The following is a 57,671-nucleotide window of genomic DNA, read 5'->3' as shown; positions in this document are numbered from 1 at the left end:
CTCCACGCTGGCTCGCTTTCTGGGCCTGGGCTCCGCTGCCGAAGCTGCAGGGGAAGGCAATTGGGTATACCTCAAGACAGATCTTGGGCAGATGTGCCTGGGCTTCCTGCGCCAGGCGCGCGCCTGATACCTTAAAGGCCCCAGCCTTACTGAGGCAGCAGCGCAACAGCCCTTACGAAACCGGCGGAGGCTGCGCGGATTTTGTAAGGAAAGCAACTGACCCAGAACCCTTTGTCAGGCAAGCTTTCTAGGTTAGAGAGCTTCTCCATTTGCCCGTACCCGATATCTCGTCCGGCCTTGTGACCTTCCCAGATTATCGAGGCATCTCCACTTTGCGCAAAACGTGCCCGAGTATGACTGAACGGCGCGTCCCAGCTCCAGGCATCGGTGCCCACCACCCTGACGCCCTGCTCGAGTAAGCAGAGCGTGGCCTCACGGCCGATGCCCACGCCGGCGTCCAGATAACCGGGCTGACCGAACAGCTGCCCTGCCCGGGTGTTCACAAGCACGATATCTAATGGCTGCAAGCGATGCCCGATGCGCTCCAACTCGGCCACGACCTCTTCTGCAGTGACCACGTGGCCGTCGGGCAGGTGGCGAAAGTTCAGCTTGATACCCGGACGCAAGCACCATTCAAGCGGCAGCTCGTCGATACCGAAAGCCGGGCGCGCTCCGGTTTTCAGAGCGTGGTCAGTGGTGGACGCATAATGCCAGGGCGCATCCATATGCGTGCCGCTGTGGGTCGTGATCTGCAAGCGCTCGGCCGCCCATGACTCATCCCCCGGGAGGTCACCCTTGTTCAACCCAGGAAACATGCTGGCCATTTCCGGCCAACCCTGTTGATGATCCATATAGTCGATGCGAGGAAGCAGCGGCGGTGGGTCGGTATGCGGGTTGTTGTCCAGCGTGACGGAGATATCGATCATCCGGCACTTGCTCAAATCCATCATGGTGGTGCTCCATAATTCAAGGCAGGCGGCCGCTTTGCAGGGCCGCATGCAATAGCTTTGCGAGCGCAATCAGGCGAGATGCCCGGGCGCGACTACCTGCTGGTCGATGGTGCCGAATGGCGCTTGTCCGGATGGGTCGATTGCCTTCATGTGAATGCGATCGCCCCATTGCATGAAGCGGGTCAGCGCTTTTCCCGCGATTTGATCCATGGCACGGCGCTCGGAAATGCAGGTACATCCGCTCTGTTCCCCCGGATTGGAGACGGTGCCGGAGCCGATGAGCGTGCCGGCCCCTAAGCGCCGTGTCAGCGCCGCATGGGCAATCAGCTGCGGAAAGCTGAAATGCATCTGGCTGGCGCACGGATGGCCGAACCACTCACCGTTCCAGTGCACGAGAAGGCGCAGATTTACGCGGCCGTCGTGCCAGCGGTCACCCAGCTCGTCAGGCGTGATGGCGACTGGTGCAAAGCTGGTCGAGGGTTTGGCCTGCAGAAAGCCGAACCCGGTCTTCATCTCCCTGGGAGCAAGCGCCCTCAAGCTGACGTCGTTGAGTTGCACGAGCAGCTTGATATGTCCGGCGGCTTCATCGGCGGTACAGGCCATGGGGACATCATCGAGCAACACCGCGAATTCGCCCTCGAAGTCGAGACCATGATTCGGCTCCTTGAGCTCGATGGGGTCGCGCGGCCCGAGAAAGTCATCGGAACCGCCCTGATACATCAGTGGAATCTGCTCGACATCGGCAATCGGCGGCAGGTTGAACGCCTGCTGCATCAACTCGCCGTGGTTGAGAAATGCCGAGCCGTCACACCACTGGTAGGCCCGCGGCAAGGGTGCCATGGCGTGCTCTGGATCGAAGGCGAACGTTTCTTCCAGCTCACCGCGTTCGAGGGCCTCGTAGCGCCGTTGCAGAGCTGGCGCCCGCTCATCCCAGTGCTCGATGAGTTGCTGCAGCGTCTCGGCAACCGGCAGTGCCGAGATGGCACGGGTAAGATCCCGCGATACCACCACTAGGTGTCCGTCCCGGCTGCCGTCCTTGAGCGTTGCCAGCTTCATCAGTGCAACTCCGTTGTTCCGCCCGGATTGCCAGCGCCCGGAGGTGGGCCGCCCGGCGCCCATTTGGTCGCATGGGAGAACAGGAATATCTGCGAGCTATCGGCGCCTGGCGGATACTCACGGGCGAGCCACTGGTCATCGTGCAGGTCCATGTCGGCGTCGTACTCCACGTGGCAGCCCAGCGGGCTGTTGAAATACCAGAACCAGTTGGAGCCCATCTGATGGCGGCCCGGCCCCCAGAATGAGCTATAACCTTTTTCGACGAGGCGCGTTCCTGCCACCATAACTTCCGTCGGCCCCCCCATATGGAAGGTGAAGTGCTCGATACCCTTGAGAAACGGCGGTGTCTGAATCAGGAACAGGGTGTGGTGATCCTGCGTACCGGCTGGCCGCAGGAACGGGCCGACGTGTGAGAAACGATCGGTGCAGACGAAGCCCAGGCGTGTGTAGAAGGCCTCGGCACGCGCATGATCGGGAACGAAATAAACCACGTGAGACAGGCTGCGCGGCAGCGCCGGCATGTCCTTGTACACGCCAAGATCATTGACTGCCCTGTGAGGTTTATCACCCGGCGCATTGATCGCTTCGGCCGCCAGGCTGATCTGGCGTCGGCAGCTGATCTGGAAGCCCAGGGCAAAGCCCATGTCGTCCACGCAGCGCAGCACACCATCGCTGCCCCACTGCACGGTTCGGTCTTTCTCCAGCTCGGCGGCAATGTCTTTCAAGTCCTGCTCATGAGCTACGCCATACACGGTTTCACGCAGCTGAGTAGTGGTTTCCATGGGCGCGGGCAACTTGGCGTCATCGCGCTTGCGCAGCACCACGCCAGTGCCATCCAGCGCTTCGAAGCGGCCACCGGTAGCATCAACGTCCACAGGCTTCAGGCCGTAGTCGGTGAGGTATTGAATGCAGGCCTCAAGGTCGTCGACCCCAAAGACCAGATAATCGGGTCCGATGATATTCATGTGGTTCTCGCTCTTGTTATCGAATAATCAGGCAGTGCGCCCGCCGAGTACCTCGGCAACCCAGTCGGCGATGAAGTGCCCGGCGTTAATGGAGTTGTCGAAGCTCGAGTGCTGAACCCCGCCCTCACGCTCGGTGAAGATCTTCAGCTCACGCCGGGGGCTATTGACCAGCTGCTCATAGGTGCGCTCAGCCCACTTGAGGGGAATCTGCGAATCCTTTTCGCCGTGGGTGACGAGAAACGGCACGCGAATGCGGTCGAGGATGCCGTCCAGATGCACCTGTTCAGCGATCTTCATAAAGCTGTCGATGTCCTCGCCGCCCCATACCCAGCGCACGTGATCCCAGTAATGAGGAACCGGGAAATTGCCCTCGCGCTCCAGCCGGCGGCGCTGCACGTCACGCCAATCGTGGTTGGCGCCCCACACCACGCCACAGGCGAAGCGCGGCTCGAATGCCACCGCACGCGGGCAGTAGTAGCCGCCCAGGGAAACGCCCTCCATGCCGATACACTGATTATCGACATCGTCGCGGGTTTCCAGGTAATCGACGATCACGCGCGCCCAATGCTCGGCGTCGTAACGTGCCTTGAGGCCGTGCAGGCGTATGGCCTCTCCGGTGCCAGGCTGATCGACCACCAGTGACGAAACGCCTCGACGTGCCAGCCACTGCGGCAGGCCGACGCGGTATTTGAGTTCCTTGCTCGAATCCAGGCCGTTGACCTGCACGAGAATGGGCGCAGGCCCGCTGACGCCTTCAGCCCGCACGTACAGCGCGCTGAGCACCACGCCCTCATAAGGAATTTCTACCCGCTCGCAATTCTCCCCGGTCAGGGCAATACCACGGGCGAACACCTCCTGAAACCGCTGATAGAGCGCCAGGCGCCCCGGTGCACCATGGCCCTGCAGGCGTTCGCAGGTCATGTAGTAGATGGCCGCGCGGTTGTATTTTTCACCGGCTGACAGCAAGCGCCCGGCTGCCTCATCTTCAACGGCGAGCTCGCAGAGCTTGTCCGCCATGTCCGACCAGCTCTGGCGGAACGCTTGCCCGCTAGCCGCGTCGGGCTTGCTGGAGGCTTCCAGCAACGGCGCGCACATCTGCTGGATCTCACCGATCCGCGCGCCCATTTCGATGGCCAGATCGACCGCGAGATTCCACGGGTAGTTGTCAGGGAAGAAACGAAACATAGATTGAGGTCCTTTTACAGCAGCCCAAAATGTGAAGAATCGGCAAAGCAATTTTTATGGAACTAGTATTCTAGTTCTTTTCTATAGGCGCAAGCGCCTCGTGACGATCAGACACAACGCGCTGCCCGGCGTACCAGGCGCATAACCCACTTGCCAGCGCGCCGATGGCCACCGCACAGGCCAGAACCAGACCGTCACCAGCCAGCAGTGGTGCCAGCCAGGAAGTGACGGCGGCGAATACGAGTGTCTGCTCGAATGACAGCAACGAATTGGAAAGCCCACGATGCTGTTGATAGCGCTCGGTCGCCATCAATATCAGGCACGGGTTCAGCAGCGCTAATCCGACGGTGGCCAAGCCCAAGGGCACAACCACCCAAGGAAAAAGGGGCTCGAAGGCCAGCCAATAGCCGACATTGAGAAAGCTGGCGGTCAGAAGAATCGCGTAGCCCAAGTACAATTGCCGGCCGCGGGATAGCCGCCGAGCTAACCATCCACCGAAAGCCGAACCGAACACCATGCCAGCTACCAAAGGCACGAACAGCCAGCCGAACGCGGTTACTGGCAAGCCGAGTATGTCGATCACGAAGCTGGCGGAGGCGCCGATGTAGAGCGAAAAAACCAGAAAGGCCAATGAACCAGCGATCACCGGTAACTGGAACCCCATGTCACTGCTCATACGTCGATAGGAGAGTAGCAGCGGTCGCACTCTCAGCGCCTGGCGCAAATCCCTCGCCAGGGTTTCTATCAGACAGCGATAACAGCAACCGAACAACAGCGCTGCAAAAGCGGTCTGGAAAAAAAAGATAGCCCGCCAGCCAAATGACTCCAGTATCCAGCCTCCCAGAATGGGAGCAAGCGCCGGAGCCAAGGCGAAGACCATGATCAGTTGCGACATGGCTTGTCGAGAATCGACGCCCTGGTTCATATCCAGCACCATGGCGCGGGCAACGACGCCTCCGGCACCGGCACTCAGTCCCTGTAAGGCACGCCACACCAGCAGGCTTTCATGACTTGCCGCTAGCGCTACGCCCAGCGCCGCCAGGGCATAGATGGCAGTCGCCCATAGCAGCACCACACGACGGCCAAAAACATCTGAAAGCGTGCCGTAGAAGAGCATCATGATGGCCAGGCATGTCAGGTAAAGCCCCAACGTTTGCTGGATCACAAGAGGCGATACCTGAAGATCGGCGCTCATTGCCACGAAGGCGGGAAGGTACATGTCGATACCCAATGGCCCGAGTATGGATAACCCGCCCAGCAGGACGATGAATAGGACCTTCATGCATCTCTTCCTCGTTGGTAAGCAAGATCAGAATGAGAAATTCAGACCGCTCTGGTAGATCAGAGCGTCATCCAGTGCTGGCGAGAACGACGGCCCCTCCTGATATGTCAAACCGTTAACCCAATAGATACCTCGGGTCAGTCGCGCGGCGTACGACAAGGACAGTGCCGTAGACGTACGCTCGGCATCGCCACCACTGCGCTCAATGTTGTTGTGCACATAGGTGCTGAAATAGCTGCGGGTGAAGCCCAGGGACACCATGTCGCGCTGGCGGCTATCGAAGGGACCGATATAGAACGCCGTCAGTTGGAAATCCTTGTTGTACAGGTTGCGATCTTCCGGGGCGTAGTTAACCTTCGCATCCAGATACAAACCGCGAGGGCCCGAGCCATTGGGCTGGGTAACCTGCTTGGTGACGGCCACATAGGCACCATAGTTGTTGTTGGTCATGCCGCCATTGCGGTAGTCGGTGTACTTGCTGGTGTTATGGATAGCTCCAACGCGAGTCCAGAACGCTTTCAGATCTTGGCCCGCGTTGACCTTGTAGCCAAACTCATCCACCAGCACAGCGCGTGATCCTTTGACCTTGACCTCGAAGCCTGAAGGGTTTTCGTCGAGGTCATACTGGAAGCGATTCGGGCTGGCGCTACGCGCCACGGTGGCGCGGTTGTACCAGCGTTTGCTCTGATCCTTGACAGTAACGGTCACCGCAGGGCTTGGTGTGAACAGCGACATACCCACCTGAACAGGGATGACACTGGCTGGGCCCAGCGCAGCCGCTGACGAGTTGCCCCCTAGTACCATGCCGTAGTATTCGCGGATCAGGTTGTAATAGCCGTACTGGAGCTCCAGCTGGCCGTCGTAGAAACGCTGGTTAACGGCGAAGCTGGACATGGTCAGAAAGTTCGGGTTACCCGTTCGGTAGCTACCCGATTCCCAGTTAGCCCCTAAAACAAACTGGGCATCGCCCCCCCACCCCAGACGGGTTAGGTCGTAGGTCAGCTTCAGCGCAGTGGACTGGCGATACGTCGGGTTCTGCCCGTTGTAACTCTGCGTAGAGGAGTTGTTGCCAAGCAGATCGTAGCGGTAATTGGGACTGAAAGTAGCAGAGAAGCCGAAACCGTTATCCGCCAGCGCCGCGCGCAGACCGAATAACTCCGGTGAGATGGTTTCGCAAGGCGCAGTCTGCGAAAGCACTGCTTCGGTTCTAACCACATAACGCTGGTAACGCTCACAATGGCTGGCGGTAGCTGGCATGGCACTTTGTGGCGCGCCTGCGGCTACGCCGGCATTCGTATCCGCGGCTGTTGGGGGGACAGCAAAAGCCAGGGGGGCAGCACTCAAGGCAACCAGGGCCCAGACTGTTTTCATCGATTGCATTTTTATTGTTCCATCACGCTGTTTATCGGTGAACAGGTTTCATCGAGACGCACCCACCTACCACGCCTCTTGCGAGGCGTAGAAGATTTGGTATCCACTATTCAGTTGAAAAGGGGGGGACGAGCAGTTGCGCGCCGTATAGCTAGCAAGCCAGTGACGACCAGCGCGACCAGCGCGACATAGCCCATGATCAACACCGCAGGCGCCAGGCCGCAGGCCGGCGTGCCAACCAAGGTGACCAGGAAGGGGCTTACAAACTGGCCAATGAAGAAGGCCGCCGTCCAAAGGCCAACACCACGGCCGCGGTGCTCAAAGCTGAGGCCGCTCAGGCACCAGTTGATCAGAGCAGGAATAAGTAACCCGCAGCCAACCTGGGCGATAAAAGCGGAAAAGACGGCAAAGTTCACTTCGACAGCCAGCCCCAGCCCTATTAGCCCGGCACTGAATAGCAGAAATACGGTGGCCAGCTGCAGGCGAATGTCACGCTTGGAAAGCCAGGCGAAGACCAGCGCGCCGAGCGGCACCCCCATGTTCGCCAAGCCGCTGGCCAGGCCAAGCTTGGAAGAGTCGTGCAGCCCGATGCCATGCAGTATCTGGCTGATCTGCAGCACCTCGACGTAATACAGCGTCGCTGCGAGCAGCGTCACCCCGACCACCAGGGCCATCCTGCCCAACGGGAAAGGCTCACCGCTCGGCTCGCTCGCTTCTTGCTGCTTACGACCAGGCTCCCAGGTCCAGAACAGCAAGCCAAGGAAAATCGGGAAAGCTAGCAGGTACAGCAGGAAGGGCCCTTGCCAACCCATTTCGCCGAGCAGGCCACCGCTGAACATAAGCACGGCACCGGAAACTGAGCCCACCCCACTCTGAACTGCCAGCCATTTGCGACGTGGTCCTGGCTCATAGAAATCACCAAAGAGGGTGTTGGCAACTGTCATGATCACCGCCTCGGTAACGCCCAGCACAAAGCGGCAGGCTACGACACTGACTAGGTCATCCATGAAGTACGGCGCGAAGCCGAATACGCCGTAAAAGAACACGGCAATCAGCAGCAACCGTCGGCGCCCGAAACGGTCGGCCAGAATGCCGGCCAATGGCGAAAGCAGAGCGATACAGGCACTCGGCGCGGTAATCAGCAAGGGCACCAGAAAGTGCGCACTAGGATGGGTGGAAAACTGCTGCGCCAGCAACGGAATGATGGGAATCAGAGATAGCAATCCCATGATCGGTAGTTGAGTGGTGAACACCAGAATAAGTGCTTGTGCAGCTCCTGCCTTGCGCGGCGCAGGCAGGGCCCCTACCGAGGACGTGGCATTGGACATGATCTACTCCAGCCCCTTTCTAGGGGCACCTATTGTTTTTGTTGTCTAGCTCACACGCATAGCGGGTACTTCAAATGACGCGAATCGCTCCCTCCTCACTCACATTTAGTGCGACTGAAATAATGGCGTCGTCGAGCGCATGGCCAATCATTAGGTGGTACGTTCCGGGCACTATCAGGCTGGCGCCTTTATCGCTGTTCCAGCGAGAAAATGCATCGCGCCCCAGCGCAAGACACACGGACCGCTGCTCATCAGGTTGCAGGTGAACGGCGGCAAATGCCTTTAGCGAGGTACGCACAGGTTCCGTAGGCTGCTGGGGTTCAACTACATAGAGCTGCATCACTTCTTTGCCCTTGCGCGAGGCCATATTGCGTACGGCGAGCTCCACCTGCAGGGCGTCGACGGTGCTACCGGTGACACCCGTCAGCGAGCAGGCAAAGCGTGCATAGCCCATGCCGTACCCAAAGCTGAAGGCAGGCGAGACATCTCGGGCGACGAAGCTGCGGTAACCGACCCACCACCCTTCGTGATAGGTCAGGTCGCTGTTTTCCGAGGGTGCCAACGACCAGACGGGGTAGTCACTTTCATGCCTGGCAAAGGTCACTGGCAGACGTCCACCTGGCTCGCGGTCCCCCTTTAGCACGCTGGCCAGCGCCCGGCCAAACTCCTGCCCGGGATACCAAGCCACCAGAATCGCGGCGGCATCCTGCATGCAGGTCATGTCGACCGGGTGGGCGACATTGAGCACCACCACCACGCGGTGATTGACCTCACACACACGTCGTATGAGTTCAATTTGCCTGGCAGGCAGCAAAGTGGTGTCACGATCAACGCTTTCCAGCCCCGCATCAGGCGTCTCGCCGACGACAAGTACGACCTCGTCCGCACGACGTGCGAGGGCGACCGCTTCCTCCAACAAGTTGTCCTGAGCGGGCAGACGGCAGCCAAACCACAAGCCATGGGCCAGGCTGCGGCCTACCTGCATTCTTACCCGTAGCTGAATGCTCTGGCCCTGCTCCAACCGGCAGGCAAATTCATCATGGGGCGCCTGCATGAGCTTGCCCATGATGTCGCCTTCGACGGCACGACCGTCGAAGGCGCCCAGCAGGCGTCCATCCAGATACAGCTCGGCAGAACCTGTGCCACCGAGAACAAAGGTGTATTCACCGCTACGCGGTGCAACGAAAGACGTCGAGACCTCAACCCGCCCTTCACCTTCGAGGGCGAGCAAATCGCCCACGCCGGGCATTTGCTTGAACCAGATGAGCGAACTCGAATAACGCACTTCCCGAGATGCAACAACGCCCAGTGCGCTGTAGTAATCCACGGCCATGCCCGGTTCGCCCGCCGGAGTAACCAGTGGTAGTGCGCTCATTGGGGAAATGCGGTGCTCGGCGGGCACACCTTCGGCATGCGCCACCGTATAACCAGAACTGGAAAACTGCTCCTGCAAGGCTTGTAAAGGGGTGGGGGTTTCCGGAGCCAGCGCGACCTTGGCGAACGTGCCGCCCTGATAGCACGGCGCATTGGCATTAGGCCCGATTACAGCCATCAAACCCGGCTTTGCCGAGACATAGGGGAGAACCTGCGCCTCATTACGCAGCAGCACCATGCCAGCTGCTGCCGCCTCTTCCAGCACCGCGAGACGCTCTGCCTGCTTATCCGCCTGCCACGTTCGCGCCGGATGAGCGCGTCCAGCCAGTCGCAGCAAACGCTCCACAGCATCATCGAGACGCGCGACATTAACAGCGCTAGCCTGCTCATTACCCAACAGTGCATTACCCATGACCCGGCCTGGCCCAGGCATCTCCAGATCGAGCCCATTGTTGAGACTCGCCACACCATCATGGGTGCCGAACCAGTCCGACATCACCAGGCCGTCCCAGTGCTGCTCCCGTTTGAGCCAGTCAAGAAGTATCTGACCATGTTCGGCACAGCGCACGCCATTAACCTTGTTGTAACCAGTCAGCATGGCCCAAGCACCAGACTTCGCAGCATGCTCGAAGGGCTTGAAATACACGTCACGTAGGGTGTCCTGCGCAACGACAGCATTCATGTTGCGCCGGTCAGTTTCCGAGTCGTTACAAACCAGATGCTTGATCACAGCGGCGACGCCTCGGCTCTGCACGCCCTGGGCCCACGCCCAACCAAGTTCAGCGATCAGCTGCGGATCCTCACCGAACAGCTCGAACGCACGGCCGGCCAGGGGGCTGCGCATCAGGTTGAGGTTGGGCGCCAGTACGGCCTGCACACCAATACGCTGCGCTTCATCACCGACCACCTGACCGACGCGGGTCACCAGCTCGGCATCCCAGCTGGCGGCAAGGGCAAGGCCGCACGGCGTGAGCAATGCGACATCCCGCTCATCGACCCGTCCGCCTGTCAAACCCATGGGCCCATCAGCCATGCGCACGGAGGCAAGCTCAAGCTCCTCTCGTGTGCAGGTCGACCACATGTCCTGACCAGCAGTAAGTGGCGCCTTCTGCTCAAAGGGCAAAGTGCGGACTCTGTTACGCATGGTCATATTCTGACCCGCCGGCTACGAAAGGCGTGGGCGCCGTCATGGTTTGGCTGGCGAGGATATCCAACGAGCCCTGCACCTGAGCATCCAGACAGCGGCCTTGTTCATCGAACAGCGAAACCCCAGCAGTATTGAGAGTTACGCCGAACGGCGTCGGCCAGCCACGCATGGCATGCACAATTGAACGCAACGCCCCCAGCGTGGTATTGCAACCCTGCCAGCCGGCGGCGGTAACGATGCAGCCCACCGCACGGCCATCAAAATAGACGCGTGTATCGCTGCTCAGATCCTCGAGCAGATCCAAAGCGTTCTTGACCAAGCCCGATACGCCACCGTGGTAGCCGGGTGTGGCGATGATGATACCGTCTGCCTGACGTACCGCCTCCACCAGTGCGTGTTGCTCGGCGGTACGCTCGCTAACCTCTGGGTTAAAGGCCGGAAGAGCTGCTAGTTCGCGGCCACCGAATAATTGGGTACGAGCCCCGCGTGAGCGCGCGCAATGCAACGCCGCAGCTAGGGCTTTTTCGGTACTCGATCCATGTCGCGTGGTTCCGCCAATACCGACTACCAGAGGGGTTTTGCCAGGGTTATCCGGATTCAGGATAGGGGGCTGCTGCATGACTGAGCTCTCCACAACGATCACTGGAAACGAGGCATGACTTCGCGAGCGAACAGGCTCATCGATTGCTCGCTCAGACGGGCACGCTCAGGCGTCATCGGCCCATTGGTAAAGCCCATCAGCACGTTACCGATACCAAGCTCACGATGTTTTTCCAGCTCGGCGGCGACGCTGTCGGGGCTGCCATGCAGGCACCAGGTCTTGATCCATTCGCGGCTGAAGCAATCCGGGTGTGGGTTCAACTGCACGCCGCTCAGCTTCTCAGCGCGCTTGTTGAAGGCGTGCTCACGCTGAATCGCTCGGTTATAGGCAACTAGGATCTGCTGCAGCTCTTCCTCGGCCTGCTCATCGGTTGGCGCCACGTGAACGCACTGATAGGTATGGGTCGTCCAGGACAGGCAGTGATCAACCACTTGCTGCGAGTGTCCCGCGCCCAAAAGTGCTTGTTTGTAGCGATTGAAGTACATAGACAGGTGCTCGAAAGGCTCGGCACTGGCAGGCACAGGTGGCGTGAAGGCAGGAATGAAGGCCGGGCAGCCCATATCGGCGGCACGCCGCATGCTCGTTTCGCGAAGGGCAACCGGCATCAACCGGTTGAACGGACGCTGATAGGCTGTAGGCACAATGCGCTGCACCACAGCGCCTTTGTAATGGTTGGTTTCGAAGCTGATCGGCTCATCTTCGATCTCCTTGTTCCACAGGCGCAGAACCAGATCGAGGTTCTCCTGCAGCATCGCGGACGCTTCTTTGTAGTTGACTCCAAAACCGATCATTTCTTCCGGCGTGGTGCCACTGCCGATGCCGACCAGTAGCCGTCCTTCGGTCAACTGGTCGAGCAGGTTGACGCGCTCGGCAAAACGAACCGGATGGTGCAAGGGTACTGTAGTGACCGACATGCCGAAATGAATGCGCTTGAGTTGGCCGGCCAGATAGGCGGCGAACATGAAGGGGTCGCTGGACATCGGCGCATAGCCAGTGAAGTGATGATCAGGCATGAATACAGCATCGAAACCCAGGGCCTCGGCTTGCTTGGCGTGCGCGACGAGCGCATCCATGACCGGCTTGTCTTCATTGGGGCCGGTAGAACGGCCGACGAGAAATACTGAAAAACGCATATGCCTGTCCCTTCATTAGAATAGAAATTCTTGTTCTATTTACTGGTCAATGCCATCCCTTCATGCTTGTGGAGATACAGCATGACCATTCTTGCTTGACCAAATGCGGTGTTCTTCGCCATCAGGTCGACGACAAGGGCTGATAAAAATAGAATCAGCGCTCTATTTCAAAAGCTATCACCGCCTTCCTTCTCAGTCAACAGCAAAAAATCGCCTCATCGACCCGGGCGCGGGCAGTCGTGAATCGACCACTTAGCTCCGTGGGGCAGTTAAAGCGGCTACCTGAGAGCCATCCAAGACGCCGATCTGAGCGAAAATTAGATTTTACATTCTGGAATTAAGGTTCTATTTTCTATCAGCCCATCTCAACCGCCTTGGGCGTGTGACCACAAAAATAAGACAGGAGCATATCTATGCCATCAAGAAGAGACCTGCTCGGCATGGCTGCCACCAGTGCGATAATGACAACGATCACTTCTTTCAGCCCTGCGAGTAGCTCAAGCGAACGTCTTGCTGCGCCCACATCTACGCCGTCGTCAACTCGTTATCGTTGGGTCCCCGGCATCGAGGGTCAGAGAAGAGCGGATCTGGGAAACGGGACTTACCTCAACCCTATCCTGCCAGGTGATTACCCCGACCCAACGGTGCTCAAGGATGGTGACGATTACTACATGACCCATTCATCCTTCGATGCCTCCCCGGGCCTACTGATCTGGCATTCACGGGATCTAATTAACTGGACACCGCTCACTACTGCGCTAGCCCAACCGTTGGGAACGGTTTTCGCCTCCGACCTGATCAAGCACGAAAACCGCTATTACATCTACATTCCGTTGCTCAAAGCCAAGTGGTCAACCAAGCTCGAAAAGCCGGTGAGCATCTGGGTGATCCATGCCGACAACATGGCTGGGCCTTGGAGCGAACCTGTTGACCTGAACATCAGCGGCCTCATTGATCCGGGTCATATCGTTGGCGAGGATGGCGAACGGTATCTTTTCCTGTCCGGCATAAACCGTGTCAAGTTGACCCCAGACGGCCTGTCTACGGTTGGCAACGTCGAGAAGGTCTATGACGGATGGCGATACCCGGAAGACTGGGTGACTGAGGCTTACGCGCTGGAAGGCCCCAAGCTGATCAAGCGGGGCGACTGGTTTTATATGCTCAGCGCAGTGGGCGGAACAAGCGGTCCGGCAACAGGCCATATGGTGATCTGTGCACGCTCCAAAACGGTCAACGGCCCTTGGGAAAACTGCCCTAGTAACCCAATCGTACGCACACATTCAGATTCAGAGCGATGGTGGTCGCGTGGCCATGCCACTGCAATCGAAGGACCTGACGGCTCTTGGCATCTGATTTATCACGGCTATGAAAACGGCTTGAGAACTCTTGGCCGGCAAACCCTGATGGAGCCAATCACCTGGACATCCGACGGTTGGCCTCAAGCCTTGGGCGGCGATCTCAGCAAACCACTGCCCATGGTCAAGCATCTGTACCCGCCAACGCATGGCATGGCCCGCTCCGACAATTTTTCCTTGCCAGCCTTCGGAACACGCTGGGCCTTCTTCGGTGGCCCCAATGAGCTTGAACGTGCTGAGCTCAAAGCCAACGCCCTACGACTGGCCGGCCAAGGCACGAGCCCGCAAGATTCTGCGCCTCTGACGCAAATGGTGGGCGACCCCAACTATGAAATCAGTGTGCATATTGACGTGATCGGCGACGCCACGGCGGGGTTATTACTGTTCTTCAATGATCGGCTATTCCTTGGGATGGGTATCGACGGCGAACGCATGACCACCTATCGCGGAGGGGCGAGGAGCCATTGGCCCGAACCCGCTCCCGCCACCCGTTCCCTGTGGCTGAAGATCGTCAACATGCACAACATCGTGACCTTCTACTACTGCGAGGACGGCAAGTCATGGGCCAAACATGGCGTGCGCAGCGAAGTGTCCGGCTACAACTCCAACACCGTTGAATACCTGGCTAGCCTGCGACCCGCACTGTTTTGCGCGGGTAAAGGGTCTGCCGAATTCCGGGAGTTCCGCTACAAAGCGATTTCATAGCTATCAGTAACCCGGCAAAGCACAGGGGTTTCTCACATACAGAGTCAGGCTTGCAAGTCAAAACACTGCTGGCTTGGCTCAGCATGTCGACATTCAACCCTAGCCGGACGATAGGCAGACAGAAGCATCGTCACTCGCTCGCGCCACTCAACTGCCGAACCAAAAAAATAAAACAAGGAATGACATGGCTGATTTACCGGTTTATGCCCCCGACAAAGGCGTTGAATGAGGTCTGCATATCCCTTGAGCAAACAACGGCTTAAGAGACGCATAGCGTCTAGGACTTCAGTCTCGCTCAAGCTCACAGCATCAATTGCCAAAATGTCAATGTAATTCTTATTGCCACAAAGCTAACGGCATGCAATTATAGGCTTAGTAAAACAATAACAAGAGACCAATCATGGCCTATGATATCAGCATTTCATTCATGGAACTCCAAGCCCTTGCCAAAGTGACAATTTTTGGAGTAAGCGAATTCCATAAATCTGTTCAAATCAGTCAATTTCAGTGCGTCGGGTGGCTATTAGAAATTGATAGAGCCGTCAAAAGAAAAATTGAGAAGGAATGGATTTTAAACCCTGATTATGCCACTGAGGCTCTTGTTAGAGTCGCACGATTAAGCGAACAAGCCGCTTCAGAATTAATGGGATTAGCGTCACTTCAAGAGCAGTTCGAATATGTTTGGTCATATATCGGAGAAGATGAGCGAAAAACTGCAATACATATGAATTTCGAGCACTATGATAATTTTTGGCCGGGATTTGATGTTTACAGCCGTGCGTGGTCAAGATCTCTATGCCTCATGGACAATGAAAGTCAGTCAGCTGTCACTGCACACGACTCGACTCTTCCCTAGCGCTTAAATTGCGGAGTTTAGGCTCACGTTGGCGACACTTCACCAAATGGCGCAGGTGTCGCAGGAGAGGAAAAGTCGAACTTTTCATGCTGGCCAATCCTTCAGGTAAGCAGCGTCTTAGTCCCTGCTACCAAAAGAATGGCTAAAGAACGGTGAAGCGTCATAGCAGCGGTACGATTGTTTCACAGAACCAGGACTGACGGCAGCGGCTCTATCGATGGCTGAAGGTGCCTATCCTATAACGAGCTGTCAGGACGTCATCTTGTTGCAGCGTACGGAGCACATCTGTACTCCTTGCGTCACGAGTCAGCATTCCCCCGTCAAAGCTCAGTGATCCGCCTCCCCCGCCTCGATCATTTTAAGAATGAATTCCGGATCGTCGGACGTTTTAGAGACATGCGATGCGCAGTAGATGAGCAGCAAGTGAGCCTTGAATTCAGGAGCAAACGCGCTGCGTCTTTTGCTGACCAGCACTGAGTCGCCTGCTGAGCAATCAATCGACCCCATATTCTAAGCGATCCAAAGCCATTGAAGGGCTAGAACCTCTCGTAAAGCCATGGTTCCAAAACTATACGTGTTTTCTCAAATTCCCGAATGGCACCCGCCCTTAGTAACGTCATCCCCACTTCGTCCAAACCATTCAGTAAGCAGTGTTTTCGGAACGGGTCGACATCAAACGGAATGCGGCTGCCTTGGTCGTCTAGGATCTCTTGTTTTTCAAGGTCAATGCTGAGTTGATAACCTGGTAGGTGCTCCACTGCGACGAATAAATTTTCGACGATAGCATCGTCCAGCGCGATTGGTAGAATTCCGTTTTTTAAGCAGTTCCCATAAAAAATCTCAGCAAAACTCGGTGCTATGATCGCCTTAACCCCCCAGTCATGCAAAGCCCAAGGCGCATGTTCTCGGCTCGAACCACAACCAAACTTACCACGAGCCAATAAGATTCCAGCACCTTCAAAGCGAGGCTGGTTCAGTGGAAAGCTCAAGTTGAGTGGCCTCTTTGAACAGTCCTGATAGGGTTGACCATGGTCAAGATAACACCACTCATCAAAAAGATGCTGGCCAAAACCACTGCGTTCAATAATCATCAGGAATTGCTTTGGCAGAATAGCGTCAGTGTCCACAGGCACGTAGAACATAAATCCAGGGCCGTATCGCCCATTCTCCGTGTCCGGTTTAGTTCACTGTTCAATGGAGGTTTCAAAAAGGCAACCAGTTCACTGAGGCAGCGAATGGAAAATATCGATGAATGTTCAGGCAGGGTGCCATTGGAGGAGGTGGGAACTTCACATCCTCCAATGCCGGAATGTTCAAGGAACGTTCAGAAATGGTTGATCAGCCTTTATACCGCGGCGCTTCGCTCGCGGAGATTCACGTTCAAGATCCAGTCGTTTTCACTGTAATCAACGGGACAGTCGATAACGTGAACGCCTGGGTTGGAAACGCAATGATCCAGAAGTGGTAGCAAGGCATCGGCGGTCTCCACGCGATATCCGTTCGCACCATAGGATTCAGCGTACTTGACGAAATCGGGGTTGCCGTAATCCAAGCCAAAATCGGTGAAGCCCATGTTCGCCTGCTTCCAGCGGATCATGCCATAGCCGTCGTCACGCAGGATCACCACGGTGATGTGCATGCCCAGGCGCACAGCCGTTTCCAGCTCCTGGCTATTCATCATGAAGCCACCGTCGCCGCACACGGAAATGACCGGGCGATCAGGGTGCACCAGGTGTGCAGCCATAGCCGAAGGCAGGCCGGCGCCCATGGTTGCGAGCGCGTTGTCCAGCAACACGGTATTAGGCTTGTGTGCCTTGTAGTTGCGGGCAAACCAGATCTTGTAGATGCCATTGTCCAGGGCCACTATGCCTTCGGATGGCAACACTCTACGGATATCTGCTACCAGACGCTGCGGGTACACTGGGAAGCGCTCGTCGTCGGCACCTTCGATGATCTGCGCTTCGTTGGCCTCACGAATAGACAACAGCCGCGTGAAGTCCCAATGGCTGGTGTCATTCAGCGCTTCACCGATCTGCCACACGGCATTGGCGATGTCGCCGATCACTTCGACCTGAGGGAAGTAGACGGCATCGACTTCGGCGGAGCGGAAGTTGATGTGGATGACTTCGGTACCACCACGCACCATGAAGAATGGTGGCTTCTCGATCACATCGTGGCCGATGTTGATGATGAGGTCAGCCGCTTCGATGGCACGGTGGACGAAGTCACCAGACGACAGCGCGGCGTTGCCGAGGAAGCGCGGGTGGCGCTCGTCGACCACACCTTTACCCATCTGGGTGGTGATGAACGGGATGCCGGTCTTGTCGATCAGCTGCTTCAGCACCTTGGCAGTCATCTTGCGGTTGGCACCAGCGCCGATCACCAAGATCGGGCTGCGAGCATTCTGCAATTTCTCAACTGCCGCTTCGACGGCCTTGTGTTCTGCCAGCGGACGTCGATGCAGACTGCGCGGAATCGGCAGAGCGTCGGTCTGCTCGGCAGCGATGTCTTCAGGCAGCTCCAGGTGCACGGCACCCGGCTTCTCTTCTTCGGCTAGACGGAACGCTTCACGCATACGCGAAGGGATGTTGTCAGCCGAGGCGAATTGGTGGGTGTACTTGGTGATGGGATCCATCATTCCGCAGACGTCGATGATTTGGAAACGACCCTGCTTGGACTTTTTGATCGGCTTTTGGCCGGTGATCATCATCATCGGCATGCCGCCCAGGTAGGCGTAAGCACTGGCGGTGACCAGGTTGGTCGCACCAGGGCCGAGGGTCGACAGGCTCACGCCGGTCTTGCCAGTCAAGCGACCATAGGTGGCGGCCATGAAGCCCGCCGACTGCTCGTGACGGGTCAGTACCAGCTTGATCTTCGACTTACGAAGGGACTCCAGCAGGTCGAGGTTTTCCTCACCAGGAATGCCGAACACATACTCGACACCTTCGTTTTCCAGACATTGCACAACGACATCGGCGGCCTTGGCCATTTCATTACCCCAAGCACGGTGGGCTTTTACGCCCTTCACTTCCAAAACGAGAGGCTGTTACCAGCCTCCCTTCTAAACATTACGATCTACGGTGCAACGGTCACATCCGACTGACCACTCTCGGCCAGCGCTTGATGAACAAAGCCTTCAGCTTTTTTTCGCTCAATGAATGCCCTCACATATGCGGCGCCAGCGTCCCGACCTTTCGGCACGGCCATCGCCTGGCGGATCGAGGTAAAAGCGTCGTCCAGAACGCGATAGCTCGGGTCGCGATCAGCCACCTTTTGCAGGGGCTGACGGACTCCCGCAGCAGCGTCGAGCTTCTGGTCTAGGAACAAATCAACTGCCCCTGCGGAGGTCTCCGCTCGCTCAAGCTGGGCATGCTTCAAGGTACGAGTCAGGAACAGGTCATAGGCAGCGCCTTTACCCACTGCCAGCTTCAGGCCCGCTTGGTCTAGATCGGCGACCGAGCGGAAAGGAGAGTCGCGATCAACAAGGTATGTCCCCTCAATGATCACGTAAGGCTCGCTGAATGAGATCTGGGCCTCACGCACCGGCTCAATAGCCAAGAATGCCAGGTTCCAGACGTCCTCCTCCAACGCGGCGAAGACCTTTCCAGCAGCGTCAAAAGTACGCATTTCGAGTTTTACAGACAGCTCTTCTGCGAGTGCTTTGGCCAGCGCAACAGACACGCCTTGAGGCTCGCCACTCGAGCCGCGCTGGGCGAGCACGGGGTTACCGAAATTGATGGCTGCGTGCAGAACGCCACCAGGAGCCAGGTCATCAAGTACCGCTTGGGTAATGGTTGTCATAGGGTTCTCCTGAAGGTGGATTACCAGATTGGCAAGGTGTAGGAAACTATCAAGCGATTCTCGTCAGCACCACGTGCGAGGTTCGAGCGGTACGACGCATTGCGCCAACGGACACCGACATTTTTCAAAGCACCGGACTGGAACACGTATGCGATGTCAGTGTTGCGCTCCCACTCACGACCTTCTCCCACGTGAGTAGCGGCATCGGCGTTATCGCCTTTGACGTAACGCGTCATGAAGGTCAGCCCCGGGATGCCATTGGCAGCAAAGTTGTAGTCGTAACGGAGCTGCCACGAACGCTCGCCCGGTTCTGCGAAGTCGTTGATCTGGATGTAGTTCGTGAGGTACGGGTCAGTGCCGTTGAGAAACGGCATCGACGTATCACCATTCATTTTCTGCAGCCCAAGGCCGAAGGCATGGCCGCCCAAGCTGTAGGTGAACAGACCACTCAGTGCCCCACTGTCGATCGCCCCACCCTTCGCACTGCCGGCGTCGTCGCTCAGCATGTATCGCAGATCGCTTTTGAGCTTACCTGGGCCAATGCTCCAACTGTGGTTTATGCCAAAGAAGCTCTGCCGGTAGACATCTTGCAGTTCGGCGTACTGGTAGCTAATCGTTAACCCTTTGTTGACGGCGTAATCAAAACCGCCCACCCAGTAATCGTCACCCTCCTCAGCCCCGGCAAACCGACGGTTCTTGTTGTTCAGGGTGATTTTCTGCGCGTCGGTAGAGTCACGATCAGTGGCACGATTGAAGCGCGCCCCCGTCAGGGTGAGGCCTTCAAATTCATTGCTGGTGAGCAGGCCACCTTCAAAGGTCTGCGGCAGAATCCGTCCGGTGTTGGCCTGTACGGTTGGCAGCTTAGGAATCAGCGTTCCGTACTTGAGCTCGCTTTCGGAAACTTTCACTTTGGCTGTCAAACCGAGACGGCTGAACTCATCTGCCGCACGGCCATCATCATGTACCGGCAGCAAACCGGAACCCGAACGATCCGGGCTTGAGTCGAGCTTGATACCCAGCATGCCCAGGGCGTCGAGACCAAAACCTACGGTGCCGGGGGTGTAGCCAGAGCGGAAGTCAAAGAGAAAGCCTTGAGCCCACTCTTCCCGCTTGGATTGAGCGGAACCATCGCGAAAGTCGCGATTGAAGTAGTAGTTCTGCAGCTGCAGGCTTGCCTTGCTGTCCTCCATAAAACCCTCTGCATCGGCGGTGCCGATGATCAGGCAAGGGGACAAGGTGATCAGGGTACGCATGATGTTTTTGTTGTTGTGCATCTGGCGATTCCAGGTTGTTGGCATGAGACTGCCCGACCCGTGGTTGGGCAACGATGAGTTTGATCGCTACGATGGATTGCTTCTTGGCTTGAGACCGCTCCTACAGCGGCTGAACAAAACCTGTAGGAGCAGCACTCAGCCGCAAGCAGGCCGCTGCGCGGCCTGGGATATCAGTGGGCTGAAGCGGCCACTGGTTGATCAGGCTCGTTGTTGGTCACACGCATCAGGGCAGTCATCAGGAAGGCGATAACCAAAAGAGCACTGAGGAACAGCAGGCCGGTAGCTGCGCTTTGGCTGTTGCCTTTGACCACCCCAATCAACGAAGGGCCAACGAAACCACCCAGGTTACCGATGGAGTTGATCACCGCGATGGAGACCGCTGCGGTAGCACGATCGAGGAACAAGGTTGGCAATGCCCAGAATGGCGATTTGAAGCTATAAAGGCCCGACAGTGCCACACAGATCATCGCCATCGACGCCACTGCGTTGGGCAGCATGCCGGCACCGATCAGGCCAAGTGCTGCAACTGCCAACGGAATAGCTGAGTGCATCTTGCGTTCGTTACGGCGATCAGAGCTGCGCGACCAGATGATCATCGCTGCAGTGGCAACGATGTAGGGCAGCATGGCGATGAGGCCAATCTGGGTATGGGTCAGGTCGCTGGAGAAGCCTTTGATGATCTGCGGCATCCAGTAACCGACGCCCAGGCTGCCACATTGGTAGACGAAGTAGATGAAGGCCAGGTACAGCACCTTCTTGTTCACCATGGTTTTGAGTACACCCAGGCGCTTCACGTTCTTGCGACTCTGGCGGTCGCGCTCAAGCTCGGCCAGCAGCCAGTCTTTCTCCTGCTGAGTCAGCCATTTGGCCTGCTCAGGCTTGTCTGTCAGGAAGAAGAAGCAGGCAATGCCGAGGAACACTGCCGGGACGCCTTCAAGGAAGAGCATCCAACGCCAGCCGCTCCAGTCGAACCACTTGATGTTATCCATGATCCAGGTCGAAAGCGGCGCGCCAATGATGTAGCTGACCGGAATTGCTGCGGTGAACAGAGCGACCGTAGTGGCCAATTCCTTCGACCGGAACCAGTAAGTCAGATAAACGATCACGCCAGGGAAGAAGCCTGCTTCGGCGACACCCAGGAAGAAGCGCAGCACATAGAGCTGGTTGGCGGTCTGGGCGAATGCCGTAGCAGCAGCGATGGCACCCCAGGTCACCAGAATTCGGGCGATCCAGACACGGGCGCCGAACTTGTTGAGCATGACGTTGCTTGGCACTTCAAACAGGAAGTAGCCAATGAAGAAGATTCCAGAAATGAAGCCGAAAGCCTCGCTGGTCAAGGCCAGCTCCTTGTTCATCTCCAACGCGGCATATCCGATGTTGGCGCGATCCAGATAGGAGACGATGTACAGCAAGAACATGAACGGAATGATCCGTAAGGTGACCTTACGGACGATCGCCTGCTCATCGACAGTTTTATTGTTGTTCATAGAGACCTCATCTAGGGCGAACCGTAGCTCGCCCTTTAATTGTTATCGTAACAGCAGGTATCAGGCGGAAAAGATCATGCAGACCGGACTACCGGTAGAAATCGAGAAGCCTGTCTTTTTCAAACCACCGGTATGCGGATCGACGGCAAACGACACGATGCTGTCGCTATCCTCATTGAGGGCGAACAGAAAACGCTGGTTTGGCGTCAGGCTGAAGAAGCGCGGAGTTTTTCCTTCACTCGGAACAAAGTCGACCGGGCTGAGCAGGCCACTACCTTGGTCAATTGAGAAAACAGCGATGCTGTCGTAACCGCGATTGGACGCGTAGAGGAAGCGTCCACTGCGATCTACCTCAATTTCAGATGCCCGGCTGTTGCCGGTGTAGCTATCAGGCAGAGATGGCAATACCTGGAAAGGCTGCAATGCACCATTGTTCGAATCGAATCGATAGCTGGTAACGGTCGAGTCGAGCTCGTTGATCACATATGCAAAGCCAGCTTTTGGATGCATCGCAATATGGCGCGGGCCAGAGCCCTCGCGAGCAACCGCGAATGGCTGATCGGCGGGGTACAGCTTGCCGTTGTCGAAACGGAAGCTGAAGACTCGATCCAGCCCCTTGTCCGGCACCAAAACGTAATTGCCAGAAGCATCAAATGGGTTGAAGTGAGGCTTAGCAAAAGGCTGCTCAACTCGATGTGGGCCGACTGGGCCGTCAAGCTTGAGCAACTGGTTAATGCCACCCAGGGCCCCATTCTCTTCAACATTGAGGACGGCCAAGGTACCGGTGATATGGTTGGATACGACCATGAAGCGCTCAGTGGGATCCAGGGCCAGGTGTACCGGATTCTTGCCTTCGCAGCTTTGGCGGTTCAGGAAGCTCAGCTTTCCACTGGCCTTATCGACGCTGAATGCACTGACTTCGCTCCGGTCACCGTGAACGGTGTAGAGACGATCCCCAGCACGATTGAGGGCAAGGAATGACGGATTCACCAAGTCATCTAACAACTGCACCTGTTCCAGAGTGCCGGCTTGTTGATGCAGTCGATAAACCGTGATGCCATCACCACGGGCATTGCGCTCCCGGGTTGTGCGCGATCCGACATACGCGAACATAGGGGTATTACTCCCGCTTACAGAATTATTTGAAGACATGGCACTGGCGGCACTGACCAACCCTGTTGGCAGCATCGAACCCAGGAGGCCTAGTCCTGTCGCTGTACATAGATGTTTGAGCAGCGTGCGGCGACATAACCCTGCTTGCGTGACACTCACAGGGCCGTGCGCAACATTAAAATGTTCGCGATCCATAGACTTGTCCTTTATTGTTTTGGACAGGTTTGGGCCTCGTATGAGGCCCTTGGTAATCAACCCCGTGTGCGTGCAACAACCTTGCGGATTACGAAAGGAAGAACACCGCCATTCACGAGGTAGCGCACCTCTTGCTGCGAATCCACACGAGCAATGACCTCGGCTTCATCACGACGACCATCGGCGCGACGAATGATCAATTTGATTACGTTCTCACCTACGGCCAGCTCATCAAGGCCAAGGAAGTCAAACTGCTCGCGACCATCCAGGCGGAGGTCGTCAACGCTTTGGCCGGGCTTGAAGACCAGAGGCAATACGCCCATGCCGATCAGGTTGCTGCGGTGAATACGTTCAATGCTCTGCGCGACAACAGCCTTTACACCCAACAATGCCTGAGCCTTCGCTGCCCAGTCACGGCTAGAGCCAGCTCCGTAGTTGATGCCCGCGAAAACAACCATCGGTGTCTGCTCTAGGGCATAGCTTTTGGCAGCCTCGTACAGTGGCAAGCATTCACTGTGATCCGCATTCCACGCCCAGGCACCGAGGCCTGGTTGCTTGTCGCCCAGAAGACGGTTCTTGACCGACTTGTTGGTGAACGCGCCACGCAGCATCACTTCATGATTGCTTCGACGAGTCGAATACTGGTTGAGGTCTTGTGGGTTTTCGCCACGCTCCAGCAGCCACTGACCAGCCAGGCTATTGGCAGGAATCGCACCGGCTGGCGAGATGTGGTCGGTAGTGACGTTGTCACCAAGTACCATCAGCGCCTTGGCGCCATTGATTGCCAGAGAGGCTTTGGGCTTTGCCTGGATGCCTGCGAGGTATTGAGGGCGACGCAGGTACGTCGACTCTGGGCTCCAAGGGAACTGCACACTGCCTTCGGCAGAAAGCGCCTGCCAATGGTGCGTACCATCCCAGACAGTCGCCAGGCGATGCTGGAAGAACTCCGGCTTCACGACTTTAGCGACCTCATCGGCAATGTCAGCATCGCTTGGCATGAGATCCTGCAGGAACACCGGCTGGCCATCAACACCCGTCGCAAGCGGCTGCGATGTCAGGTCAATATCGATGGTGCCGGCGATGGCGTAGGCAACGCACAACGCCGGGGACGCCAGATAGCCTGCTGGTACTTTAGGATTCACCCGGCCTTCGAAATTTCGGTTGCCGGACAACACGACCACACCTTTGAGACCCTCATCGGCGAAATGCTCAACGTGTTCTTCGAGCTTTCCGGAGTTGCCGATACAGGTCATGCAACCGAAGCCGGCCAGATCGAAGCCCAGGGCAGAAAAGTCGTCCAGCAGGTTGGCTTCAGCCAAGTAGTCTGCGACCACCTGCGAACCAGGCGAGAGCGATGTTTTTACCCACGGCTTACGCTGAAGACCCAGGCTCCGGGCCTTGCGAGCCAGCAGACCAGCTTGAATCATCTGTGCCGGGTTGGCGGTGTTGGTGCAGCTGGTAATGGCGGACATCACCACAGCACCGTGAGTGATCGACTGACCGAACGAAGGCTCGAAGAAGCTCTGCTCTTGCGGAGCCGTGATCAGCTTGCCACCGCCCAGAACTTCCTCTTTGAACGATGCAGCAGCCTTGGATAGGGGCTGACGCTGGTGCGGTTGATGTGGCCCGGCAACACTCGGCTCGATGCTGGCCAGATCCAATTCGATCAGCTCATCAAATTCCGGCTCAGCCAGCTCGTCATGACGCCAAAGCGGTTGGGCGCTCATGTAGGCGACGACTTGCTCTCGCAACTTGGCCGAACGGCCACTGAGTTCAAGGTAAGCCAAGGTCTCGTTGTCGAACGGGAAGAACACAACGGTCGCGCCATACTCAGGCGCCATGTTGGACACGGTGCCACGGGCCGCCCAGCTGAGCGTTGTAAGGCCTGGGCCAGTGAACTCGACAAACTTACCGACCACCGAACGCTTACGCAGGATTTCAGCGACATGGAGGGACAGATCTGTGGCTGTCACACCTGGCCGCAGAGCGTTAGTCACGCGAATACCGATGACTTTCGGAAAGCTGATCGGTACTGGCTCACCCACCATAGCGGCCTGCCCTTCCAGCCCGCCGACACCCCAGCCCAGCACACCAATGGCATTGATCATCGGCGTATGGCTGTCGGTGGCGACCATGTCGTCAGGGTGGAGCAAGCGCTCGCCGTTAGCTCCGCGACTTTCCCAGACGACCTGGGCCAACGCCTCCATGTTCATCTGGTGAATGATCCCGGTACCCGGTGGGATCACTCCGAAGTTGTCCAGGCTTTTCTGTGCCCATTTGATGAAACGGTAGCGCTCGCTGTTGCGGCGGAAATCGATGTCCAGGTTCTGCTCGACCGCGTCTGCTTCCGCATAGCGCTCTACGATCACCGAGTGATCGATGGTGAGCACTGCCGGGATCAGAGGATTCATCGCCTGAGGATCACCACCCAGTTCGGCAACAACATCTCGCATGCCGGCAAAGTCAGCCAAGGCTGGCAGGCAGGTGGTGTCATGGAACATCAGGCGGTTGGGCTGGAACGGTACTTCGCAGTCCGGGCCCTGCCCGATAGCTCGAGCCAAAACTGAAGGCAAGGCTTCTGGAGAGCAGCGTGCAACGTTCTCCAACAGGATACGAATGGAATACGGCAGCTTTGCAAGCTGGCTGTGATCAAGCATCTTGCTCAGATCGACAATCGTGAACGAGTCATCGCTGATTGTCAGGGGAGTGAAGAGGTCGCAGGCAGTCTCGGTCATGCTCATTTCGCTCGGCTTCTTATAGTGCTCGCAGGCATGCGCGGAGCCATGCCTTATGCGTTTGAGCCGATACTAAGAGCAGTCTGCGGGTATGAAAATTGGTCAATCACCACAACACCGTTCTCCAAACGAGAACGCTGCTCCGCCGCTCTACTCTGGCAGTTTCAGGTGATCTATGAAGGTCTTAAGCGTAGGCGATGCTGCCTCGTACTTTCTGAACACCAGCAAAAGCGTGCGGTGCGCCCACGGCTCATCCAATGTCACAGCCTTGAGCTTATGGCTACGCAGGTACTGGTTGATGACACTGCGAGGCAGCACAGCGATACCCAATCCGGCAGACACCATCCTGCACATGCAGTCAAAGCTGCTGATCCTGATGCGCAGTTTGAGGCTCATGCCAAGCTTTACGGCCTCCCCTGTCAGCAGGGTATGCATTGAGCTTTCAAGGTGAGGGCCCACGAACTCATGCTCGAGCACTTCCTTGAACTTGATTACCTTACGCGTGGCCAGTTCATGTCCGCTTGGAACCACTAGGGTTAGCTCGTCACGCCTATAGGTCAGAGTTTCGAGCCCCTCGGAAGCTGTCTGGGCGGCAATGATCCCAAGGTCAGCTCGGCCATCAGCTACAGCTCGAATCACTGCTGAGCCTACCCGCTCCTCAATATCAAATTTGATCTGTGGGTAGAGTTGGGCAAAACCATCAACGTCTTGAGGCAAAAATTGGGACAACGCGGAAGTGATCGCGTGGATGCGGATATGCCCCTTGACCCCGCTGGCATACCCACTCAATTCGGTATCGAGCTGGGCCATGGTTTGCATGACCTGCCTGGCATAGAACAACAAGGATTGCCCTGCTGGAGTCAGCTCAACGCCGCGGGCATTACGCAGCAACAGAGGGGAGCCAATTTGCATCTCAAGCTCAGTGATCCTTTTGCTGATGGCCGATACTGCGACGTGCTTGATTCGACCCGCACGAGTGAGATTCCGCTCTTGGGCAACAGTGATGAAAAGGTCAAGGCTTGTGAGGTCGTAGCGCACTGTTCGATTCCTAATAGATAGCGGTTCAAGCTACGCTGGCGCGATCAGAGATCGTTATTCTTGTCTCCGCGCTGACAGCATGGGAATGGTACTCGCTCTTAAGGGCTGCGCTGAAGCATCGCAAGGTGCGCCTCGTGGAGCAGTCCAGCTTGACACTCAATGATGCGCAATTCATCAAGCATGAAGTGGCGGACAGCGAGGAACGCTAACTCTGTCTAATGCCTGCCAGGCCTTAGACGGTACAGAGAAGCGCGCTTTGAAGTGAAACAAACGGATACCAGAAACCAGTATCACTGCACACTGTCATGCGAGCATGGCCACACCTGTAGCCGCTCTATCTCAAAGGATTACGCATGCGTAAGAGAAGTAGTCCGCCGCTCCAAAAAACCTACTTGGGCATGATCATCTCGATGCCATTCATCCTCGCGCTAGCGCTCCGGATGCAAGGTGACCTGACGTCCCAGACAGCCACCCTCACCTTCACCGTGAGCGGGCTCATTTATCTGAACCTGCGCTGGATCCAAGACTGCTTCGGTTTGTTTCTTCAAATACAAACTGATGCAGGCTGCCCCTTAGGGCTGGAGTCAATCGCTTAATTAGCCGAAGGCCGCTGCTTTTCACTTTACGTTCAATGCCAAGGCGCGCAGCGCTCAGTGGATTGATCCGTTCAAAATGTGCTCAATTTTCTGGTCGGTGGCAGACAATACGTTCTGAGTCTGGCTGCGATTCGCTTAGGCCGTCTGTAACCAGGCAGTGTCATCCGCGCCTGCCGATAAGCCACCGCCAATGTCTTTAAGTGAGGCAGAGACTATCTGGATGTCGATCAAGGCAATGAACATGCCCACGCACATGCACGCAAAGGCGGCGACCTTTTGTGGCGTGCTTAACTCGGGCAGCCCGCTGCTCACAGGGAGCCTGCTGGTTCGTGTCCCGAATCAGTCACCGTAGGTGTGGAGCTGGCGGCGTGAGTGTCGACTTCGGTGATCACCGACAAACCGGGACGGAGGACACCGAACTCTGCATCGCTATCCTGAAGAAGAATTCTGACTGGTACACGTTGAACGATTTTGGTGAAGTTGCCAGTCGCGTTTTCCGGTGGAAGGATACTGAACTGCGCCCCTGTGGCGGGGGCGATGCTCTCAACACGTCCGTGAAATACTCGCCCAGGCAGAATATCAGCCTCGATGCGTGCCGGCTGTCCAACCCGTAAGTGCGATAGCTGGTCTTCCTTGAAATTTGCATCAACCCACAAACCTCGGGCAGGTACCACCGACACCACCTGGCTGCCGGCTGCGACATAGGCACCCACTTTTGCCCGGCGATTGCCGATGTAGCCATCTACAGGTGAGCGCAGTTCGGTGTAGCCAACATCCAACTGGGCCTGCTCGCGGGTCGCCTCAGCCTGTGCCAGAGCTGCTCTGGCTTGCTCGCGCTGGGTCTCGATGACTACGAGTTGCTGCTGCGCAGCCAATACGCCGGCTGCGGCATGGTTCTGCTCGGCTAGGGCTGTCTTCCAGATGGCATCGGCATGCTGAGCATTCTCCAGTGAAACCGCATGGCTGTTCAGTAGGACTTGAGCCCGGGCTTTATCCTGCTGTGCTCGCTCAGTTTCGGCCTGACGCGCCTGAAGCTGTGCCTTGGCCTGGCTGATCAATGAGTGCTGGAGTTGTTCCATAGCGTTCAAGTTAGCCAGGCTGGCACGCTGTGCTGCAACGGCACCGTCGGCTTTTGCCAGAGCCGCTCTGTAATCGCTGCCCTCGATACGCACCAGTAGGTCCCCGGCTTTCACGAACTGATTGTCCGCTACAGCGACGGCCTTGATGTAGCCCGGTACCTTTGCACTGATCACTGTCACATCCGCGCCGACATAGGCATCGTCCGTACTTTGAAGGAAGCGGCCCGTCGTCCACCAATGGAAAAAGAACGCTGCTGCTACAGCAAAGGCAAACACCAAGGCGGCCAGCTTGAGCAGTTTTTTGCTGAATTTGGGTTTCACTCGAGTTGGTGGCGTGGTCTGCGCACTCTCGATTGGGGAGTCGACTGAAGCGTTCATTGCTGTCCGCTCCTGTTCGAGCTTGGTTGCGGGAAGGGGCTGACCCAAAGCTTTTCGTGTCGATAACCTTCACCGGTCTCCACGCGCCAGTGAGTAAGAGGGTCTGCATCGGGCGAAATATGTAGGCGGTGTTCTTCCACCGTAATCGACTTGCCAGTGTTGCTGTCCATCAATGCCAGTGCGACAGGCTCACCAGTTTCTACATCGGCCAGATAGACCTTTTTCGAGCCCTCGGCATGTTTGGCCCCCCACATCATCAAGGTCAGGATCACCGGGCGAAGATCGCGCCCCGCCTCTGTCAGAACGTACTCGAAGCGGGGAGGATTGTTCTGATAAGGCCGGCGATCCATCAAGCCGGCGGCGACTAGGTCGTTTAGTCGTCGGGTGAGCGTGTTACTGGCAATCCCCAGGCTTTGCTGAAACTCGTCGAAGCGACGCAAACCATAAAACGCGTCTCTGAGGACCAACAGGCTCCAACCGTCGCCGATGAGTTCGAGTGCGCGTGCCACTGGGCATGGCATCGACTGGAAGCTGGCTTTTTTCATGATTGCCCCGAGCATGATCAGATGTTGAAATCACTATTCCACTGTGACTTTCATTATGCAAGTCACTTTGGTTGAAATGTGAGTTGGCTGTCGTACACCCGTGCTGGGGGACCTGGGATTTCAGCGGCACAGAGCCGCTTTCACCCTGGTGATTACTCGCCTTCACTGCTCCAAAGCAGCCATGGCGATTCTGATGTCATGATCAGGTGTGTCGCCGCTAACGCCTATAGCGCCTACGACGACTCCATTAGATTTAACTGGAAGTCCTCCCTTCATCATGACGAAACCTGAGGTGATCGCTGCCGCCCGGCCGCTATTCACGCTGGTTTCCAGGTCACCTGAAGAGCGCTTGAAGATTGCCGCTGTTTTTGCCTTACCTTGGGCCAGCTCAATCCCGGCAACTACAGGTGCACCATCCATTCTTGCGGTGAGGATCGGCCATCCACCGTCGTCCACGATCGCGATTGAACACGGCCATCCATGCTGGGCGGCATAGGCCTGCGCTGAGGCAGATAGCTGCTTGGCTTCCGCTAAGCTGAGCGTAGGTTTTGTCGTAGGGGTTGTTGTCGGTTCTGCCAGCACGCAGGAAGCTGCAAGAGCTGCAGCAACCACGGTCAGTCTCCGGATCATTTTGTGATACTCCTTTTGCTCGTTCTCGATCAATCAGCTGTCGGCGGGGACGATTGCAATCAGTGGTTTGGTTTCATGTTCAGAGGTGCCATGCCGTTAGGGGTTGGCAGCGGTCGGCGTAGGTAGATGCCGACAATCAACGCAGCTAGCATTCCCAGAGTTCCGGCCACGAACAGCATCTGTGAAAATCCTTGCATGAAGGCGTGTTCAGCCGCGACTTGGACAACTGCCTTGGATGCTTCCGGAATGGTTTCTAAAGCACTGTGCAGATCACCTGCCGCGGTGCTCAAGGCGAGCCTCTCTGCTTCAAAGGACAGTTGAGGAGCTAGTGACCCGAGTGAGTCATTGAGTGCATCCCTCGTGAACGTTGCGAGCAGTGCTCCATAGACCCCAATGGCGAGGCTGATGGCCGAGAACCGCATTGTTGTGCTCATGCCAGACCCCATGCCCAGGCGATCTGGGGGGATACAAGCCATGATGTTTTTCTGAGTGTCGCCGTTCAACAAGCCCGCGCCGGCACCAAGCACCGTGCTTGCCATTGCGAAGAGCAGATAGCTACCGGAGGTGGCTACGATGGCGCAGAGAACGTTACCCAAGCCGACCAGTAGCAGGCCTATGCTCATGATCGTGGCGGGGTGAATGCTCTTCGGCAAATAGGCACCAACCCGCGGCATCAGGAACATGGCCAGAGCAAATGGCAGCATCCCGAGCCCCGAGTTTATGGCCGAAAAGCCTAGGCCAGCCTGCAGGTAAAATGGCAGGAGGGTCATCATGACCTGCGCGCACGCGGCATACGAGAACATACCCAGGAGTGCAGCGTTAAACCGGGCATGCTTCATAAGGTCGAAATCGACCATGGGGCGTGGATGATGCTTTTCGAACACGATGAAGAGCACCATCAACAGTAATCCCGCAGCCAAGCGCAGGGTAGTTGCTGGTGATTGCCATCCCGCGCGGTTGCCTTCAATCAGACCCCACATGATGCAAGCCAAGGAGGCGCTGAACAGCAACGCTCCAAGTGGATCGAGTCGTGACGCGTTTTTGTCGCCAGACTCCGGAATCAGGCGATGCACAGCCCACATGAGCAACAAGCTCACCGGTACGTTCAGCCAGAATATCCATCGCCATCCAATCGTGGTGGTGATGAGTCCGCCCAGGAGCGGAGCGCTAGTAATGACGATCCCCATTGTGGTTCCCCAAAATGCCCAGGCTTTGGCACGAGCTGGTTCGTTGGGGAAGCAATGGCCGATGCTTGCTAGTGCAGACGTTAAAAGCAGCGCTGCACCTACACCCTTGAAAGCGCGGGCTACATCCAGGAGCAACAAAGTCGGAGCAGCTGCACAGGCAGCCGATGCCGCGGCGAAAATTGTCAGACCAATCTGAAGCGTTCGTTTTCTACCGAACCTGTCAGCCAGGCTTCCTGCAGGCAACAAAAGAGCTGCGAAGCTCAGTAGGTACGCGCTTACAACCCATTCAATGTCGGTAAGGGTGGCATTCAGCTCGCGAGCAATGGTCGGTAAGCTCACCGCGACAATGTTCGTGTCGAGGATGATAAGCGCACATACCGCGGATGCCGTTGCGAGGATCAATCCTGGATTTTTGTAGGTCGGTTCGCTAGCCAATTTTTGCATTCCTGAATGGTCAGTCCTCGATTTTATCTGGCAGCAATCGATCAAGATCTCTCATCGATGAACGATTTCGTTAGCTAAAAACTAACGCAGGTATGGCGGCTGTGCGCTGGCCCGCGCTAGAAGGGTTTACGGGACTTTCGTCAATTTGTTGAAACTGTTTCACTACCCTTTGGGTTTCACGTGCTAGTGGAAGTGATCAAGCTAAGGCATCAACACACTGAGTGCTTGCCATGACTAGTACGATTACCGTTGTAGCGCATATCACCGCAGATCCTTCGTCAGTAGCAGAGGTTCACAACGCCCTGCTAAAAGCGGTTGACGCGACGCAGTCAGAGTATGGATGTCTTCATTATCGTCTGTTCGAAAACATGGATACTCAAGGCCACTGGACCATGCTTGAGCTGTGGCAAGATGATGATGCGCTGACTCAACATACACTCGGCGATGCGTTCAAAAACTTGAGCACAGCTATCGCAGGCAAGGCAAGTGTTGAGGTTTTTCGTCTGACTCCAGCTGCTTCTGCTGTGCAGGTGAAATCTGTTGTAGATCCAAACTTCTGGCTTGGAAATGGTTTGCCATAAGCTTTAAGCTAACGTGAGGCAAAGTTCAGTTTCGAATTTTCGGCTCTCTAGGCGAGATATATAGTTTTGGAAATCAGGCATTTTAAATATTTTTTGGCAGTAGCTGAAGCTAGTCACTTTACCAGGGCCGCATTTCGCCTAAATATTGCCGTTCCAACATTGAGTCGACAGATCAAGGAAATGGAGGAAGAGCTAGGAGTCCAACTTTTCGTTCGGGCACAACGCCAAGCAACATTAACCGAAGCGGGTAAGGCATTGCTTACAGAGGCCCGTGATGTCGTATATCGATTTGATATCGCTCAAGAGCAAGCCCAGCGCGCCGGGCGTGGTGAAAACGGGCATATCGAAATAGGTTATGTAGCTTCGGCAGTGTTCAACGGAGCATTGCAGAAGCATACGATGACGTTCAAGAAAGCATTCCCCGGCGTGCAGTTGTCTTTGCGCGAATATCCTATGGTGGAGCTTCCTCGGCTGGTGGCAGAAGGACGGATTGATCTCGCCTACGTGCGGGCGCCTATGGTAATTCCCGCTGAGTTAAAGGTTGCGCATTTAGATGAAGAAGGATATGTGCTTGCGTTACCTTGCTCGCATCCGCTCAACGCTCGTAATTGCATCGATCCTAGTGATCTGGGTGATGAGTTGTTCATACTGCCAGAGCAGGTATCCGGGACGATCACAGCCGGCAGTTTGGGCGAATTCGTCCCAAAGCTTGGACCCCAGCCAGGCAGCTTGGTCGCGGTATTGGCATTGGTGGCACTGGGCCAAGGCGTCTCTATCGTACCGAAATCGGCTGCCATCGCCGTGAGCCTGCCTGGAGTAACCTTCCGCCCCGTTAATGGTTTGGAAGAAGTGTCATGGCTAGGCTTGGTGAGCAGGCGCCACGAGCAAGCTCAGCCAATCAGAAATTATCTCTCACTCCTCGGTTGAGGAGCGAAAGATAAAAGATCACTGTCAGTTGTTTACCCCAGACGCTCGCCCTCTCAAATGATTCGTGGGGAGAGCAGTTGTATATTTAACTTGGCTGAGTGCGAAGCTTGACTTGATGCTTGCCACAACGGGTATAGTGGTTAAACAGTCAAGCAGTAGCGCCTGATACTTTGTCAGGTCTTCGCTTACCACCCTGAGCATAAAGTCCGCCTCGCCGCTCATCAAATAGCACTCCATCACCTCTGGGCGCTCCCTGATTGCGTTCGTGAACACTTCTAGAGAATGCTTGTCCTGGAGTTTGAGCGAAACGTGTACGAATACGTTTATTGCAAGACCGAGCGCTGCAGGATCAACTAGCGTTACCGCGCCTCGTAAGACCCCACTTTCCTTCATCTCTGAGACTCGTCGCCAGCATGGCGAAGTTGAAAGCCCTACAATTTCAGCGAGTTCGGCATTGCTCAACTCTGCATTTTCTTGGAGTGCATCAAGGATACGCAGGCTAGCGTCATCGAGCTTCGAGCGGCTCATGGTAAATTTTTCCTCTTCATGAGAGCTTTCCAATGAAATGTACCGGTATTTCTACTTCTGAGGAAGAGATAGGTACGTTTTTTCGCTTGCCCAAAAATATCATGGTGCTACGTAACTAGATTGCAACGAGGTGGCACCATGCGCGCTTCAACTCAGCAAGTGTTTAAGACCCGCTCCAAAAATTTCGGGATATCTTCGACTTACGTTTGGCTTGGTGTCATGGTGCTCCTGTGGGGAAGTAGCTGGCCGGTTACCAAGCTTGCATTGCATGACGTGCCTGCGCTCTGGCTGGCTACCATTCGTTTCGCCAGTGCCGCGGTCTGTCTTTTTGTCTATCTGGTTGCGAGAGGACAGCTCAAGCTTCCCGTTAGAGAGGATGTGCCAATCATCGCAAGCGTGGGTTTGTTGCAGATGATGGCTTTCACAGGTCTGGGTATGGTGGCGATGGTTCATGTCGACACTAGCCGCGCTGTTCTCTTGGCATACACAACGCCGCTGTGGTGTGTAGTGGTCGCCTGGGTCATGTTTCGTGATACGCCCTCTCGGTTGCAGATCGGGGGGCTTGTCGTAGGGATGTCAGGGGTCGCGGCTGTGTGCTCCCCAGGAGAGCTCGAATGGACGAATCAGGAAACGATGTTGGGGGCACTATTCCTGCTTCTTGCAGCTGTCAGCTGGGCGATTGTCATCCTTCATGTGAAGCGTCATCGTTGGGTGACCCCGCCTCTGGCACTTGCCCCGTGGCAGATGCTTTTGGCCTCCATACCATTGGCGATTGCAGCCTATGTCAGTGAAGGCTCACCGGCATCGATTGTCTTGGATAGGAAACTTGCTGAGGAGTTGTTCTTCATCGGTCCGATTGCGACATCGGCCTGCTTTGTGATCTCTGCGGAGTATGGAAGGCGAATTTCGACGTTTGGAATGTCGAATTTCACCCTTGGGGTACCCCTGGTTGGAACCGTGTTCTCTTGCCTGGCTTTTGGTGCGACCGTTTCCACCATGTTCCTTGCCGGGCTCAGCCTGGTGGTTTTGGGTGTCGTCGTCTCTGCGTTGGCTTCGCGCTCTCGTCGGACCTAATCCAGGAAGGTTGGCGGAGACTCGTCGTGCACGGTAAACCCGTTTCAGAGTTCAAAATGCACAAAGCATTAGCTCTGAAACGGGTGGGGTGAGGTTACTTAGGGTCTAAGCGATAGACGCTCAGTGGTCGCTCGACCTTCGATGCGCCATTGTTGAACAAGCTTACTCGATCGACTTGTGCTGCCGGCAAGTACAATCTGCCCTCGTTGTCGAACGCGGGTGCATCTACCCAGTGCAGGCGGCTGTCCTTTGCAATGGTCTGAATTGTGCCGTCATGGGAAATTCGCTTGACGCTATCTTCCGCTAGGTCGCTGAAATAGAAATTGCCCTTGCTGTCCATGACGGTACCACCCACCGGCGGCAGATCTCGCCAAAACTCAATGTGCTTGATGAGCTCATCTTCAGGCAGGTTGGCATCATTCAGCCAGCGCGTTTCAATCTTGTGCCAAGGACCTTCCAATGGCGCGAAGTAGAGCCATTTTCCGTCTGGCGATACCTCCAAGGGATCGGAATGTACCCTTAACGCTGTCCCATCTGGTGCTCTGACTACCTTGCCGCTCAGAATAATGTCGCGGTTCTTGGGCGCGCGTACCGCAGGACTGGTTGTTAAGACGCGTCGGGCCTTGTTGGTTTCGAAGTCCAAGACAACGATGCCTGGAACGCCTGCGTCCGTCAGGTAGGCATGCTTGCCATTGAGGCGGATATCATCGATGTAACTATGTTCTTGAGCGATGCTGCTGTCGAATGGAATCACCTTGATCACTTCGGCGCTTTTTAGGTCAACGACAACGACCTTTGCCCCACCTGGAATGACCTTGCCGCCAAAGTCAGTTACGCCCGCATCGACAATCCACAAACGACTACTTTCATCGACACGCATGGCATTTACGTTGACGAACCGCTGATCGGCTGGGATGGTCGAGTCAGTGCTATTCCACCGCTCATTTGGAAAGGGATGCGGCTGGCCGGATTGGTCTAGCTTCGATACGGATGGTCCAGCTGAGCCAGTCCATTTCGGCCCCGATACGTATAGGCTCCCGAGGCTGTCAACGGCGACCGCATTCCATACAGCATTTTCCGACTGGGCAACCACGTGGAGGGTTGGCGGCACCTCGGCGTGAGCTACGCCGATAAAGCCGGCCATCAGAGCTGTTAGTACAAATCGTTTTGGGAGGTTCATTGCGAGTTCCTGTTTGAAGGGCTGGGCAATGATCATTTTTCCCATTACGCTGAAAAACCTCGCCATCACGTAAAGAATTTCGTCAAAGTGAAGAAAATCATACGAATCGATGATCTGCAGGTCTTCGTATCGACGGCTGCTGCGGGTAGTTTCTCCGCTGCTGCGCGCTTGCTCGACATCTCGCCTGCCTTGGCGAGCGGTGCCATTCAGCGTCTGGAAAGCAACCTGGGCGCAAGACTGTTTGTTCGTTCAACGCGGCGGTTGAGATTATCCGATGATGGCGAGCGGTACCTGCCGCACGCGCGGCAAGCCTTGGAGGCACTGGATAATGGTGAGATAGCACTGACCCAGGGCCGTGATGAGATAGCTGGCACGATTCGCTTGTCGATGCCATCTGATATCGGCAGGAATGTGTTGCTCCCATGGCTTGATGAATTTCAGCAAATGCATCCCATGGTACGCCTGCAATTACGCGTTAGTGATCAGGTGGCCGATCTAGTGGGTGAACATTTGGACGCTAGTATCAGGTATGGACAGTTGAGTGATTCTGGCCTGGTGTCATTAGCACTCGCACCGCTGAACCGTAGAACGGTTTGTGCTTCGCCTGCGTACATCGCACGTCATGGTATGCCGGAGTCTCCCGAGGCCTTGAGTGGCCATAATTGCCTGAGATATGTGATGGGCGAGCAAACCTACGAGCGTTGGAGCTTCAATTTCCCACAGGGAGTGCGTACGGTTCAGGTGACAGGTGATCGGATTAGCGATGATGCCGATATTGTTCGACGCTGGGCTGTCGCTGGTTTGGGCATCGTCTACAAATCCAGGCTCGATGTTGCGGAAGATCTTCGCAGCGGCCGTCTGGTCGAGCTATTCCCGGAAAGCTATGGGCAGCCGGCACCGCTCCAGCTGGTGTGCGCCCATCGCACATCGCTCACGCCGGCTATCCAATCGCTTAGAGCTTTTCTAGCAAAACGTTTCGAAAGCTAGCCAGTGATGAGAGCGGGGCACGGGTCCCCGCTACTGCTTCAAGCTTCCGCCAAAGTCGACTGACGTGCGAGCCAAATGTCTGCAGCCTCCAAGGCCGAAAGTTTTTTGTGACGGACAAGGAAATCAAGCTCACTGATCGCGGCATTGCCAGGTTGTAGCGAGGCTAGATCCTCGATCAATTCTTTCGGCATTTCTTGCACGACATCGCTTACGGCAATGAGCGTCGCCTGATCCTCTCCACCCAACAACCCGAGCGGTTCGTCCAGAGCTCGAATTTTGTAGGCATGGTGCAAATATTGAGGATGCCAAAGCGGCACCACAAACCATTCCTGCTCCGCATAGGATTGTTCAAAGCGATTGAAGCAATCAGCCTCGGTGCCTTGCGCAAAAAAGTAGCCTTCTGCATCCAACCCGTACTGCGTCACCATGGCTTTCGAGAAGCGACTGATGCCAGCGCCGGGGTTTATGCCTTGGATGCGACGGCTCATCCGCTGGGCCACATCAGGCTTCAACAGGTCTGCAATCGTAGCGACCTGGTCCTCCGGTACATAATCAGGCACACCCCAAATGCAGTATGGGTTGTAAAGAACTCCCAGGGAGGTGCTCGGTTTCTTGCAAGCGGACAGATAGGCGCCATGGCTGGCAGGCAGCCAGGCAGACACCAGCATCTCTACCTGTCCTTCGCTATACAAACGGAACATTTCCTCGTGAGGAGCTGTGCTGACTTCCACCAGGTAACCATGTCGCTCTAGCGTGCGCTGCACAAGTGCTGCGCTGGCGGCATGGAAGCTGAGGTCGATGTAGCCCAAGCGAATGTGCTTTTGCATGTCATTTCCTTATTAATGCGTTGGCGCAGGCTTGGCGTCGATCTTGACGCGCATCAGGCTGTAAGGCTTCACCCGCTTGTCTTGGCCATCATTGAAGCCAGGCGAGCGGTGCAGCTGGTTGGCAGTGAAATACAGATATCCGTCTGGCCCGATTGACAAGGTATCCGGCCAGAGGACTCGTGAATCCTCAACCACGGTTTGCCAGCTGCCATCAGCGAGACGTTTACGGATGGAGTTGTGCTCATAATCACCCGCATAGACTGCACCGTTAGCATCAGCCTCAAGACCGTCGGAGGCGCCTTTTTCACCGAGGTCTACAACCGCTTGTTCGAGTTCGGCTTCGCTTACATTGGGGTCTCGCAACAGAGCGGTAGGGACCGAATACAGGTGCCGACTCGAAAGCGGACAGAAGTACAGCGTCTTGCCATCGCTCGACAGGGCGATGCCGTCCGAGGCTACGGTCAGCAGACCTGATTTACCCTGCGCGTCGCGGGTGATGAGTGCTGGTTTCCCTTCGATGACAGGTCGGAACTCAGGGTCTACGGAAGTTGATTTGGCCCCGCTAAGGCGGCGGGTTGCCGTACCGCTGGCCAGGTCCAGGACGATGATTCCGCCTGGCCCTTTTACCGACGAATCGGTGACGTAAGCGGTACCTTCTTTACCTACGCGAAAATCAAAACGTACGTCATTCACATAGGTAGTTGGCAGAATCACTTCACGCGGGAACACAACAGTTTTCACGATCTTGTTGGTGTTCAAGTCGATTGCGATCAGCTTGGCTCCTCCTTCTGAGTTGTCCAATGCGGTTCTGTTCAGGCGACAGGAATAGGGTTTTCGGCCAGTGCCTGGTTGAACTGGTTGATCAGTTCATGCTCGTTTGCACCCTGGTTGGCTCGGACTGGGACGACGCGGTCAACCAGGACTTCGGTTGTCGCTGTCTCCAGTTTTTTCAAGGTCTCTTGAATGAATTCGTCCAGAGGCATGGCACGCTCATCACCACTCTTGTGAATCAGATCGGTGTCGACCCATGGCGGCGCGATTTCCAGAACCTTGACGCTGGTGTCGCGCAGGGCAAAACGTTGCGACAGCGAGTAGGAGTGGATCGCGGCTTTGGTCGCCGAGTAGAGCGCTGTCGCTGCCAGTGGCAGATAGGCCAGTACCGAGCTGTTGTTGATGATGTAGGCATCAGGTTGACGCTTGAGATGTTCTACAAACGCAGCGCTAACACGGACCGGGCCCAGCAGGTTGGTTTGCAGCAGCCCTACAGCCTGCTCATCGTCATAATCGCCAGAGCCTGGGTTGTCGAAAGGCATGATGCCGGCATTGTTGATGATGACGTTCAGCGAGGGGTGGCGACGGATAACCTCTTGTGCGACATCCTTGATTTGCTGTGCATCATTGATATCAATCTGAACAGTGTCGATGCCGGGGTTGGAGCTGGCAATTTCATCCAGCAGCGATTGGCGTCGACCGGCGATGATGACCTTGTTCCCACGTTGGTGGAATGCTTCGGCCAGTGCACGGCCGATACCGGAGGTGCCGCCAGTGATGAAGATGGTGTTTGCGCTAGTTTTCATGATTTGTATCCTTTCAATTTGATTGATTAAACGTCGTAACGCGGTGCGAGTTTGTTGCTGGAGAGATGTCCGAACAGCGCCTTGCGGCTGCTTTCGTAGAGCTCGAAATGCTGTAGGTCCTGCATAGAAGGGATGGAGATCAAGACACTGTTGTCGAAGTCTTGAAGGGCGCCATCCACCAGGTCGCTAGCTGACATCACGATGTTGGGATCCAGGTTTTCGACAGGCAGCCCGCCGATCTCCCAGAAGTCGGTGGCTGTAGCTCCTGGCAGCACCGCTTGAATCCTAATGCCTTGCTCTGCCAGCTCTTTGTGCAGCGATTGAGTGAAAGCCGTTACGTAGGCTTTGCTTCCGCCATACACGCCATTCAGTATTTCGGGTGCCAGGCTGACGATTGATGAGATATTGATGATTGCGCCCTGTTGGCGAGCGATGAAGCCTGGAACAGCGGCGTAGGTGAGTCTTGTCAGTGCGGTGACGTTGAGATTGATCATCTCGGCCATCCGCTCGATATCGCTTTCCATCAAGCTGGTGTGGGTACCGATGCCGGCGTTGTTAACCAAGAGGTTGATGCTGGCGTCTTCACGCAATTTGCGCTCGACTCGAGCCAGGTCCGCTGAGTTGGCCAAGTCAGCCTGGAAGACTTCCACGCTCTGCTGGGTCTCGTTGGTGATTCGGCTGGCGAGGGCATTGAGTCGATCACGATTGCGGGCGACCAGAACCAGGTCATAGCCACGTTGAGCCAGGCGCTCGGCGTAGATCGCGCCGATGCCGGTAGATGCGCCTGTGATCAGGGCGGTGCCTTTGTATTCCTGAGTCATGGTCCAGCTCCGTTGTTTGGGTGTGGAGCCATGATGCAAAAAAACCGATTTGTCTTAAATGACGCATACGGTTATGATTTAGGACATCAGAAAATGGAGCGTGGTAATGCATCGAGTCGGCTATCTGATCACAGACGGGTTTCAAGTGATGTCACTGGCCACCCAGGCTGTTTTTGAGTTCGCCAATATGGTGGCGGGTGAGCCTGTGTATAGAATTCAGAATTTTTCAGTGTCAGGTGGCACGGTTCGATCGTCGCTGGGCATGCATATCGATACGCTGGCGTTGGATGCTCCCGGGCTGGCCGATAGCTGGATGATCACAGGAACACTCACTCCACTTACGCCTCCTGCGGTTGAGGTGTTGTCCAGCGTGCAGGGCTTTGCACAGAGCGCTCGACGTATCGCAGGCATTTGCACAGGTGCATTCGTGCTGGCTCAAGCGGGAGTCTTGGATAACCGACGTGCGACCACTCACTGGGCCTACGCGAAAACTCTGCAGAGCATGCATCCGACTATTGAGGTGGAAGAAGATCGGATCTTCATAGTGGACGGCCCTATCTGGACCTCGGCAGGAATGACCGCCGGCCTCGACATGGCTTTGGGGATGGTGGAAAAGGATTTAGGTACGGAGCTCGCACGTTCAGTAGCGCATAAGCTCGTCATGCATCAACGTCGTTCGGGAGGGCAGTCGCAGCACTCTGAGTTGCTCACCATGGCGCCTAAATCAGATCGAATTCAGAGCGCTCTAGACTACGCGCGCAAGCATTTGAACAGAGCATTGAGCGTGGAAGAGCTAGCAGAGGTTGTGCATCTGAGCCCGAGGCAGTTCACCCGTGTCTTTACTGCTGAAACAGGCCAGTCACCGGCGAAAGCGGTGGAGAGCCTTCGCCTGGAAGCAGCTCGACTTATGATCGAGCAGAGTCGCCATAGTCTGGACACGGTAGCAAGGGAAACAGGGTTCAGGGATCGTCGACACATGCGCGAGGTATTCATCCGAGGTTTTGGTGTTCCCCCGCAAGCAGTTCGCCGGGACGCGAGACGAGTCGGTTAGAAAACGCTTTCCTATTAAACCGAACGGTTCGATACTGGGGACATGTCGATGATTTAGGTACCGAAAATGGGACGCCCTCGAAAATTCAATCGTGAGACGGTGCTGGAGAAAGCACTCCCCGTGTTCTGGCAATACGGCTACTCCGGCACCTCTCTGCATCATCTTGAGACCGCTACAGGTGTCAACAAATCTGGCCTGTATTCTGAATTCAAGGACAAAGATGATCTTTTTCTGAGCGCCCTGGCGTATTACTACGCTAATCGCGGTGCGCCAGAAATCCTTACTGCTCAGCCGCACGGATGGGCAAACATCGAGCGGTTTCTTCGGCTTGGCGACCCCCAAGATAACGGATGTATGGGGTGTTTCTCCGTCAATGCTTTACGGGAATTCCCGGTGCTTTCCGAGCAGGTCCGTCAGCTGCTTGTGGATTGTCACCGTCGCCTGCTCCCGGAAATCGCTGACAATGTACGGGCTGAGAAGACCCGACTGGCACCAGAGGTAGTCGCGGACATCATCATGGTGTTTTTCTCTGGAGTGTGCGTAGAAAGCTGCTTGCCTGCTGATGGTACAGGCGATCGCGTCAGCCATTTCATGGAAGCGCTGCGGGCTCTCTGAACAAAATTCATCCTTTTTGAACCGAATGGTTTTTTCTCTTGCACCAGCCTTGGGGTCGTCCTATATTGAACCGATCGGTTCTTAACGAGGCAAAGCGAGTCGGTATTTACCTGCTCAGAAGCTCTGTCTTAACCCAAGCGTCATCCCGCAAGGAGAATCACCATGGCACTGAAGATCCATCCCATTAACCTCGGAAACATGCAGATGGATTCGAGTGGTCTCGTCATGTTCCGAAACCCCGGCGAGCAGGTCACCATCCCGGTTCTGGGCTTTCTGATTACTGGAGGGGAGGAGCCGATCCTGGTCGATACAGGGTCACGCAATGCCCAGCAGTATGAAGAATATGGACTGACGTACGAAGTGACGCCGCAAATGACGCTTGAGTACCATCTGGCCCAGCATGGGCTGCGGATGAAAGACATCCGGCATATCGTCCACACACATGCCCATATCGATCACGTCGGAATGACCGACCTGTTCCCGATGGCGACCACTGTCGGCATTTCGCGTCGAGAGCTGGAGTTTGCAGCCTCCGGTATCATGGGGCCGCTGATGTACAGACGGGCACGCTCAGGCGTCATCGGCCCATTGGTAAAGCCCATCAGGACGTTACCGATACCAAGCTCACGATGCTTTTCCAGCTCGGCGGCGACGCTGTCGGGGCTGCCATGCAGGCACCAGGTCTTGATCCATTCGCGGCTGAAGCAATCCGGGTGTGGATTCAACTGCACGCCGCTCAGCTTCTCAGCGCGCTTGTTGAAGTCGTGCTCACGCTGAATCGCTCGGTTATAGGCAACTAGGATCTGCTGCAGCTCTTCCTCGGCCTGCTCATCGGTTGGCGCCACGTGAACGCACTGATAGGTATGGGTCGTCCAGGACAGGCAGTGATCAACCACTTGCTGCGAGTGACCCGCGCCCAAAAGTGCTTGTTTGTAGCGATTGAAGTACATAGCCAGGTGCTCAAAAGGCTCGGCACTGGCAGGCACAGGTGGCGTGAAGGCAGGAATGAAGGCCGGGCAGCCCATATCGGCGGCACGCCGCATGCTCGTTTCGCGAAGGGCAACCGGCATCAACCGGTTGAACGGACGCTGATAGGCTGTAGGCACAATGCGCTGCACCACAGCGCCTTTGTAATGGTTGGTTTCGAAGCTGATCGGCTCATCTTCGATCTCCTTGTTCCACAGGCGCAGAACCAGATCGAGGTTCTCCTGCAGCATCGCGGACGCTTCTTTGTAGTTGACTCCAAAACCGATCATTTCTTCCGGCGTGGTGCCACTGCCGATGCCGACCAGTAGCCGTCCTTCGGTCAACTGGTCGAGCAGGTTGACGCGCTCGGCAAAACGAACCGGATGGTGCAAGGGTACTGTAGTGACCGACATGCCGAAATGAATGCGCTTGAGTTGGCCGGCCAGATAGGCGGCGAACATGAAGGGGTCGCTGGACATCGGCGCATAGCCAGTGAAGTGATGATCAGGCATGAATACAGCATCGAAACCCAGGGCCTCGGCCTGTTTGGCGTGCGAGACGAGCGCATCCATGACCGGCTTGTCTTCATCAGGGCCGGTAGAACGGCCGACGAGAAATACTGAAAAACGCATATGCCTGTCCCTTTATTAGAATAGAAATTCTTGTTCTATTTATCGGCCAGTGCCACCCCTTCGCAAGCTTGTGAAGATACAGCACGACCATTCTTGCATTTACCAAATGCGGTGCTCTTCGCTATCAGGCCGACGACAAGGACTGAAAATAGAATCATCGCTCTATTTCAAATAGCTATCACCGCCTTCCTTCTCCGTCAACAGCAAAAAAATCGCCTCATCGGCCTGGGCGGGCGCAGTCATGAATCGACCACTTAGCTCCGTGGCGCAGTTACAGCGGCTACCTGAGAGCCCATCCAAGACGCCGATCTGAGCGGCAAAAATTAGATTTTACATTCTGGAATGAAGGTTCTATTTTCTATCAACCCATCGCAACCGCCTTGAGCGCGTGACCACAAAAATAAGACAGGAGCATATCTATGCCATCAAGACGAGACCTGCTCGGCATGGCTGCCACTAGTGCGATAATCACACCGATCACCTCTTTCAGGCTTGCGAGTAGCTCAAGCGAACGTCTTGCTGCACCCACATCCATACCGTCCTGGTATCTGAGTTATCACGGCTTTGAAAACGGCTTGAGAACTCTTGGCCGGAAAACCCTGATGGAGCCAATCACCTGGACATCCGACGGTTGGCCTCAAGCGTTGGGTGGCGATCTCAGCAAACCACTGCCCATAGTCAAGCATCTGTCCCCGCCAACGCATGGCATGGCTCGCTTCGACAATTTTTCCCTGCCAGCCTTCGGGACACGCTGGGCCTTCTTCGGTGGCCCCAATGAGCTTGAACGTGCCGAGCTCAAAGCCAACGCCCTACGACTGGCAGGCAAAGGTACGAGCCCGCAAGATTCTGCGCCTCTGACGCAAATGGTGGGCGCCCCCAACTATGAAATCAGTGTGCATATCGACGTGATCGGCGACGCCACGGCGGGGTTACTACTGTTCTTCAATGATCGGCTATTCCTTGGGATGGGTATCGACGGCGAACACATGACCACCTATCGCGGAGGGGCCAGGAGCCATTGGCCCGAACCCGCTCCCGCGACCCGTTCCCTGTGGCTGAAGATCGTCAACATGCACAACATCGTGACCTTCTACTACTGCGAGGACGGCAAGACATGGGCCAAACATGGCGAGCGCAGCGAAGTATCCGGCTACAACTCCAATACCGTTGAATACCTGGCTAGCCTGCGACCCGCACTGTTTTGCGCGGGTAAAGGGTCTGCCGAATTCCGGGAGTTCCACTACAACGCGATTTCATAGCTATCAATACCCCGGCAAAGCACAGGGGTTCTCACATACGGAGTCAGGCTTGCAAGTCAAAACACTGCTGGCTTGGCTCAGCATGTCGACATTCCAACCCCAGCTGAAAGATCGGCAGACAGGAGCATCGTCACACGCTCGCGCACTCAACTGCCAAACCAAACTATAAAAACAAGGAAATGACATGGCTGAATTACCGCTTTATGACTCTCGACAAGCCGTGCCGGAATGTGCGGTACCTCCCCTATCCAACGCTGCAACATCAGCGGCCAATAAACCATCCAGGCTTTACAGCTTCGCACTGTTCATCGGCATCGTCGGCAATGCTTTATCGCTTTTCACACCTATTTCCGTCGGTTTGTCACTCAAGATCAACGAGTTAGTAACCGCTTCGGAGCGGGTCGCGGCCTTGGGGATGGTCAGTGGCCTGGGTGCATTCGTAGCCTTAATCGCCAACCCGTTCTTCGGACGCATGTCCGACCGCACCCTGTCGCGCTTCGGCCGAAGAAGGCCGTGGATCGTCGGCGGTGCCTTGCTGGGTTTCACAGGCCTCATCACCATAGCGATGGCCTCTTCGGTATACACCGTCGGTGCGGGCTGGAGCCTCGCTCAAATGGGCTTCAACGCCGTGATGGCCGCGATGACGGCGACCGTTGCCGACCAAGTGGAGAAATTCAATCGGGGCAAAATGTCTGGGATTATCGGCATGGGCGTTCCTGTAGGTATGGCGCTTGGCGCAGGCTTATCGAGCCTGTTCGTCGATATCCGCTGGATGATCACCGTTCCGGCGGTCACCGGAATAACCTGCATCTTCTTCTTCGCCCTGACCCTCAAGGACAAGCCGCTCACCGAGCGCCCTGCCCCTTTCACGCTCAAGCAACTGGTTGGAACCTTTTTCTTCAGTCCGCGCGAGCATCCGGATTTCGCCTGGGTCTGCATGACCAAATTCCTGTTCATGTGCGCTTACGCCGCCGGCACTGGTTACATCGCCTACTTCCTTCTGAGCGAGCTGCACATTGAGGCGCACAAGGTGGCTGGGATCATCTTCATGACACTGAGCGCGGCCATGGGCGGAGCACTGCTGACCAGTCCGCTGGGAGGATGGCTATCTGATCGCTATCAGGTGCGCAAGCCATTCGTAGTGGTATCCGCCATCATTGCCATGGCAGGTCTGATCATTACCGGCAACTCGGATACGGTTCCGATACTGGTGTTCGGTCAGTTGGTCCTGGGTCTTGGCGTGGGTTGCTTCAACGCCGTCGATCTCGCCATGGCCACCGACACTCTGCCGGACGATGACAACAAGGCAAAGAACCTCGGCATTTTCAATATTTTCGCCACGCTGCCCCAAGCTCTGATACCGGTAATGGCCGCGCCGATAATCGCCCTCTTCGGTTTTGGCGCGCTCTACACCTCGGCAGCCTGCGTGGGGCTAGCTGGAGCGCTGTTGGTATTTAAAGTGAAAACTACAAACTGAGTAACGATCATGACCGCATCTCCTGAAAGCACTCTCAATCCCTCTCGTCTTATAGAAAGCTTGCTCGGGCGCATGACGTTCGCGCAGAAGCTGGCGCAACTGCAGATCGCCTTCAAACCTAAGTTCGAAGATGCTGCCGAGCTTGCACGCAGCGGCGTGGGCGCCCTGTTCTGGCCCCGAGATGCCGAACGCACTAACGAACTGCAGCGTATCGCTCGCGAGCAGAGCCCTCACGGCATTCCGCTGTTGATCGGGCTGGATGTGATCCATGGCCAATACACCATCTTTCCCACGCCGCTGGCCCAGGCCAGCAGCTTTGATCCAGAGGTCGCCCAGCTCGATGCCAGAGTGTCGGCAAAGGAAGCGCGCTCAGGCGGAGTGAACTGGACCTTTTCTCCCATGGTGGATGTCTCGCGCGATCCGCGCTGGGGACGAGTGGTAGAGGGTTTTGGTGAGGATCCTTACCTCAACGCCGTCATGGGCGCGGCAAAGGTACGTGGCTATCAGGGTGATCAGCTTGCATCGCACACCAATCTGCTCGCCTGCGCCAAGCACTATGTAGGTTACGGCCAGCCCGAGGGCGGTCGCGACTACAACACGGCGGATATGTCCGAACAACGCCTACACAATGTCTATCTCGAGCCTTTCAAAGCCCTTGCTGAGGCGGGTGTGGGCAGCGTCATGGCCGCCTTCAATACGGTTGCGGGCCGTCCCTGCCATGCCAATTACAACCTCCTCACGCAGATCCTCAAGCAGCAATGGGGTTATCGCGGTTTAGTAGTCGGCGACGCGGACGGCGTTCCCAACCTCATCGCCCACGGCATTGTCGAAGACCTTTCCCAAGGCCTCGCCGAAGCCTTCGCCGCGGGCCTCGACATGGACATGGGGGGCTATGTCATCGACCCATACGGCGGGACCGGACTAACCGAGGCTGACATCGCACCCGAGCGGTTAAACGATGCGGTACGGCGTGTCTTAGAAGCGAAGTTTGCTTTGGGGCTTTTCGAAAATCCATTCGTCGATACGCCAGCGGCCATCAAGAGTTCTACCGACGAAACACGCGCCGCGGCTCGCCAAGCGGCTCGCCGCTCGATCGTATTGTTGAAGAACGACCACACCCTGCCTGTTCGCCCGGCAGTAAGGCGACTATTGCTAGTGGGTCCTTACGCCCAGAGCACCGACCACCTCGGCGCATGGGTGCAGTCCTTCGCCTCCCCAGCCGGAAACCTGGCGGATGCCCTGCAGGCGCAGCTCGATAACGTCGACCTGACGGTGCTGCCCGGTGCGGTATTTGAAGGTAGCGATCCGCAACTACAGCGACAAGCCTGCGAGGCTGCTCTGAAAAATGATATGATCATCATCGCTGTTGGCGAGCCGTCACATATGAGCGGCGAAGCGAGTTGCCGAAGTCAGCTAAACTTACCCGGCGATCAGGAAGCACTAATCAGCGCCATCGCGAGCACGGGTGTGCCTTTTGCCGTTGTACTGTCCACCGGACGCCCGCTGGTGCTGAGCGCATGGGCACACCTGGCTCCCGCGATCGTGCAAACTTGGCACTTGGGAACCGAAGCCCCAGCCGCCATCGCCGACGTACTACTCGGCCACTACAACCCCGGTGGCAAACTGCCCATTTCGTTTCCCCGCAGCGTGGGCCAAGTCCCCATTTATTACGCCCATGAGAATACCGGCCGCCCCGCCACTGCATCGGCAGAGGCAGCGGCCTTCAGCAAGCCCCAAGACATCGGCCTTCAGGGGCCGAATAACACCGATGACTACTTCACCTCGAAGTATCTCGACCTGCCCCTTGGCCCGCTGTTCAGCTTTGGCCATGGTTTGAGCTACACCACATTTGCGCTCACCGACCTGAGCGTCACACCCTCGCACCTCAGCATGGAACAGCTGAAGCAAGGCGAGAGCTTTCAGGTGCAGGTGAAAATCACGAACACTGGGGGCGTGGAAGGTGATGACGTCGTGCAGGTATACATCCGCGACTGTGTCGCATCGGTCGCTCAGCCGATTCGCCGGCTCAGAGCCTTTCAGCGAGTGACGATAAAGCCAGGCCAGTCGAAAGCGCTGACATTCACATTCGGCTGCGAAGACCTGGGTTTCTGGAGCGACTTACCCACTGCTGGTTACCGCATCGAGCCCGGTGAGTTCGAAGCGCATATAGGTTCGAGCTTGGACAGTACCCGGAAACTGAGTATGAAAGTAAGCCGCTAGGGCAACTCCGAACAACTTGCTCATCAGCCGGACATTGGCAGTTTGGGATGCCGAAAGCCTAAGGTTCAGCGCTGATTACCTAATAACCAAGACAAAGCCTTGGTTATCTGCCCTCGCGGGCACACTGCGCTAATAGGGGTACCCATACGCGGACGGCTGTATCGACCCATTGCTGCCCTTCAGGAAAGGGAGCTAACGGCCACCAGCAGACGTCCGCGAATGACGTGCCTACCTCACCGTTTCGAACCAAGCAGGGCTATCCCAGTACAATCAGAGATGCCACCACTAAGGGTAAAGCTGGGTAGGTCATTTACAAGTCGCTACCGGTAAGCCCAAACAGCACCGCAGCGACGTGTGCGGCGAGCAAAGCACTGCAATGACCGGTGGATACTCCGGTGCTGGAAACTAAAGTAGTAATCATAGCAGTCAAGTCTTCAATAAAGCGCGCGAACGCGTTCCGCGCGGCGCGGCGTAGAAACGTAGTAAGTTCTATTTTTTTAGGAGTGCTACCGGATTGCCGGTGCAAGGGCGCCGCAGCATTGGAGTTGTAAGACGAGGCTGCTTACTCGAAAACTCAACGGCTGGCCTGTGGCGCGAGGCGAGCCGTTATCTGAATTGTTGGAGGTAGAAAGCTTGATCGACCGTTTGGGGAGGACAAGATCTTGTCCAAACCGGACGTGGAGCATGTCCTAAGTCGACATTGCGCAAGCGGCGCATGGTCCTGCCTGGAGCATTCATGAACACCTAGGTTCACGCTGCCTCAGAGTTTTCTGTCTGCTCCAGGGCGCCGATATTGTCCGCCTCAGGACGTTTTCACTCAATCATCGAAGGCAAAGAGATCATGTCGTGAACCGCATACTGATGCGGTCGCTCCCAGTTGTAGCGCTGCATCAGAAACCTGCCGATGTCCTGCTGTGCCTGCGCAGCACTCATGTAGCCCATACTCGGCACCCACTCCGTTTTCAGGCTGCGGAACAAACGTTTCTCATCACCGGCCCGGACAAACTTCTCCACTGTTGCCACTGGCAACACGTCCAAGCAGTCTCAACGTTCAAGGCAACAGGTGGTCATCAGTGGGTGCCATCTAAAGTGTTGCCAGTGGCAACATTTGTACCGCCATTCACCAGATAGCCTTCATCGGCGCCGACGGATTCCCCGTGTTGCCACTGGCAACACTTCACGGTGGTGCGGGCCACATCACCAAGGCACCGCTAAACCAATGACAAATCCAGCACCCCGGGTTCTTCATCTATTACTGCGTCACAAATAGCCCGACAGCAGCATGGACATCGTTCACCCACCTTGTATAAGGAAACCATGTCCATGGCTGACAACTATCAGCTCAACATCGGCTCCCTCAGGAGCCAGGTCCAGCTGACTCTCCACACTCACCATGCCGCCCGAATCTGGCTGGGTCGCCAGAAGACCGATGACAAACACAGCATTCTTGGGCTGGCTGGCTTCTGCCTCAAGATCAACCAGATCGACCGTGGTGCGGCCCAGGACGACCCATACTCCGACTGGTGGATGATCAGGATCGAGGAGAAAATCCAAGAGGTAGATGATGCGCTCAAGGCAATCGACGGCCGCCTGGATGGGGTGATGGCCCAATTGCCGAAGTCACTCGAAATTGGAGAAAACCTCTCCATCCAGCCGCTGAAGCTACCGCTCTTCATCTCCAACCCGCTGGGCTTCAAGGGCGTCCATCTGCTGACTCAGTATGACGAAGTCGTCCGTCGCATCCTGCTGGCTCAGCACGTCGCTATGATCGGTCGCCGAGATGGCGAGATCTGGATCGATGAAGGCGCTCACCTGCTGCGCAGTCTTTTCGGGCTGGCCCAGCTCCATCGCTTCTCCGGCGCGTCGCGTGACGACTTCGCCGCTAACAATGCCCGTGCTGAAAACGCACGCGAAATGTACAAGCGCTACGGGGATATCTGATCGCTGAAATCATAGTCATCCCACTATCAGGGTGGTTGTCCCAGGTGATGAGCACACGGTGGCTGTTCGCAGCTTCGGCCGCCGGCTTCACGATCACCAGCCTTCTGTGCGCGTTGGCTTGGGACATCCAGAGCATGATCGCCTTTAGAGCCCTGCAAGGCTTTTTGGGGGGCTCGATGATCCCTCTGGTGTTCACCACAGCATTCATTTATTTCACAGGTAAGCAGCGCGTGATAGCTGCCTCGGTGATTGGAGCAGTGGCATCATTGGCTCCCACCCTGGGCCCCGCAGTGGGAGGCTGGATTACCGATGTCCTCTCGTGGCATTGGCTCTTTTACATCAATCTGCTTCCAGGCATTTTTGTAACCATCGCAGTACCCCTGCTGGTCAATGTAGATCGCCCTAATCCAGGCCTATTAAAGAGCGCTGACTACCTGGGAATCGTGCTGATGGCAGTGTTCCTCGGATGCCTCGAGTACTCTCTGGAAGAAGGTGCACGATGGAACTGGTTCAGCGACAGCACGATTTTATTCACTTCCTGGGTTGCGGGCATCAGCGGAATATTGTTCGTGTGGCGTTGCCTGGCTATCCAGACTCCTATCGTTGACCTGCGAGCGCTACGAGATCGCAACTTCGCCTTGGGCTGCCTCTTCTCCTTCATCACCGGCGTAGGAATTTTCGCCACCATCTATTTGACCCCGCTGTTCCTTGGTCGAGTCCGCGGTTACGGCGCGCTGGACATCGGGCTAGCGATATTCTCCACGGGTGTGTTTCAGCTGCTGGCTATCCCTGTATATGCGTTCCTGGCCAATCGAATCGATCTGCGATGGATCATGATGCTGGGGCTCACGCTTTTCGCCATATCAATGTGGGATTTCTCCCCCATCACCCACGATTGGGGGGCCAAGGAGCTCCTGCTGCCACAAGCCATTCGCGGGTTCGCTCAGCAAATGACTGTGCCGCCCACAGTAACTTTGACTCTAGGAGCGTTGCCGCCCGCACGCCTTAAGCTCGCCGCAGGGCTATTCAACCTGATGAGAAATCTAGGAGGCGCGATCGGCATCGCGGCCTGCGCTACCATTCTCAACGACCGGACGAACCTTCATTTCCTCCGTCTTGCGGAGCACCTGAACGTACGCAATGAAAACTTGAACATCTGGCTGGAGCAGCTTCAGGAGAATGCCCAAGCTTATGGCCAGAACAGCCTAGATTCGAATCCGTATGTGCTGCATCAGCTCTGGGCATTGACCTGGCGTGAAGCCCAAACGCTGTCATACGCCGACGCGTTTTTGGCAATCATGCTCTGCTTCATTGTCGCGGTCGCGCTAGTACCACTCATGCGCAAAATCGTCGCACCGGCTCGACCGTCAGGAAATCACTGAAATACAGGTCGGGAAAGGGCTGCATAGCAGCCCTCAGTGACTTAGCGCTTGGTTGGCAGCCAGTTAAGGAGAAAATCAGTGACTACTTGTGGGTTTTCCAGATTGGATATGTGACCGGCACCAGGTATTTGCGCTGCCAAGCAGCTGATGGTCCGTGCCATGAGGTTTGCTTCCTCTGGCGGACGAGGTATGTCCTGATCACCACAAAGGACGATCGTTCGATCACTCGCCAAATGGGCAGTTTTTGATAGAAGGTCAGGTCTTCCGAAAATTATCCGACCCATTGGATCAAGGCTATTGCGAATGCGCTCAGCGCTACTGGCCTTGAGGGCTGCCCGGAAATCCTCGCGAATATCCGGCACTGTCTCTCCGCCTGCGTGGAAGAAGATCGGTACAACCACATCTAGCAACGGATCAGGAAAGACCCCTGCCGCACTGGCAGCATCCAACAAGCCGAAATATTTCAACCGGGTTCCCTCGGGCTCTGCACCAAGAAACGTATCCATCAACACTAGGCGATCGACGCGCTCCGGATGCTCAAGAGCCAACTGAGCTCCCCACATCCCTCCGACTGACAAGCCAACCAAGTGACATTGTTCAATGTCCAGGGCATCAAGCAACGCGACGTGCTGACGAACCAGAGCGCTCATATCTGCTGTTTGAGCAGGAGGAGCGTCCGAGTGGCCGTGTCCCCAGAGCTCGGGAACGATCACACGGAAATGTTGGGAAAGAGCCTCAATTTGGGGCTGCCACATGTCCGCGGACCAGAGATAGCTATGGCCAAGTACAACCGGAAAGCCTTGGCCCACGTCGACGTAGCTCATCTTGGCCCCGTCTACTTCAATGAATCGTCTATGCATGGCTAGATAGTCTCAATCTTCGCTGCGTCAAAAAATGATCCGACATCGTGCCGCTCATCCACTGATCCAAAAATGACAAAAATGGTCATGTTTTCAGACATGCCGGCATGCTGTGAATGGGGATAAATCCGTATACGGTGCTACCTGAGATGATTGGACAAGAACCTGAGCCGAGAGCGAAAGAGCTCGTGCAGCTTCGCCAATAGCATGGTCATCAAGGGAATCGAATAGATCCCGCCACCGAATGAGCGATACGCCGCTCAATGCATATTGGAGCTGATCATGAAAAAACTCATCGTTGCCATCGCCTTAGTGACCCCCGCCGCTTTCGCAGTGGCACAAGACAACAATCCGGACTTAGACGCTCACCAGTACCGCTACGGTGACGTGATTGACGTGGATAAAGTGATCTCGCAAGACATCGTGGTTCAGTCCGAAACTTCACAGGCGCTGGAAACGGTGAAGCTGGTGTACCGTGATCACGCGGGGGTAGAGCATGACCTTTACTACAAACGCGTCGCTGAAACGCATCAAGACAGCTGATTTACGATTTGGTGACTGGCCCGGCGCTGTGCGCCGGGCCCACCGCGAAATCAACCCGCATCCTTAGCCAGCCTAGCCTCCACTTCATCCAGCTTTCGCTCACGCCGGTATTGTCCAGGGGTCTGCCCCAGAACATCCTTAAATACTTTGCTGAATGACGCCTGCGTTTGGTACCCCACCTCCAAAGCGATATCGCTCAAACCAGAGTCCGTCTTCGCCAACAGCAAGCAGGCAATTTCCATCCTGATTCGAACCAGTAAGGTACCCGGCGGACAACCTGCTATGCGTGTAAAGGCCCTCATAAAGCTGGCTCGCGACATGTTTGCCATCTCTGCCATGCGCTCAACGGTCCAGGCATCTGAGGGATCCTCTAACAGCGCATGCCATACCTTGGAAAGACGGCGGTCGGCCAGAAGACCAATGCTGCTCTCAACAGGAGGGCTGCTATCCAGCCAAGACCGCAGAACCATTGTGAACAATGCGGTAGTCAACGCATCGACTATGGACCGAGCTCCGTGATTATTGGCTTCGGCTTCGCTACGAATCAGCCCAATCATTGCCGAGAGCGCAGAAGAGGACTGTGTCGCACTCAAGCTGACATGGATGTAATCAGGAAGCGCTTCGAAAAGTGATGAACCTGGCTGGTAGAGAAATCTGCCGCAGAGCAGATCCAGGGGCTCGCCTTCGCCGTCCAACCGGTGCACGGGTAAAAGCCCATCCCGAACTACTTGAGGGCGATTTTTCTGATCGACACTAGGATCGCTTTGCAGCAAGTGGTCGGTGCCGTGTGGGAGCAACAGGATGTCGCCAACGTTGAGCTCAATGAGGCTGGTGTCAGGCAAACGTAAGTGGCATCGGCCTGCAAGGACGATATGGTAGCGCGCAGTCCCAAGCTCATCCGGCTGATGGTCGATCGCCCAACGTCCCGCGAAATGGCAACGCAGATCCATGCTGCCGCGCACGTCGGCAAGCGTGATGAGTTTGTCTAACGTCGTCATGGTCATCTCTTCAGAAGGCTATCCGGGCGCCAATTTAAATCAACCCAAGGGAAAGCGCAGTCGCAAGAGGCGATGATTTGAGACGATTGGCAAAAAGGCGGAGCGTATCCGGCAAAAGCACGAAACGGCATTTTCTTAGGATGGACTCATCTTGAAACCACAAGGAATCACACCATGAGTCCCTATCAACTGCTGGTCACTGCAAGCCGCCTGGATAAGCTTGGAATCCATCTCGTACGCTTCGGCGTGGCCATTGTTTTCCTGTGGATTGGTGCATTGAAATTCGTGCCCTACGAAGCGGACAGCATCACTCCATTTGTAGCAAACAGCCCGTTCTTTTCGTTCCTATACGCACACCCAGAGGCTTATCGAGAACACTTCACCCACGAAGGCCAGCTCGATCTGGCACAGCGTGCTTGGCAAGTGGCAAACCACACCTATGCCTTCTCCAATGGACTGGGCATTGTTGAGATCAGCATAGGGCTGTTGGTACTGGCTTACCTCATCTCACCGAAGTTGGGTCTCGTGGGAGCTGTGCTCGCTTTCCTTACGCCAGTCGTGACACTTTCATTCCTCATTACAACACCTGAAGCCTGGGTGGCGAATCTCGGAGACGCTGAGTTTGGCTTCCCGTACCTTTCTGGAGCTGGACGCCTGGTCTTGAAGGACGTGTTGATGCTCGCAGGAAGCGTGTTAATGATTGCTGACTCTGCTAAGCGGATAGTTGAAGGCGCCAGCCTAGTCAAACGGGAAAGTAAGAGAGTGAGCGGTTAGGTAGCCCTCGCACCCGCGAGCTAGCGCTACGCGCGGTCGCGGGCAAGGAGTATCTATGCGTCGATCGCGGTCTGTCGAATCCGGCTGCTTTCGACCCATAGCGGTCACTTCGTATTGCGTAGCGATGCCTCCAACACCCCTAGAAAAAGGCGCACACGATGCGGCACCTGCTGCCTGGTAGGAAGCACAGCAGTGATGCAAAGCTGCTCGGGGGTAGCATCCACCAACTCCACCAAACGCAAGTTGCCGTCTTCGAGATCGCCGCGCACATCCCAGAACGTGAGCATTGCTATGCCCAACCCTTGTTTGCTCGCAGTGCGCACTGCTTCGACGCTGTTCGCAGAGAATAAGCTTTCACCTTTGAAGCCAACTGTTTCCCCTAGCTGGACGAAAGGCCAATGCGGCATACCGTGAAGAGCGATGCAACGATGGCGGCTTAGGCTAGCGAGTGTGGTGGGCGATCCATGCTGTTCTAAATAAGCAGGGCTTGCGCAAAGCACGCGGGGATTTGAAGCAAGCGAACGAGCAACCAAGCCAGAATCACGAAGGGTCGCTATCCTGATTGCCACGTCGATTCCCAGGCTGACAATGTCTACGATACTGTCCGAGAGGTGGAGATCTATCTGGAGAGCAGGATTATCGGCCAACAACTGAGGGATGAGCGGCATGATGACGGCCTGACCGAATACTGTCGGAGCTGTCACCTTGAGTACGCCGCTGGCCGTTCCTGCGTTTGCCCTCAACGTGACTTTCGCCGCCTCGCTCGCGCCAAGCATCGTCTTAGAAAAGGGCAAGAAAACTTCCCCTTCGGGCGTAAGCGCAACGGAACGCGTGGTGCGGTGTACCAGCCGGACCTCCAGCTCACGCTCAAGCGAAGCAAGCCGCCGCGAAACCGCCATGGGTGACAGCCCTAGCCGCCGAGCTGCGCTTGAAAGGCTGCCGCTTTCAGCAATGGCTGCGAACACTTCGACGTCTGACATCTGCATCTTTATATCTCTTTGTGTTAAAGCGATTTATCTCTTTAGCCCAGTTTTCATCGGCTCTTCTGATGCATAACCTCTGCACATTGGCCATTCGGCCGCAATCGCACAGAGGAGACTAATGATGCTCGAGTCGCGAATTCTAACTCCATATGATATTTCAAGCCGATCCTTGAAGAATCGGCTAGCGGTAGCGCCTATGACTCGGGTCAGCGCCACCGAGACAGGGCTCGCCACGCAGGAAATGGTGCGCTATTACGAGCGCTTCGCCAAAGGAGGCTTTGGCCTGGTCATCACAGAAGGCATATATACCGATCAGCAGTACTCCCAGGGATACCCCTATCAGCCAGGCATTACAGATGACCAACAAGCCGGCGCTTGGCGAATGGTCACAGACAGCATCCACGCGCACCTTGGGGCGGTCTTTGCGCAAATCATGCATGCAGGTGCTCTCTGTCAGGGCAATCGCTTCGTCAACGTCTCGATAGCCCCTTCAGCGCTGCGTCCCAAGGGAGAACAGATGAAGTTTTACTATGGCGAAGGTCCTTATCCTGTGCCCCGAGCCATGACAGAAGAAGATATTGCTGATGCCATTGAGGGATTTGCACAGGCTGCAACCTTGGCAGTCAACGCAGCAAATTTCGATGGCATCGAAATTCATGGCGCAAATGGATACCTGCTCGATCAGTTCCTCACTGACTACACAAATCAGCGTAACGACCGCTGGAGTGGCTCTTTAAAGGCCCGACTTGCTCTGACCCTTGAGATTGTCAAAGCAGTTAGAAAGGCTGTGGGCGCGGTGCCTGTGGGCGTTCGAATCTCGCAGAGCAAGGTCAATGACTACGAGCACAAATGGGCCGAAGGTGAACACGCTGCTGAAGTGATCTTCGGCTCACTCAATGATGCTGGAGTCGATTTCGTTCACGTAACGGAATTCGAAGCTTGGAAACCAGCATTTCCAACTAGCCATAGCAGCCTCGTATCGTTCGCTCGTCGTTACGCGCCGAAGGCGGCGGTGATCGCAAATGGTGGTCTACATACGCCAGAGCACGCGTGCTCCGCGATGAATGAAGGTGCTGACATCATAGCCATCGGCAAGGCTGCGCTCGCGAACCCGGATCTACCCCGCCGCCTAGCCAACAAAGAAGCTCTGAATAAGTTTGACGCCTCCATCCTTGGACCTATCGCGAACATAAAGGGTAGTGAACTGGCTGTGGTATAGAGCGACGCTAGCTTTCTCGAATGACTGCTATGGGTCGAAAGCAGCCGGTCAAGATAAAGCCGTGCGCTGGTCAAATCCGATGCAATTGGCTGGTCAACTCGGAATTAAGTGCAACCACCCAGATGAGTGGCGGCCGTTTTCCCGCAGGGCTAGATTAATGGCACCGCTCAGATGGGGGCACCGGTGGAGGTGTTGCCAGTGGCAACACTCCCTACCATTGATGTGACAGCAGCAGGCCTGCCCAGCCAGACATCGCCAGGAACGGCCCCAAAGGAATTTTTGAGGTGCTGGCCAGAGCTTTTTGCAGCTTGAGGTATCCACATGCAAGGGCTGCAAGTAATAGGGTACAACCGACTGTCCAGAAAAGTGCCCGCCAGCCAGTCCATGCCCCAATTAGGGCCAACATCTTAAAGTCGCCAGCGCCCAGGCTTTCTATGCC

General features: G+C 56.0%; 48 protein-coding genes and 4 pseudogenes (2 of these 52 running past the window's edge). 18 read left to right on the top strand and 34 right to left on the bottom strand.

Annotation, left to right across the window (positions count from 1 at the left end; translation table 11 throughout):
- Positions 1 to 127 carry the final stretch of a TetR/AcrR family transcriptional regulator gene (locus tag ACMGGG_RS08175; protein WP_414155232.1) on the top strand. It extends 512 nt beyond the left edge of the window, so only the last 127 of its 639 coding nucleotides appear in the window; its start codon lies off the left edge, out of view; the stop codon is at positions 125 to 127.
- Positions 128 to 146: 19 nt separating this feature from the next.
- On the opposite strand, the gene ACMGGG_RS08170 is transcribed toward ACMGGG_RS08175, so the two are convergent.
- The 10 genes from ACMGGG_RS08170 to ACMGGG_RS08125 all read right to left on the bottom strand — a co-directional run bounded on the left by ACMGGG_RS08170 (position 147) and on the right by ACMGGG_RS08125 (position 12,392).
- Positions 147 to 947, bottom strand: coding sequence for a cyclase family protein (locus ACMGGG_RS08170; protein WP_414155794.1), 801 nt, complete (start codon positions 945 to 947; stop codon positions 147 to 149).
- 72 nt (positions 948 to 1,019) lie between these two features.
- Positions 1,020 to 2,006, bottom strand: a complete 987-nt coding sequence (locus ACMGGG_RS08165; RefSeq protein ID WP_414155231.1) for a fumarylacetoacetate hydrolase family protein — start codon at positions 2,004 to 2,006, stop codon at positions 1,020 to 1,022.
- Positions 2,006 to 2,971 (bottom strand): VOC family protein, encoded by a 966-nt coding sequence (locus ACMGGG_RS08160; RefSeq protein ID WP_414155230.1) that lies wholly within the window; start codon positions 2,969 to 2,971, stop codon positions 2,006 to 2,008. Before ACMGGG_RS08160 ends, ACMGGG_RS08165 begins: the two co-directional genes overlap by 1 nt.
- A gap of 27 nt (positions 2,972 to 2,998) precedes the next feature.
- Complete coding sequence (locus ACMGGG_RS08155) at positions 2,999 to 4,156, bottom strand: alpha/beta hydrolase family protein (protein WP_414155229.1); 1,158 nt, start codon at positions 4,154 to 4,156, stop codon at positions 2,999 to 3,001.
- Between the two features lie 70 nt (positions 4,157 to 4,226).
- Complete coding sequence (locus ACMGGG_RS08150; RefSeq protein WP_414155228.1) at positions 4,227 to 5,438, bottom strand: multidrug effflux MFS transporter; 1,212 nt, start codon at positions 5,436 to 5,438, stop codon at positions 4,227 to 4,229.
- Between the two features lie 27 nt (positions 5,439 to 5,465).
- Positions 5,466 to 6,818: a carbohydrate porin gene (locus tag ACMGGG_RS08145; protein WP_414155227.1), complete on the bottom strand. Its 1,353-nt coding sequence runs from the start codon at positions 6,816 to 6,818 to the stop codon at positions 5,466 to 5,468.
- A gap of 101 nt (positions 6,819 to 6,919) precedes the next feature.
- Positions 6,920 to 8,137 (bottom strand): MFS transporter, encoded by a 1,218-nt coding sequence (locus ACMGGG_RS08140; RefSeq protein WP_414155226.1) that lies wholly within the window; start codon positions 8,135 to 8,137, stop codon positions 6,920 to 6,922.
- Positions 8,138 to 8,207: 70 nt separating this feature from the next.
- A complete protein-coding gene (locus ACMGGG_RS08135) occupies positions 8,208 to 10,655 on the bottom strand; it encodes a glycoside hydrolase family 3 protein (protein WP_414155225.1) in 2,448 nt (815 codons plus the stop codon).
- Positions 10,648 to 11,277 carry an NADPH-dependent FMN reductase gene (locus ACMGGG_RS08130; protein WP_414155224.1) on the bottom strand — a complete coding sequence of 210 codons (630 nt, stop codon included), beginning with the start codon at positions 11,275 to 11,277 and terminating at the stop codon, positions 10,648 to 10,650. Before ACMGGG_RS08130 ends, ACMGGG_RS08135 begins: the two co-directional genes overlap by 8 nt.
- Positions 11,278 to 11,297: 20 nt before the next feature.
- Entirely contained in the window at positions 11,298 to 12,392 is a 1,095-nt protein-coding gene (locus ACMGGG_RS08125; protein WP_414155223.1) for an LLM class flavin-dependent oxidoreductase, read from the bottom strand.
- A 413-nt stretch (positions 12,393 to 12,805) separates the two neighbouring features.
- Between ACMGGG_RS08125 and ACMGGG_RS08120 the strand changes: the two genes are divergently transcribed.
- Both ACMGGG_RS08120 and ACMGGG_RS08115 read left to right on the top strand, forming a co-directional pair.
- Positions 12,806 to 14,452, top strand: a complete 1,647-nt coding sequence (locus ACMGGG_RS08120; RefSeq protein WP_414155222.1) for a family 43 glycosylhydrolase — start codon at positions 12,806 to 12,808, stop codon at positions 14,450 to 14,452.
- Between the two features lie 400 nt (positions 14,453 to 14,852).
- Entirely contained in the window at positions 14,853 to 15,308 is a 456-nt protein-coding gene (locus ACMGGG_RS08115; protein ID WP_414155221.1) for a hypothetical protein, read from the top strand.
- Between the two features lie 536 nt (positions 15,309 to 15,844).
- On the opposite strand, the gene leuD is transcribed toward ACMGGG_RS08115, so the two are convergent.
- From leuD to ACMGGG_RS08055, 12 genes are all read right to left on the bottom strand, one after another.
- Positions 15,845 to 16,450, bottom strand: coding sequence for a 3-isopropylmalate dehydratase small subunit (gene leuD / locus ACMGGG_RS08110; protein ID WP_414155219.1), 606 nt, complete (start codon positions 16,448 to 16,450; stop codon positions 15,845 to 15,847).
- Between the two features lie 203 nt (positions 16,451 to 16,653).
- Complete coding sequence (locus tag ACMGGG_RS08105; protein ID WP_414155218.1) at positions 16,654 to 18,297, bottom strand: acetolactate synthase large subunit; 1,644 nt, start codon at positions 18,295 to 18,297, stop codon at positions 16,654 to 16,656.
- A gap of 86 nt (positions 18,298 to 18,383) precedes the next feature.
- Positions 18,384 to 19,109 (bottom strand): ABC transporter substrate-binding protein, encoded by a 726-nt coding sequence (locus ACMGGG_RS08100; RefSeq protein ID WP_414155217.1) that lies wholly within the window; start codon positions 19,107 to 19,109, stop codon positions 18,384 to 18,386.
- A 20-nt stretch (positions 19,110 to 19,129) separates the two neighbouring features.
- Positions 19,130 to 20,383 carry an OprD family porin gene (locus ACMGGG_RS08095; RefSeq protein WP_414155216.1) on the bottom strand — a complete coding sequence of 418 codons (1,254 nt, stop codon included), beginning with the start codon at positions 20,381 to 20,383 and terminating at the stop codon, positions 19,130 to 19,132.
- A gap of 170 nt (positions 20,384 to 20,553) precedes the next feature.
- A complete protein-coding gene (locus ACMGGG_RS08090) occupies positions 20,554 to 21,870 on the bottom strand; it encodes an MFS transporter (RefSeq protein WP_414155215.1) in 1,317 nt (438 codons plus the stop codon).
- A 60-nt stretch (positions 21,871 to 21,930) separates the two neighbouring features.
- On the bottom strand, positions 21,931 to 22,983 hold the full coding sequence (locus tag ACMGGG_RS08085; RefSeq protein WP_414155793.1) for a lactonase family protein: 1,053 nt from the start codon (positions 22,981 to 22,983) through the stop codon (positions 21,931 to 21,933).
- Positions 22,984 to 23,234: 251 nt separating this feature from the next.
- Positions 23,235 to 25,913, bottom strand: a complete 2,679-nt coding sequence (gene acnA, locus ACMGGG_RS08080; RefSeq protein WP_414155214.1) for an aconitate hydratase AcnA — start codon at positions 25,911 to 25,913, stop codon at positions 23,235 to 23,237.
- Positions 25,914 to 26,063: 150 nt separating this feature from the next.
- Positions 26,064 to 26,951 (bottom strand): LysR substrate-binding domain-containing protein, encoded by an 888-nt coding sequence (locus tag ACMGGG_RS08075; protein WP_414155213.1) that lies wholly within the window; start codon positions 26,949 to 26,951, stop codon positions 26,064 to 26,066.
- 904 nt (positions 26,952 to 27,855) lie between these two features.
- Positions 27,856 to 29,004, bottom strand: coding sequence for an HlyD family secretion protein (locus ACMGGG_RS08070; protein ID WP_414155212.1), 1,149 nt, complete (start codon positions 29,002 to 29,004; stop codon positions 27,856 to 27,858).
- Positions 29,001 to 29,549 (bottom strand): winged helix-turn-helix transcriptional regulator, encoded by a 549-nt coding sequence (locus ACMGGG_RS08065; protein WP_414155211.1) that lies wholly within the window; start codon positions 29,547 to 29,549, stop codon positions 29,001 to 29,003. The genes ACMGGG_RS08070 and ACMGGG_RS08065 overlap by 4 nt, the downstream gene beginning before the upstream one ends.
- A 162-nt stretch (positions 29,550 to 29,711) precedes the next feature.
- The gene (locus ACMGGG_RS08060; RefSeq protein ID WP_135001781.1) at positions 29,712 to 30,179 is read right to left on the bottom strand and encodes a GlcG/HbpS family heme-binding protein; all 468 of its coding nucleotides are present in this window, start codon (positions 30,177 to 30,179) and stop codon (positions 29,712 to 29,714) included.
- A gap of 59 nt (positions 30,180 to 30,238) precedes the next feature.
- Positions 30,239 to 31,801 carry an MFS transporter gene (locus tag ACMGGG_RS08055; RefSeq protein ID WP_414155210.1) on the bottom strand — a complete coding sequence of 521 codons (1,563 nt, stop codon included), beginning with the start codon at positions 31,799 to 31,801 and terminating at the stop codon, positions 30,239 to 30,241.
- Between the two features lie 239 nt (positions 31,802 to 32,040).
- Between ACMGGG_RS08055 and ACMGGG_RS08050 the strand changes: the two genes are divergently transcribed.
- Entirely contained in the window at positions 32,041 to 32,391 is a 351-nt protein-coding gene (locus tag ACMGGG_RS08050; RefSeq protein ID WP_414155209.1) for a putative quinol monooxygenase, read from the top strand.
- Between the two features lie 66 nt (positions 32,392 to 32,457).
- Positions 32,458 to 33,318: a LysR family transcriptional regulator gene (locus ACMGGG_RS08045; RefSeq protein ID WP_414155208.1), complete on the top strand. Its 861-nt coding sequence runs from the start codon at positions 32,458 to 32,460 to the stop codon at positions 33,316 to 33,318.
- Positions 33,319 to 33,342: 24 nt separating this feature from the next.
- On the opposite strand, the gene ACMGGG_RS08040 is transcribed toward ACMGGG_RS08045, so the two are convergent.
- The gene (locus ACMGGG_RS08040; protein WP_414155207.1) at positions 33,343 to 33,846 is read right to left on the bottom strand and encodes an Lrp/AsnC family transcriptional regulator; all 504 of its coding nucleotides are present in this window, start codon (positions 33,844 to 33,846) and stop codon (positions 33,343 to 33,345) included.
- Positions 33,847 to 33,984: 138 nt separating this feature from the next.
- On the opposite strand from ACMGGG_RS08040, the gene ACMGGG_RS08035 reads away from it, so the two are divergent.
- Positions 33,985 to 34,920: a DMT family transporter gene (locus ACMGGG_RS08035; RefSeq protein WP_414155206.1), complete on the top strand. Its 936-nt coding sequence runs from the start codon at positions 33,985 to 33,987 to the stop codon at positions 34,918 to 34,920.
- A 94-nt stretch (positions 34,921 to 35,014) separates the two neighbouring features.
- Here ACMGGG_RS08035 and ACMGGG_RS08030 read toward each other — a convergent pair whose 3' ends face one another.
- A complete protein-coding gene (locus tag ACMGGG_RS08030; RefSeq protein WP_414155205.1) occupies positions 35,015 to 36,145 on the bottom strand; it encodes an L-dopachrome tautomerase-related protein in 1,131 nt (376 codons plus the stop codon).
- A gap of 51 nt (positions 36,146 to 36,196) precedes the next feature.
- On the opposite strand from ACMGGG_RS08030, the gene ACMGGG_RS08025 reads away from it, so the two are divergent.
- Complete coding sequence (locus ACMGGG_RS08025; RefSeq protein ID WP_400561785.1) at positions 36,197 to 37,087, top strand: LysR substrate-binding domain-containing protein; 891 nt, start codon at positions 36,197 to 36,199, stop codon at positions 37,085 to 37,087.
- A 38-nt stretch (positions 37,088 to 37,125) separates the two neighbouring features.
- Here ACMGGG_RS08025 and ACMGGG_RS08020 read toward each other — a convergent pair whose 3' ends face one another.
- The 4 genes and pseudogenes from ACMGGG_RS08020 to ACMGGG_RS08005 form a co-directional block, all read right to left on the bottom strand.
- On the bottom strand, positions 37,126 to 37,914 hold the full coding sequence (locus ACMGGG_RS08020; RefSeq protein WP_253081496.1) for a glycine betaine ABC transporter substrate-binding protein: 789 nt from the start codon (positions 37,912 to 37,914) through the stop codon (positions 37,126 to 37,128).
- 12 nt (positions 37,915 to 37,926) lie between these two features.
- Positions 37,927 to 38,700, bottom strand: a pseudogene (locus ACMGGG_RS08015) (L-dopachrome tautomerase-related protein); the annotation flags it as partial.
- Positions 38,701 to 38,726: 26 nt separating this feature from the next.
- A complete protein-coding gene (locus ACMGGG_RS08010) occupies positions 38,727 to 39,491 on the bottom strand; it encodes an SDR family oxidoreductase (RefSeq protein WP_414155204.1) in 765 nt (254 codons plus the stop codon).
- 26 nt (positions 39,492 to 39,517) lie between these two features.
- A complete protein-coding gene (locus ACMGGG_RS08005) occupies positions 39,518 to 40,312 on the bottom strand; it encodes an SDR family NAD(P)-dependent oxidoreductase (RefSeq protein WP_135001772.1) in 795 nt (264 codons plus the stop codon).
- A 106-nt stretch (positions 40,313 to 40,418) separates the two neighbouring features.
- Here ACMGGG_RS08005 and ACMGGG_RS08000 point away from each other — a divergent pair, with 106 nt between their 5' ends.
- The 3 genes and pseudogenes from ACMGGG_RS08000 to ACMGGG_RS07990 all read left to right on the top strand — a co-directional run.
- Positions 40,419 to 41,363: a GlxA family transcriptional regulator gene (locus ACMGGG_RS08000; RefSeq protein ID WP_414155203.1), complete on the top strand. Its 945-nt coding sequence runs from the start codon at positions 40,419 to 40,421 to the stop codon at positions 41,361 to 41,363.
- Between the two features lie 66 nt (positions 41,364 to 41,429).
- Entirely contained in the window at positions 41,430 to 41,978 is a 549-nt protein-coding gene (locus tag ACMGGG_RS07995; protein ID WP_135001770.1) for a TetR/AcrR family transcriptional regulator, read from the top strand.
- 162 nt (positions 41,979 to 42,140) lie between these two features.
- Positions 42,141 to 42,419: pseudogene (locus ACMGGG_RS07990) on the top strand (N-acyl homoserine lactonase family protein); the annotation flags it as partial.
- Positions 42,420 to 42,433: 14 nt separating this feature from the next.
- Here ACMGGG_RS07990 and ACMGGG_RS07985 read toward each other — a convergent pair.
- Positions 42,434 to 43,576 (bottom strand): LLM class flavin-dependent oxidoreductase, encoded by a 1,143-nt coding sequence (locus ACMGGG_RS07985; protein WP_414155202.1) that lies wholly within the window; start codon positions 43,574 to 43,576, stop codon positions 42,434 to 42,436.
- 602 nt (positions 43,577 to 44,178) lie between these two features.
- On the opposite strand from ACMGGG_RS07985, the gene ACMGGG_RS07980 reads away from it, so the two are divergent.
- The 3 genes from ACMGGG_RS07980 to ACMGGG_RS07970 all read left to right on the top strand — a co-directional run bounded on the left by ACMGGG_RS07980 (position 44,179) and on the right by ACMGGG_RS07970 (position 48,532).
- Positions 44,179 to 44,835, top strand: a complete 657-nt coding sequence (locus ACMGGG_RS07980; protein ID WP_414155201.1) for a hypothetical protein — start codon at positions 44,179 to 44,181, stop codon at positions 44,833 to 44,835.
- Positions 44,836 to 45,019: 184 nt separating this feature from the next.
- The gene (locus tag ACMGGG_RS07975) at positions 45,020 to 46,312 is read left to right on the top strand and encodes an MFS transporter (protein ID WP_414155200.1); all 1,293 of its coding nucleotides are present in this window, start codon (positions 45,020 to 45,022) and stop codon (positions 46,310 to 46,312) included.
- 9 nt (positions 46,313 to 46,321) lie between these two features.
- Complete coding sequence (locus tag ACMGGG_RS07970; protein ID WP_414155199.1) at positions 46,322 to 48,532, top strand: glycoside hydrolase family 3 N-terminal domain-containing protein; 2,211 nt, start codon at positions 46,322 to 46,324, stop codon at positions 48,530 to 48,532.
- Positions 48,533 to 49,345: 813 nt separating this feature from the next.
- Here the strand turns inward: ACMGGG_RS07970 and ACMGGG_RS07965 are convergent.
- The gene (locus tag ACMGGG_RS07965; RefSeq protein WP_414155847.1) at positions 49,346 to 49,570 is read right to left on the bottom strand and encodes a hypothetical protein; all 225 of its coding nucleotides are present in this window, start codon (positions 49,568 to 49,570) and stop codon (positions 49,346 to 49,348) included.
- A 285-nt stretch (positions 49,571 to 49,855) separates the two neighbouring features.
- On the opposite strand from ACMGGG_RS07965, the pseudogene ACMGGG_RS07960 reads away from it, so the two are divergent.
- Positions 49,856 to 50,470, top strand: a pseudogene (locus tag ACMGGG_RS07960) (PFL_4669 family integrating conjugative element protein); the annotation flags it as partial.
- Positions 50,467 to 51,855 (top strand): annotated as a pseudogene (locus ACMGGG_RS07955) (DHA2 family efflux MFS transporter permease subunit); the annotation flags it as partial. The pseudogenes ACMGGG_RS07960 and ACMGGG_RS07955, both read left to right, overlap by 4 nt.
- A gap of 41 nt (positions 51,856 to 51,896) precedes the next feature.
- Here the strand turns inward: ACMGGG_RS07955 and ACMGGG_RS07950 are convergent.
- Positions 51,897 to 52,715 (bottom strand): alpha/beta hydrolase, encoded by an 819-nt coding sequence (locus tag ACMGGG_RS07950; RefSeq protein ID WP_325979344.1) that lies wholly within the window; start codon positions 52,713 to 52,715, stop codon positions 51,897 to 51,899.
- 282 nt (positions 52,716 to 52,997) lie between these two features.
- On the opposite strand from ACMGGG_RS07950, the gene ACMGGG_RS07945 reads away from it, so the two are divergent.
- Positions 52,998 to 53,258 carry a DUF2790 domain-containing protein gene (locus ACMGGG_RS07945; protein ID WP_414155198.1) on the top strand — a complete coding sequence of 87 codons (261 nt, stop codon included), beginning with the start codon at positions 52,998 to 53,000 and terminating at the stop codon, positions 53,256 to 53,258.
- A 50-nt stretch (positions 53,259 to 53,308) separates the two neighbouring features.
- On the opposite strand, the gene ACMGGG_RS07940 is transcribed toward ACMGGG_RS07945, so the two are convergent.
- The gene (locus ACMGGG_RS07940; protein WP_325979340.1) at positions 53,309 to 54,256 is read right to left on the bottom strand and encodes an AraC family transcriptional regulator; all 948 of its coding nucleotides are present in this window, start codon (positions 54,254 to 54,256) and stop codon (positions 53,309 to 53,311) included.
- Between the two features lie 174 nt (positions 54,257 to 54,430).
- Here ACMGGG_RS07940 and rclC point away from each other — a divergent pair, with 174 nt between their 5' ends.
- Positions 54,431 to 55,030 (top strand): reactive chlorine resistance membrane protein RclC, encoded by a 600-nt coding sequence (gene rclC, locus ACMGGG_RS07935; RefSeq protein WP_414155197.1) that lies wholly within the window; start codon positions 54,431 to 54,433, stop codon positions 55,028 to 55,030.
- Between the two features lie 104 nt (positions 55,031 to 55,134).
- Here the strand turns inward: rclC and ACMGGG_RS07930 are convergent, their stop codons facing one another.
- Positions 55,135 to 56,016: a LysR family transcriptional regulator gene (locus ACMGGG_RS07930; protein ID WP_414155196.1), complete on the bottom strand. Its 882-nt coding sequence runs from the start codon at positions 56,014 to 56,016 to the stop codon at positions 55,135 to 55,137.
- 115 nt (positions 56,017 to 56,131) lie between these two features.
- Here ACMGGG_RS07930 and ACMGGG_RS07925 point away from each other — a divergent pair, with 115 nt between their 5' ends.
- A complete protein-coding gene (locus ACMGGG_RS07925) occupies positions 56,132 to 57,232 on the top strand; it encodes a tRNA-dihydrouridine synthase (protein ID WP_414155195.1) in 1,101 nt (366 codons plus the stop codon).
- A 211-nt stretch (positions 57,233 to 57,443) separates the two neighbouring features.
- Here ACMGGG_RS07925 and ACMGGG_RS07920 read toward each other — a convergent pair whose 3' ends face one another.
- Positions 57,444 to 57,671, bottom strand: the end of a protein-coding gene (locus ACMGGG_RS07920; protein ID WP_414155194.1) for a prepilin peptidase. It continues 495 nt past the right edge of the window; the window shows 228 of its 723 coding nt (coding positions 496-723); the start codon falls outside the window, past its right edge; its stop codon occupies positions 57,444 to 57,446.

It is taken from the genome of Pseudomonas sp. BNK-44-b, assembly GCF_047456245.1.
Lineage (GTDB): Bacteria > Pseudomonadota > Gammaproteobacteria > Pseudomonadales > Pseudomonadaceae > Aquipseudomonas > Aquipseudomonas machongensis.
Note: the sequence above shows the minus strand (reverse complement) of the source record. Positions and strands in the feature narration are given on the sequence as shown.

Bases quoted from the DNA above. Each gene is read 5' to 3' on its own strand.
- ACMGGG_RS08170 (WP_414155794.1), bottom strand. From the start codon at position 947: ATGGATTTGAGCAAGTGCCGGATGATCGATATCTCCGTCACGCTGGAC.
- ACMGGG_RS08165 (WP_414155231.1), bottom strand. From the start codon at position 2,006: ATGAAGCTGGCAACGCTCAAGGACGGCAGCCGGGACGGACACCTAGTG.
- ACMGGG_RS08160 (WP_414155230.1), bottom strand. From the start codon at position 2,971: ATGAATATCATCGGACCCGATTATCTGGTCTTTGGGGTCGACGACCTT.
- ACMGGG_RS08155 (WP_414155229.1), bottom strand. From the start codon at position 4,156: ATGTTTCGTTTCTTCCCTGACAACTACCCGTGGAATCTCGCGGTCGAT.
- ACMGGG_RS08150 (WP_414155228.1), bottom strand. From the start codon at position 5,438: ATGAAGGTCCTATTCATCGTCCTGCTGGGCGGGTTATCCATACTCGGG.
- ACMGGG_RS08145 (WP_414155227.1), bottom strand. From the start codon at position 6,818: ATGCAATCGATGAAAACAGTCTGGGCCCTGGTTGCCTTGAGTGCTGCC.
- ACMGGG_RS08140 (WP_414155226.1), bottom strand. From the start codon at position 8,137: ATGTCCAATGCCACGTCCTCGGTAGGGGCCCTGCCTGCGCCGCGCAAG.
- ACMGGG_RS08135 (WP_414155225.1), bottom strand. From the start codon at position 10,655: ATGCGTAACAGAGTCCGCACTTTGCCCTTTGAGCAGAAGGCGCCACTT.
- ACMGGG_RS08130 (WP_414155224.1), bottom strand. From the start codon at position 11,277: ATGCAGCAGCCCCCTATCCTGAATCCGGATAACCCTGGCAAAACCCCT.
- ACMGGG_RS08125 (WP_414155223.1), bottom strand. From the start codon at position 12,392: ATGCGTTTTTCAGTATTTCTCGTCGGCCGTTCTACCGGCCCCAATGAA.
- ACMGGG_RS08120 (WP_414155222.1), top strand. From the start codon at position 12,806: ATGCCATCAAGAAGAGACCTGCTCGGCATGGCTGCCACCAGTGCGATA.
- ACMGGG_RS08115 (WP_414155221.1), top strand. From the start codon at position 14,853: ATGGCCTATGATATCAGCATTTCATTCATGGAACTCCAAGCCCTTGCC.
- leuD (WP_414155219.1), bottom strand. From the start codon at position 16,450: ATGTTCTACGTGCCTGTGGACACTGACGCTATTCTGCCAAAGCAATTC.
- ACMGGG_RS08105 (WP_414155218.1), bottom strand. From the start codon at position 18,297: ATGGCCAAGGCCGCCGATGTCGTTGTGCAATGTCTGGAAAACGAAGGT.
- ACMGGG_RS08100 (WP_414155217.1), bottom strand. From the start codon at position 19,109: ATGACAACCATTACCCAAGCGGTACTTGATGACCTGGCTCCTGGTGGC.
- ACMGGG_RS08095 (WP_414155216.1), bottom strand. From the start codon at position 20,383: ATGCACAACAACAAAAACATCATGCGTACCCTGATCACCTTGTCCCCT.
- ACMGGG_RS08090 (WP_414155215.1), bottom strand. From the start codon at position 21,870: ATGAACAACAATAAAACTGTCGATGAGCAGGCGATCGTCCGTAAGGTC.
- ACMGGG_RS08085 (WP_414155793.1), bottom strand. From the start codon at position 22,983: ATGTTCGCGTATGTCGGATCGCGCACAACCCGGGAGCGCAATGCCCGT.
- acnA (WP_414155214.1), bottom strand. From the start codon at position 25,913: ATGACCGAGACTGCCTGCGACCTCTTCACTCCCCTGACAATCAGCGAT.
- ACMGGG_RS08070 (WP_414155212.1), bottom strand. From the start codon at position 29,004: ATGAACGCTTCAGTCGACTCCCCAATCGAGAGTGCGCAGACCACGCCA.
- ACMGGG_RS08065 (WP_414155211.1), bottom strand. From the start codon at position 29,549: ATGAAAAAAGCCAGCTTCCAGTCGATGCCATGCCCAGTGGCACGCGCA.
- ACMGGG_RS08060 (WP_135001781.1), bottom strand. From the start codon at position 30,179: ATGATCCGGAGACTGACCGTGGTTGCTGCAGCTCTTGCAGCTTCCTGC.
- ACMGGG_RS08050 (WP_414155209.1), top strand. From the start codon at position 32,041: ATGACTAGTACGATTACCGTTGTAGCGCATATCACCGCAGATCCTTCG.
- ACMGGG_RS08040 (WP_414155207.1), bottom strand. From the start codon at position 33,846: ATGAGCCGCTCGAAGCTCGATGACGCTAGCCTGCGTATCCTTGATGCA.
- ACMGGG_RS08035 (WP_414155206.1), top strand. From the start codon at position 33,985: ATGCGCGCTTCAACTCAGCAAGTGTTTAAGACCCGCTCCAAAAATTTC.
- ACMGGG_RS08030 (WP_414155205.1), bottom strand. From the start codon at position 36,145: ATGGGAAAAATGATCATTGCCCAGCCCTTCAAACAGGAACTCGCAATG.
- ACMGGG_RS08020 (WP_253081496.1), bottom strand. From the start codon at position 37,914: ATGCAAAAGCACATTCGCTTGGGCTACATCGACCTCAGCTTCCATGCC.
- ACMGGG_RS08010 (WP_414155204.1), bottom strand. From the start codon at position 39,491: ATGAAAACTAGCGCAAACACCATCTTCATCACTGGCGGCACCTCCGGT.
- ACMGGG_RS08005 (WP_135001772.1), bottom strand. From the start codon at position 40,312: ATGACTCAGGAATACAAAGGCACCGCCCTGATCACAGGCGCATCTACC.
- ACMGGG_RS08000 (WP_414155203.1), top strand. From the start codon at position 40,419: ATGCATCGAGTCGGCTATCTGATCACAGACGGGTTTCAAGTGATGTCA.
- ACMGGG_RS07995 (WP_135001770.1), top strand. From the start codon at position 41,430: ATGGGACGCCCTCGAAAATTCAATCGTGAGACGGTGCTGGAGAAAGCA.
- ACMGGG_RS07985 (WP_414155202.1), bottom strand. From the start codon at position 43,576: ATGCGTTTTTCAGTATTTCTCGTCGGCCGTTCTACCGGCCCTGATGAA.
- ACMGGG_RS07980 (WP_414155201.1), top strand. From the start codon at position 44,179: ATGGAGCCAATCACCTGGACATCCGACGGTTGGCCTCAAGCGTTGGGT.
- ACMGGG_RS07975 (WP_414155200.1), top strand. From the start codon at position 45,020: ATGGCTGAATTACCGCTTTATGACTCTCGACAAGCCGTGCCGGAATGT.
- ACMGGG_RS07970 (WP_414155199.1), top strand. From the start codon at position 46,322: ATGACCGCATCTCCTGAAAGCACTCTCAATCCCTCTCGTCTTATAGAA.
- ACMGGG_RS07950 (WP_325979344.1), bottom strand. From the start codon at position 52,715: ATGCATAGACGATTCATTGAAGTAGACGGGGCCAAGATGAGCTACGTC.
- ACMGGG_RS07945 (WP_414155198.1), top strand. From the start codon at position 52,998: ATGAAAAAACTCATCGTTGCCATCGCCTTAGTGACCCCCGCCGCTTTC.
- ACMGGG_RS07940 (WP_325979340.1), bottom strand. From the start codon at position 54,256: ATGACGACGTTAGACAAACTCATCACGCTTGCCGACGTGCGCGGCAGC.
- rclC (WP_414155197.1), top strand. From the start codon at position 54,431: ATGAGTCCCTATCAACTGCTGGTCACTGCAAGCCGCCTGGATAAGCTT.
- ACMGGG_RS07930 (WP_414155196.1), bottom strand. From the start codon at position 56,016: ATGCAGATGTCAGACGTCGAAGTGTTCGCAGCCATTGCTGAAAGCGGC.
- ACMGGG_RS07925 (WP_414155195.1), top strand. From the start codon at position 56,132: ATGATGCTCGAGTCGCGAATTCTAACTCCATATGATATTTCAAGCCGA.